Source organism: Streptomyces sp. NPDC046862 (assembly GCF_040704615.1).
GTDB lineage: Bacteria > Actinomycetota > Actinomycetes > Streptomycetales > Streptomycetaceae > Streptomyces.
On sequence record NZ_JBEYXP010000001.1, the window covers coordinates 113,652 to 171,322 of the forward strand.

The window sequence follows — 57,671 nt, forward strand, 5'->3', positions numbered from 1 at the left end:
GGCGTCAGAGACCCGTACTCGCAGGAAGGGCTACTGCAAGCCGTCCGGTCGCTGGAGGCCGCGGTCACAGAGACGCACACGAGAAGTCGGCGGCTGACCGACTGGCATTGGGCTCGTGCTGTCGAGGGCGTACCGCACAGCGGGCCACGTCCCTTCGGCTGGCAGGAGGACAGGATCACGCTTCATCCTGATGAGGCCCAGCTCGTCGAGCGGGCGATCCTCGGCCGTATCGGAGGAAAGGCGGTTCGGGCCATCGCGCGTGACTGGTGTGATCTCGGGGTCACAGGCACGCGTGGCGGCAGGCCCAATGCCCAGACCGTCACACAGATCATGACCGCACCCAGAGTCTGCGGCTACCGGGCCAACAGAGGCGAACTGCTCCTGGTCCCGGAGACACGGCAGCCGGTGCTCGGCCAGTGGGAACCCATCGTGCCGCCGGAGCAATGGCACGCCGTATGCGCGACATTCTCGCCCGGCAGTCTCTACCTCCATCGGGGTACCGGTGCTCCGAGGCTTGCCGGAAAGAAGAAAACCGCGCCTCGTCACCTTGCCACCGGCTTCCTCCGATGTGGGGCGGAGCGCCGCGACGGCGGTGCTTGTCGCGGCGCGCTGTGTGCACAGAAGGGGAGAAGTAAGCAGAGCCCCTACGTCTACACCTGCCGCTCCTGCGGGCGATGCAGCATCAGCGGGCCCTTGGCGGACGAGGCCCTTGAGCGACTGCTCTTCTCCGAGCCTCAGAGCGGCATGATGTCTTCCGAGGCCGAGCGTCAACACTGGCGGTCCGGTGGTATGCGACTCGAAGAGAAACACAGGATCATCGCGTCGGCCCTCGTCTGTTGCATCGTCCGACCCGGTGTGAAAGGTGCTCATTCCTGGGACCACTCGCGCGTGGAGCCGATGTGGCGTTGCGCGGGTGGGGCAGTGCCGGGAGAAACTCCGGTCTGAGAACAAGCCGTCCTGTGGCAGCCGAAGCAGTCAGGCACGATGGAGTCATGGTGAACCGACTGGCCCACGAGACATCCCCGTACCTCCTCCAGCACGCCGACAACCCGGTCGACTGGTGGCCCTGGTCGGAGGAGGCCTTCGCGGAGGCGCATCGGAGAGGTGTGCCGGTACTGCTGAGTGTCGGTTACTCGAGCTGCCACTGGTGCCATGTACTTGCCAAAGAAAGCTTCGAGGACGAAGCCGTCGCCACCTTCATGAACGCCCACTTCGTGAACGTCAAGGTCGACCGAGAAGAGCGCCCCGACGTCGACGCCGTCTACATGGAGGCCGTGCAGGCCGCCACCGGGCAGGGTGGCTGGCCCATGACCGTGTTCCTGACGCCCGACGCCGAGCCCTTCTACTTCGGGACGTATTTCCCGCCCGCCCCCCGCCATGGCATGCCCTCCTTCGGGCAGGTCCTGGAAGGTGTGCGGGCCGCGTGGGCCGACCGGAGGGACGAGGTCGCCGAGGTCGCCGGGAAGATCGTGCGGGACCTGGCCGGGCGGGAGCTGAACTACGGCGCCATGGACGTGCCGGGGGAGGAGGAGCTCGCTCAGGCGCTGCTCGGGCTGACGAAGGAGTACGACGCCACGCGGGGCGGGTTCGGCGGGGCGCCCAAGTTCCCGCCGTCCATGGTCATCGAGTTCCTGCTGCGGCACCACGCCCGCACCGGCTCCGAGGGCGCCCTGCAGATGGCGCAGGACACGTGCGAGCGCATGGCGCGCGGCGGTATCTACGACCAACTGGGAGGCGGATTCGCTCGGTACTCGGTCGACAGGGACTGGGTTGTGCCCCATTTCGAGAAGATGCTCTATGACAATGCGCTTTTGTGTCGCGTCTACGCCCACCTGTGGCGCGCCACAGGGTCCGAGCTCGCCCGCCGCGTCGCCCTCGAGACCGCCGACTTCATGGTGCGCGAGCTGCGGACCAATGAAGGAGGGTTCGCCTCCGCGCTCGACGCCGACAGTGAGGACGGCAGCGGCAAGCATGTCGAGGGTGCCTATTACGTGTGGACCCCGGCCCAGCTTGCCGAAGTCCTCGGGGACGACGACGCTCGGCTCGCCGCGGACTACTTCGGCGTCACCGACGCGGGCACCTTCGAGCACGGGCAGTCCGTGCTCCAGCTTCCACAGCACGAAGGCGTGTTCGAGGCTGCGCGCATCGAGTCCATCAGGCAACGGCTCCTCGACGCGCGCTCCACGCGCCCCGCTCCCGGCCGCGACGACAAGGTGGTCGCCGCCTGGAACGGGCTCGCCGTCGCCGCGCTCGCGGAGACCGGCGCATACTTCGATCGGCCGGATCTGGTCGAGGCGGCGCTCGCGGCCGGTGATCTGCTCGTACGGCTGCACCTCGACGACCAGGCTCGGCTCTCCCGGACCAGCAAGGACGGGCAGGCCGGGGCGAACGCGGGCGTGTTGGAGGACTATGCCGATGTCGCCGAGGGCTTCCTCGCGCTCGCGTCCGTGACCGGAGAGGGCGTCTGGCTGGAGTTCGCCGGGTTCCTGCTCGACCACGTGCTGGCCTCGTTCACCGACGAGGAGTCGGGTGCCCTGTACGACACGGCCGTTGACGCCGAGAAGCTCATCCGGCGGCCGCAGGACCCCACGGACAACGCGATCCCGTCCGGGTGGAGCGCGGCGGCCGGGGCGCTGCTCGGGTATGCCGCCCACACCGGCTCCGTGCCCCATCGCACTGCCGCCGAGCGGGCGTTGGGTGTGGTGAAGGCGCTCGGGCCGAGGGTGCCGCGCTTCATCGGGTGGGGGCTCGCCACCGCCGAGGCGCTCCTCGACGGGCCGCGGGAGGTCGCCGTCGTGGGACCCGCCGCCGACGATCCGGGGACGAAGACCCTGCACCGCACGGCACTTCTCGGCACCGCGCCGGGTGCGGTCGTCGCGGTGGGGACCGCGGACAGTGACGAGCTTCCGCTGCTGGCCGACCGTCTGCTCGTCGGCGGCGAACCGACCGCGTACGTCTGCCGCAACTTCACCTGTGACGCCCCGACGACCGATGGTGACCGACTTCGAGCGGCCCTGAGCGGCTGAGACGGCCTGCTGCACCTGGCCGGCCACGACGGACCCGCAGCTACGCCACGACGGACCCGCAGCTACACACAGCGCTCAGTTACCCGAACTCCTCAACGCCGCTCAGAGCAGAACGCGAGGGCGCGCTCCACGATCGCTTCCAGCTGATCATGGTGCGCGCCCTTCCAGTACGCCCGCCCGCACTCCTCGCACTGCGCGAAAACGTCGTACGACCGCCGCGTCCCGCCCTCCAGCTGGTCCGCGACGTCGTCCTTCGCGGCCTCCCTGAGGAGCCCGTTGCAGGCCGTGCACCGAGTCCAGGGCCGCAGCTCGGGCGCGAAACGGTCCAGTACGTCGTTCAGTTGCTCGTCCGGTCGCGTGCTGTACACGAACGCCCCGGCCCACAGTTCGCGGCGCCGCAGCAGCCCCCGGTCGCGGCTGAGCATGACCCGGCGCTCGGCGGCGGAGCGCGCCGCGAGGGCGGGGTCGCCGATGTCGGTGGACTCGTAGGCCGCGTCGACGCCGAGGAGGCGCAGCCGGCGGGCGAGGGTGCCGAGGTGGACGTCGAGGAGGAAGCGGAGCGGGGCTCCGGGGACGCGCTGGGGGCGGGCGACGGGCCGTACCCGCACGGTCTCGCCCGGCCCGGCGACGTGGGAGACCGGAACCTCACGCCCGTCGGCCACCAGCGCGCCGACCTCCGTCAGCGGGACGCCCAGCGACTCGACGACGTGGCCCAGCGTGGAGACGCCGTCGGTGACGACCTTCGTGGCACCCTCGCGTCGCCCCTGGGGGACGAAGATTCCCAGCTCGGGGGCGAACTCGACGTGGATCTCAGGTCCGTTCACCGGGTCAGGATGTCATGGCCGCCCTGCGGTCGGCCGGTTCTTTTCCGGTGCCCCGCGCGGCCGGGGTCACCGCTTTCTCGGGAGGTTCTGGAAGGCGGCCAGGGTGCGGTCGACCACGTCCGTCAGATCGTCCTGGTAGTCGCGCTCGGCCCAGTAGATCATCGCCTCCAGGAGCGCGCCCATCAGGCCCATCGCGTAGACCCGCACCTCGAGGTCGTCCTCGTCGCGTCCCGTGCGTTCCGCGAGCGCTCGGCACATCAGGCGCCCGGTGACGGACATGGTCTCCATCATCCGCGCGCGCACCGAGGGGACCGAGACCATCAGCCCGATGCGGAGCTTCATCTCGTCGTCCGCGTAGTCCGGGGTGTCGGTGACCGCCAGGGCCAGCGAGTGCCGGATCGACCATCGCACGGACTCCAGCACCGGTTCGTCCGCCGGGCGTGAGCGCAGCAGGTCCTCCATCAAGGGGTCGTACTCGTCGGTGAGGACGATGTCCTCCTTGGTGGGGAAGTACCGGAAGACGGTGCTGGGCGAGACCTCGGCCTCCTCGGCGATCTGCTCGACGGTCGTCGCCTCGTACCCCTGTTCCTTGATCAGCCGGTAGGTGGCGTCCCTGATCGCGGTGCGTGTCTTGAGCTTCTTGCGCTCCCGCAGGCTCAGCCGGCGCTCGGCCTCCGGGAGTCGGCGGGCCGTGTCCGGAAGAGGGGTTCGTGCCGTGGTCATGTCGTTCATTGTCGGCCATGGATCTGGCGCGAAGCCAGATCCGGAGTCTCGCCGTCCGCTGCCGGGGCCGGTCCCGGGGCCGCAGCCGGGGTCGGTTCCGGGTCCGGTACCGGGGTCTCGCCCGGCCGCTGGTTCGGCAGGAGTACTGCCGTCAGGAGGGCGGCCACCAGGGCCGCGATGCCGCAGACGACGAGGACCGTGGACATGCCGTCCACGTACGCGGAGTCGGCGGAGCGGGCGAGGGCCGGCAGACCCAGTCGCTCGGCGACCGCGTGGGCGCCGGTCAGCGAGTCGCGCGCCGCGCCGGCGGCCCCGGCAGGCAGGCCGGTGGTGTCGACGTGGTCGCCGTAGGCCCCGGCGACCAGGCTGCCGAGCAGCGCGATACCGATCGCACCGCCCACCTGGCGCAGCGTCATCAGCGCCCGGAACCTCCCCCACTCTCAACTACGTTCGAGCGGGGGGACCCCCAGCCCGCCTCCTCGGCGGGGATCCCGCCGAGCGCCGCGTCCATCGCGGGCACCATCGCCAGACCGAAGCCCACGCCCGCGATCGTCAGCCACAGCGCGGTGAACCCGTAGCCGCTGCCGGTCCCGGTGCGGGAGCCGAGCAGCGCGGCGAAGCACAGCACCACGAGACCCACGGTGACCACGGGGCGGGGACCCAGACGCCCCACCAGGGGAGTGCTGAGCCGCGCGGCGACCATCAGGCCTCCCATCATCGGCAGCAGACGCAGCCCGGTGCCGAACGCGTCGGTGCCCCCGACCTCCTGAAGGTACGTCGGCAGCATGAACAGCAGCCCGGAGAAGACGAACGTGCCCAGTGTCGCGGCCAGGGTGTTGAACAGGAACCCCCGGTGCCCGAGGAGCTCGAGGCCGAGCATCGGCCGTACGGCGCGCCGCTCCCGTACGACGAGGGCGGCGAGCAGCACCGCGGACAGCGCGAACGAGCCGATGACAAGTGGACTGCTCCAGCCGCGCCCGGGTGCCTCGATGATGCCGAAGACGAGCGCGCCGAGACCGAGCGCGCTGTACCCGGTGGACACCACGTCCACCCTCGGTGAGGCGGGGATGGGGGTCCCCCCGCTCGAACGAAGTTGAGAGTGGGGGAGGGACTCGGGGAGCAGGAAGACGCAGGCGGTGATGCCGAGGGCGACCATCGGCACGTTGATCAGGAAGATCGATCCCCACCAGTAGTGGTCGAGCAGCAGTCCGCCGACGAGCGGACCGAGCGGCATGCCCGCGGCCATCGAGGCGGTGACGGCGGCGACCGCCTTGCCGCGTTCCTCGGGGCCGAACATCGACGGCAGCACGGACAGTCCGAGCGGGATCACCAGCGCGGCGCCCACGCCCATCACCGTCCGGGCGGCGATGACCAGTTCGGGCGTGTGGACGAGGGTGCCGAACAGGGCGCCGGCGAGGAACACGCCGAGCCCGGCGATCAGCATCCTGCGCCGCCCGAAGCGGTCGCCGAGCAGCCCGGCGGGCAGCATCAGCGCCGCGAACACCACGATGTACGCGTCCACGATCCTCCCCCAGTGCTAAACGCCTGGGGGGACCCCCAGGAGTTCTCCGGTGCTCGCCCGCAGCTGCCCGGCCATCGTCGGGAGCGCGACGTTGAGGATCGTCATGTCGAAGCCGAGCACGAGCATGCTCGCGACCAGTGCGCCGAGGGCCCACCAGCGGCGGGGGTCACGCCGAGGGTCCTGGACTTGCGTGACAGTAGCCATGAAATGAGAGTAACTCTCAAAAGGTGGAGACTGTCAACGCCGGAGAGGCGACTGTCAGTGCCGTGTGTCACTCTGTGGTCATGGGTGCTCGCGCTCTGTGAGGCTCGGGTGTCGCCCTGACATGCGAAAGGGCCGCGGCGTGCGAGCCGCGGCCACTGAAGAGGAGTTCGCCGGAAGGGACGGAAAGGGCGGAAGGAACGGGAGGGTCAGGCGTGCTGATAGGCCACCAGTGAGATGCCGACGTAGTGCACGACGAACGCCGCGAGGGTGAGGGAGTGGAAGACCTCGTGGAAGCCGAACCAGCTCGGTGACGGGTTCGGGCGCTTCATCCCGTAGATCACGCCGCCCGCGCTGTAGAGGAGGCCGCCGACGATCACCAGGACGAGGACGGCGATCCCGCCCGTCCGGAGGAAGTCGGGAAGGAAGAAGACCGCGGCCCAGCCCATCGCGATGTAGCAGGGGGTGTAGAGCCAGCGCGGGGCCCCGATCCAGAACACGCGGAAGACGATGCCCGCCAGTGCGGCACCCCAGATGCCCCACAGCAGCCACTGCCCCTTGGTGTCGGGCAGGAGCAGCAGGGTCAGGGGTGTGTAGGTGCCCGCGATGATCAGGAAGATGTTCGCGTGGTCCAGCCGGCGCAGGATGGCGTCCGCGCGCGGGCTCCAGTTGCCTCTGTGGTAGAGCGCGCTGATCCCGAAGAGCAGGCAGGCCGTCATGACGTAGATGCCACAGGCTATGCGTCCCCGTGTCGAGTTCGCGAGTGCGGTGAGCACCAGACCCGCGATGATCACGGCCGGGAACATGCCCGCGTGCAGCCAGCCACGGAGCCTCGGCTTGATCGGATGCGGCAGGGAGGGCGCGGCGGGACCGCGGTCGGCGACCGGCAAGTCCGTGGGCGCGTCGGGGGCGGACGCAGTCATGACCGGCATCGTACCTACGGAGCCGTAAGTGACCTATCAGTCCGACAGGTTGGGCGCTCAAGAGTGGCCATGCTCTCACCGGTCGCCCGAATTTCTGGATACGCGTGGTGAAGCGCCGGTGACAGGGTGAAACAGGATGGGCGAATTCTACCGAGTGGTGATGGTCACGTCGCTCAGGTGTGAGGCCCTCTGGACATATGCGCGGATGCGTCGGATGATCAAATGAGTGCGGTCGGCACCGGATGAGCGCCATGAGATCCACATCGCGAAGCATCCGGGTCGCGGCCCCCACGGGGCGTCCAAAGAAAAATCCCTCATTTAGGAGCAATCGTGGCGCAGGACATCGCGGCTCCCCCCGATACCGTCCCCACCACCCACAAGGAACTGATCGCGTGGGTGAACGAGATCGTCGAACTGACGCAACCGGACAGCGTGGTCTGGTGTGACGGATCAGAAGCCGAGTACGACCGGCTCTGCGCGGAGCTCGTCGACAAGGGCACCTTCAAGAGGCTCGACCCGATCAAGCGCCCCAACTCCTACTACGCCGCCTCCGACCCCACCGATGTCGCCCGGGTCGAGGACCGTACGTTCATCTGCTCCGAGCGCGAGGAGGACGCCGGCCCGACCAACCACTGGAAGGACCCCGCCGAGATGCGGGAGATCTTCCAGGGCCGGGACGGCAGCGGCGGCGTCTTCCGGGGCTCGATGCGGGGCCGGACGATGTACGTCGTGCCGTTCTGCATGGGGCCGCTGGGCTCGCCGCTGTCCGCGATCGGCGTCGAGATCACCGACTCCGCGTACGTGGCGGTGTCCATGCGCACCATGACCCGTATGGGACAGCCGGTGCTGGACGAACTGGGCTCCGAGGGCTTCTTCGTGCGTGCCGTGCACACGCTCGGGGCCCCGCTGGAGCCGGGCCAGGCGGACGTGCCATGGCCGTGCAACAGCACGAAGTACATCTCGCACTTCCCCGAGACGCGCGAGATCTGGTCGTACGGCTCCGGGTACGGCGGTAACGCGCTGCTCGGCAAGAAGTGCTACGCCCTGCGCATCGCGTCCGTGATGGCGCGGGACGAGGGCTGGCTGGCCGAGCACATGCTGGTCCTCAAACTCACGCCTCCGCAGGGTGAGCCGAAGTACGTGGCGGCGGCCTTCCCGTCGGCGTGCGGCAAGACCAACCTCGCCATGCTGGAGCCGACGATCTCCGGCTGGACGGTCGAGACGATCGGCGACGACATCGCGTGGATGCGGTTCGGGGAGGACGGGCGTCTCTACGCCATCAACCCCGAGGCCGGTTTCTTCGGTGTCGCGCCCGGCACCGGCGAGCACACCAACGCCAACGCGATGAAGACGCTGTGGGGCAACTCGGTCTTCACGAACGTCGCGCTGACGGACGACGGTGACATCTGGTGGGAGGGCATGACGGAGGAGACTCCGGCCCACCTCACGGACTGGAAGGGCAACGACTGGACGCCGTCCGCGGACGTCCCGGCCGCCCACCCGAACGCCCGCTTCACCGTCCCGGCCTCGCAGTGCCCGATCATCGCGCCCGAGTGGGAGGACCCGAAGGGCGTGCCGATCTCGGCGATCCTCTTCGGCGGCCGCCGCGCCACGGCCGTGCCGCTGGTCACCGAGTCCTTCGACTGGAACCACGGCGTCTTCCTCGGCGCGAACGTGGCGTCGGAGAAGACCGCGGCGGCCGAGGGCAAGGTCGGCGAACTGCGGCGCGACCCCTTCGCGATGCTGCCCTTCTGCGGCTACAACATGGGCGACTACATGGGGCACTGGGTCGAGGTCGCCAAGGGCAAGGACCCCGCCAAGCTGCCGAAGATCTACTACGTCAACTGGTTCCGGAAGAACGACGAGGGCAAGTTCGTCTGGCCGGGCTTCGGTGAGAACAGCCGCGTCCTGAAGTGGATCGTGGACCGGCTGGACGGGCGGGCCGAGGGCGTCGAGACCCCGATCGGCGTCCTGCCGGCGAAGGGTGCCCTGGACACGAACGGTCTTGAGCTGTCGGAGTCGGACCTCGACTTCCTCCTCACCGTCGACAAGGACGTGTGGCGTGAGGAGGCGGGGCTGGTCCCCGACCACCTCAACACCTTCGGTGATCACACGCCCAAGGAGCTGTGGGACGAGTACCACGCGCTGGTGCGGCGCCTGGGCTGACACCCGGCAATCAGAGAAGCCCGGGGCTCGCACAACGGCGTGCGGGTCCCGGCCCTTGGGTTGCGCCCCCGCCGCCCCTACCCGTCCCATCCTGTCCATGAGGGCTCCGCCCCCATGCCCCCGTGGGGTGGGGGGTGGCTGGGGTGGGTTGGTTGGGTGCGGGTGGGGTGTGGCTGGTCGCGCAGTTCCCCGCGCCCCTAAAAGCCGGGCAGTTCCCCGGGGCCTTGCTGTTCATCGTGATCGTCGCCACCGCAAAGGGAAGCTGACGGGCGTGGCCTTGCCCGTTGCCCGCCTCGCCCGTTACCCGGACCTGCCCTCCAGATAGCGCGTGTGCGACTCCTGTCGTCGGGCCTCGACGTCCCGGAGAGTGGCGGCCAGCGCCGTGAACTCCTCCTGCAGAACGGAGAGCTGGCGCTCCAGGTGGCGCTCGGGCGGGTCCGTCCCCGGGGTCAGCCGGGTCCACCACCGGGTCCGTACGAAGGTGTCGACCGCCTCGGGCACGTCCTGTCGCACGGCCCTGGACAGGGCGTGCACGCCCTCCGGGTCCTGGGCGAGGACCTCGGCGACCCAGCCGGGGTCCAGGAGGGCCGTGAGCAGGTCGGTCAGCTCGGTGAGACGGCCGGAGGCGGCGGGCGGCAGTTCGACGTCCGCCAGGTAGTCGCGGAGCCTGCCGAAGTCGGCGCGCAGCTCGTCGAGCTGGGCCGAGGGATCGGGGAAGTCCGGCAGGGGCGGGCGTTCGGGCGGGGCGATCAGGGCGCCGGCGGCGTACAGGCCGGTGACCACGACGGGCCAGTAGGGGCCCGCCGCCCCCGTGAAGGTCAGCACCAGGCCGGCCAGCCCGCAGGCACTGCCCGCGATGTTCTTGCGGGACTCCAGATACCCCAGGAACCTACTGGTAGCCACGGATCTCCTCGAAGGCGCCGTCCAGCGAGCCCTTCTGGGCGTCGAAGAGACGGCCACCGGTCAGGTCGGCGATGTGCTCCAGTTCGGAGCGGTCGGAGTCGCCGAAGAGGATGGGGAAGACGGGGATCTGCCGCCGGGCGCCGGACAGGGAGCGATAGAAGTCGTCGAAGTCACCGGCTTTCGCCCCGGTCGTGTTCTCGCCGTCCGTCATCAGCACGACCGACGTGAACGTGTCCCGGTCGTCGGAGCCGAGATGGTCGTACGCCTTCTCCAGGGAGGTGTAGATCGCCGTGTCGCCGTCGGCGCTCAGCTTCCCGGTGTCCCGCCGGATCCCGTCGAGCCCGGACCGGGGATCGGCGGGGTTCACTACATGCGTCCGCACGCTCTTCACGTCCGAGCCGAAGGGCATCAGGGTGACCTCCTCGCGGTCCCGGAAGTCGCCGGTGAGGTCGGTGAGCGCCTGCTTCAGCCGGTCCAGCCGCTCGCCCTCCATCGAGCCGGAGGTGTCGAGGACGTACACGGTCCTCGACGGGCGGCGCAGCTCGTTCTCGTACGAGTCGAGCAGCCCGTCGGCGACGGAACGGCTGCCCGGGAAGGGCAGTTCGCGCCGCCTGCTCGTGTCGAGGCCGGCCGCGGGCCGCACGGACGGCACGACCGGGCGCCGGTGGGTCTTCTCGGTGATCGCGCGCTGGATCTCCGGTGTGCGCAGGGCCTCGGTCAGACGGCGGACGTCCTCGCGGGTCGAGGAGTCGGTCGCGGCGAGGGAGGTCAGCGGGTAGTCGGCGGTGACGACACCGTCGCGGGGACGGATCACGGTGAGACCCGGGACGCCCTTGAGGACGGACTCGTAGTTGAGCAGCGCGTCGACGTTCCCGCGCCGCCGGTACGCCGCCGCCAGCCAGCCCGACGAACCCGAGGTCAGCTTCTGCCCCGTGAAGAACTCCTTCAGCCGGGGGGCCGCCTTGGCGACGTCCGCGTCCGTGAGGGCGGCCTGGGCGCCGGAGAGCGCCGAGGCCACCGAGACGAGCGTGGAGAAACCGGAGTTGGAGCGGGCCGGGTCGGTCATGCCGTAGGTCAGCTTCCCGTCCCGCACGGCCTGCTCGACCTGGGCCCAGGTGACGTCGTCCGGCTTCCAGCCCAGCTCCGTGACGGTGGCGGACCTGACCCCGATCGCGACCGGGCTCGACATGACGGGTGTCTCGGAGACCACCTTCCCCGCCGCGTCGGGGCGAAGGCGCAGATAGTCGTTGGAGGACAGCCACAGGGCGTCGTACCGCCCGTCGGCCTTGCCCGTCGCCAGCAGCTCGACGGCGTCGAGGGTGCCCATGTAGGTGGGGCGGACCTTGATGCCGGTGTCCTTCTCGACCTGGTCGAGGACGGGGGCCATGTCGCTGAGCTCGCTGGAGGCGAGGACGCGGAGGGTGCCGGGGATCGGCGCGCCCGGGTCCTGCTGGTGCTGGTCCTCCTGCGCCGAGCAGCCCGTCAGCAGGGCGGCGGCGGCCAGGCCTATGGCCAGTGCTCGTCGTCCGACGGCCAGTGTTCGTCGTCCGGCGGGAAGTACTCGTCGTCTCATCCGAGCCCTCCTTCCAGCGCGCCCTGGGACCGGCTGCGCTCCAGGTAGGCGCTCGCCTGCTGGAGTTCGGACGTGAGGGACTCCACCGTCGCCGCCATCGTCTCGGTCGCCTGGATCTTGTAGGTGTCGATGGCGTCGAGGGTGCGGTAGATCTGCTGGAAGGCCGAGCGCAGCGTCTCCGCGCCCACGGCCGGGTCGGCGGCGATGCGCTGGATCTCGCCGCTCTGCGTGGCGAGCATCTCGGCGTTCCCGCGGATCAGGTCCTCGGTCGTGCCGCGCAGCGCGTTGACCTGGTCGACGACCTTGCGCTGGTTGTCGAGCGCGGAGGCGAGCATGACGGAGATCCGCAGGGCCGACACCGTGGTCGTGGCGGCCCGGTCGACGCCCTTGATCAGCTCGTCGTTGTTGCGCCGTACGACATCCATGGCCAGATAGCCCTGGGCGCAGACGGCGAGCTGCGTGAGCAGGTCCTGGTGCTTCTGACGGACGGGGAAGAGCACGTCGGCGCGCAGGGTGTCGGCCTGCGTAGGGTCCGTCGCCTCCACGCCCGCGACGTGCTGCTCGACGGCGGTGTCCAGGGCCTCGGTGAGGACGACGTACTCCTGGAGCTTGCCCATGTTCTCCCAGAGGCGGACGCGCTCGGTCTGGAGCGCCGCGTTGTCGCGCCGCAACTCGTCCTGCCCGCCCCGCAGGGATCCCACGATCTTGTTCAACGTGCCCTGCGCCGAGGCGTACTTGGCGACGTGGTCGCGCAGCTTGTTGCCGCCGGGCAACCGGGAGAGGAACCGGCGTCCCTTCGCCGCGGGCAGGTCACGCGGGTCCAAGTCCTCGACGACCCGCCGCAGTTCGACGAGCGAGCCCGCGACCTGGGACTGGGCGTCCCCGCCCTTGGACGGCAGGGAACGGACGGCGCGCTCCAGCATGCGGTTGGACTGCGCGGCCGCGGTCCGCATCTCGCCGGCGCCCAGAGCGGTGATCTCGCCGACCTTGCCGGCGAACTCCGGTGAACGGGCGTCGAGTACGGCGAGCCCCTGCACGTACTCGGCGGCCTTGCGCGCCATGTCGGTACGCACCCCGTCGTCGACGGGGACGAGCCCGCCGGCCTTCTCCCGGGGCACGGGCGCGACGGCCTCGGGCGGTGTGAGGGTGAAGGTGTCGTTGTCTGTTGTCACTTGCTGTGTCCCCCCGTCATCCGCGTGCCCGGCGCGCCAGTTCGTGCAGCACCGCGGAGGTGGGCACGGGCGCCTGCCGGACACCGGTCAGTGCCTGGTTCAGGTAGGTGGCGCGGTCGGCACCGGCCGCCGCGAACTCGGTGCCCGCGCCCTGCGGGCGGAAGCCGTACCGCGCTGCCAGCTTGCGCAACGTCGGGTCGGTGCCGAGGAGGTCACCGAGCGCACGGCCGTTCTCGGTGAGCGGTACGACGGTGTGGTCGCTGTTGACGGTGGTGTCCGGGTAGAGCACTACGAGGTCACCGGGGTTCTGTCCGTCGGCGAGGAGCGCCGCGACCTGCGACTCGTACACCATGACGAGCGGGTTGCCGGCACCGCTGACGAAGTCCCGGAAGGCCGCGTCCGTACTGGACTGCTGGGCGCCCTGGACGCCGATCAGCTTGCGCATCAGGGGCGCGGTGCGGGCGACGTCGGCGTCGCTCTCCACCACTCGGCCGCGGTTGGCGACGTAGGAGGCGGCGGCGAGGTAGAGGGCGCCGGAGTTGGAGGTCTCCGGGTCGGTGCTGGCGATGTAGAGGGTGCCGGTCAGCTCCCCGTACTTGTTGGCGCCCTTGAGCTGCTGCCAGGTGCGGTCCTGGCGGGCGGCGTCGAGGTAGGCGGCCATCTTCAGGGTGCCGCGGTGCTCGGTGCCGCTGTGCTTCGTGCCGCTGTGCTCGTCGAGGGTGGCGAGACCGTTGGCGGCCAGCACCTCGGCGGCGTTGCGGTGGGCCACGACGACGAGGGGCGAGTAGAAGGGGCGGGTCAGGGTCTGCTTCACGCCGTACTTCTTCGCGAGCTCGGCGGCGGGGGCCTGGCTGGAGGGGAAGGCGAGGTCGTAGCCCTTGAGGTCGAGGCCTTCCATGGCCCATGACCCGGAGGTCTCGGCCTTCACGGTGTAGCCCTTGGCGGCGAGGGCCTTCACCACGTCCGGGTCGGCGAAGAACTCGGCCTTCTCCGATCCGATCACCATGCGCACGGTCTTCGTTGCCGTGCTCGTGTCCTGCTCTTCGCGTCCCGCTACGACGGCTGCCGCTACGCCGCCGAGGAGCAGGACCGCCAGGACGATTCCTGCGATACGTCTCACAGCGGGAGCGTGCTCTCGGAAGGCGACATTCCTCGCGTGGGCGGGTGAACGGGGGGTGACGAGGCGATCCCGGTATGCAACCGGAGGGGTGGGCTCCGTGGGGGTGGGTGGTTGCTGGTTGCTGCTGGGGTGGGTGGGTACTCGGCGGTGGCGTACGACCGGAGTACCGGAGTGGAGTACTGGAGGAGTGAGGTCCCATGGCAAGCGGTGACTTCTACTCGCGTGACCGCCCCGAGGGCTCGAGACTTCCCGAGGACCGCCCCCGTGGTGGTGGCCCTGAGGATCCCCGGCAGCGCGGCACCTGGCCGGTGTGGGTCGTGGTCGTCCTGCTCCTGCTCGTGTTCGTCGTCCTGACGATTTTGCTGGGCTGATCGCGGGTGGTGGCTGGTGCGGACATGGAGCGCCGGGGTTGTGACGGGCCCCGGCGCTCCGCCGCGTCGGGTGGGTGGGTTTTCCTCGCCCCCGCCGCCCCTACCCGTCCCATCCCGTGCCTGGGGGCTGCGCCCCCAGCCCCCCCCGGGGGGTGGAGGGTGTCTGGGGTGGGTCGGTTGGGTGCGGGTGGGTGGGGGCTGGTCGCGCAGTTCCCCGCGCCCCTAAAGACCGTGCGGTTCCCCGCGGCCTTGTGAACCGGGCAAATCTCCGCGCCCTGACAAACCGGGCAGTTCTCCGTGCCCCTAACAAACCGGGCAAATCACCGCGCCCCTGGAAACCAGCCCTCCGCGCAGCCGAGCCCGCAACCCCCTGCCGGGAAAAGCAGTGCCGCCCCGCACCATCCAGTGCCGCCCGCACCCTCCAGCCTCTCCGGCGTTTGAGGAGCGGGGTCCGGGGCGGAGCCCCGTGCGGGGTTGAAGGGGCGGAGCCCCTGGGGGCCACTCACCCCACGGCACCCCCACCGGCAGGGCGCCCCCACGTACCCGGCCAAGCGAACGCAGTGCCGTGGCTCCCGGTCCGCGCGTCGCTGCGGGTGCACGCGGACCGGGGCCGATCGGGGGCCCCGGCAGGGTAGGGCAGGGGGAGAGGGTCAGACCGTCAGAGGGTCAGACCGTCGTGGTCAGTTCGTTGGTCAGGGCCGCGGTGTGCGCGTCCATGCGCTCGGCGGCCAGGATCGCGCCCGCCGTGTCGGCGCGGGACGCGGCGACGACCAGGGCGCGCCCCGCGAGGGCGTGCGCACGCTCGTGGAGTGCCGCGATGTGCGCGTCCCCGCGCTCGGCGGCGGACACCGACGAACGCACGGGCGGCCGCCCACCCCGCAGCCGGGCCACCTGCCCGGCCAGCCGCTCCGCCGCCACGTCCAGGTCGTCGGACGGCGCCAGCGCGCGGAGCTCGTCCGTCACGGTCAGCAGCGCCGCGAGATGGCCCGCGAGCTGGATGTCCAGCTCCTCCTCGCGGGTGCGGTGAGGGAAGTCGGCGGTGGTGCCGGCCATCGTGTGGACCGACTTGGTGCGGATCGGTTCGTACATGGGATGGCCTCCAAGCTCTCGTCCAGCCATCCTAGCTTAGATTTCGTCTAAAGTTGAGTGCAGTCCGAAATCTTCGAAGACCAACGGGCTGGTCCGGCGAGCGCCGCGTTACGGCTGGCTGTAGCCGTCCAGGAAGTGCCCGATCCGCGTGATCGCCGACGTCAGGTCCGCCACCGTCGGCAGGGTCACCACCCGGAAGTGGTCGGGTGCCGTCCAGTTGAAGCCCGTGCCCTGGACGACCATGATCTTCTCGCGGCGCAGCAGGTCCAGGACCATCCGGCGGTCGTCCTTGATCTTGAAGACCTTCGGGTCCAGACGGGGGAAGAGGTACAGCGCGCCCTTCGGCTTCACGCACGTCACGCCCGGGATCTGCGTCAGCAACTCGTACGCCACGTCCCGCTGCTCCTTCAGCCGGCCGCCGGGCAGTACGAGGTCGTTGATCGTCTGGCGGCCGCTCAGCGCGGCGACCACGCCGTGCTGCCCCGGCATGTTCGCGCACAGCCGCATGTTCGCCAGGATCGTCAGGCCCTCGATGTAGGAGTCGGCGTGCGCCCGCGGGCCGGAGATCGACATCCAGCCCACCCGGTAGCCCGCCACGCGGTACGCCTTCGACATGCCGTTGAAGGTGAGGGTCAGCAGGTCGGGAGCGATCGAGGCCGTCGGGCGGTGGGTGGCGCCGTCGTACAGGATCTTGTCGTAGATCTCGTCCGAGCAGACCAGCAGGTTGTGGCGGCGGGCGATGTCCGTCAGCCCCTTGATCATCGCCTCGTCGTACACCGCGCCCGTCGGGTTGTTCGGGTTGATGATGACGATCGCCTTGGTGCGGTCGGTGACCTTCCGCTCCACGTCGGCGAGGTCGGGCATCCAGTCGGACTGCTCGTCGCAGTGGTAGTGCACCGCGGTGCCGCCGGACAGGGACACCGCCGCCGTCCACAGCGGGTAGTCCGGGGCCGGTACGAGGACCTCGTCGCCGTCGTCCAGCAGGCCCTGCATCGCCATGACGATCAGCTCGGAGACGCCGTTGCCGATGAAGACGTGCTCGACGTCCGTCTCTATGCCGAGGGTCTGGTTGTGCATGACGACCGCCCGGCGCGCGGCGAGCAGGCCCTTCGCGTCTCCGTACCCGTGGGCCGACGACACGTTGCGGAGGATGTCCTCCAGGATCTCGGGCGGGCACTCGAAGCCGAAGGCGGCCGGGTTGCCGGTGTTGAGCTTGAGGATGCGGTGTCCCGCCGCCTCGAGCCGCATCGCCTCCTCGAGTACCGGGCCCCGGATCTCGTAACAGACGTTGGCGAGCTTGGTCGACTGGATCACCTGCATGCCCGTGAGCTTACGGCCCGGTAACGCTTCCTGCGGCGTGTTTTCCACCACGTGAGACGACCGCTATAGGTGCATATGTACCTCTGCTGTCTCATGGACCCCAGGGGTCTCTACAATGCGCCCCCATGTCCAGCCACCCTCAGCGCGATGACACGGCATACGGAGTGGACGCGGCGAACGGCGCGAACGGGATGAACGGTACGTCCGGGGAGGGCGGGGGTCTCCAAGGCCCCCCGAACGTGTACCACCCGTACGGTGACGCCGGCGCGGCGCCCGTCTATGACGCGTACTCGGACCCGGCCGTCGCCCACGGCTGGCAGAACGCCTACGACGACACGGTGCGCATGGAACCCGTCGAGGACGGTTACGCCGAGCGGGTGCCCGCGGAGGCCGGTCCCGCCGGGGAGGATGCCGGGCGCCCGCCCGAGGACGGCGTGGTGTTCGCCGGCGGGGGCGGGCACCGAAGACGCGCACAGGGTCGCCGCCGGCCCCGGAACGGACGGCGTGCCGGTGTGGCCGCGGGCCGGATCGGGCGGCGCGGGGTTCTGGTCGCCGGTGGCGTCGGTGCCGTCCTCGTGGCCGTGACCGTCACCGTCACCGGGCTTCTCGGCTCCGGTTCCTCAGGGCAGGGAGGCTACGAGTCCCCGAAGCCGGGGGATTCCGCCCCGGCCGTCCAGAAGCCCGGAACGGGCGGCGCGTCCGGCGCGACGAACGCCCCTTCGTCCGGAACCTCCTCGGGGGCCGCGGGCGAGGTGTCGCCCAAGGCCTCGGGCGACGCGTCGGCGAGCGCTTCCGACGGCCGATCCGGCCCGCGTCGGTCCGCCTCCACCCCCACCACGGAGACGTCCTCGACCCCGACCGCCTCCACCACCACGACCGAGCCGGACAGGGGCAACTCCGGCAACAGGCCGGGCCGCGGACAGGGCTCGACCAAAGGGCCGAAGTGACCCAGTTCATCCATGGTGATCCCGGGTGATTCGCCACAGAACCGCCATACGAACCACAACGCGAACAGTCACGCGAACCGCGACGCGAACAGCCACGAACCGCGACGCGAAGGTCACACGAACAGCCACACGAACCGTCACGTGATCCGTCGCGTGATCCGTCGCAATGCGGAGATCCGGTGGAGCCCGCGCAACAAGGTGTCCAAGAAGGCCCCAAGTGGGGGTGCGCGGCGGCCAGTTGCACCGATCATGAAACACGGGCGGTCGGCCCTGGGATCCCTCGCGGGCGCCGTGTGTCCGGAAGCGGCTTCTTGCCCACCCATCCCACGCCCCTCACAATGCGCATGACAAAGCAGGTGGTGATCGGAAACCCTTCCGTCACCCCACGTCGCAAGAGGGGACCCCCCATATGAGAAAACCTCTCGTCGCCGCAGCCTTCGCCCTGGCACTGGCCGGAGCGGGCGCGGCACCCGCGGTCGCCGCGAGCGCGCCCGCGGCCGACCCCGCCTCCGTGGGCAAGAGTGCGGACACGGACACGATCACGTCCGAGGTCACGGACCTCGTCACGTCCACCACGGCGACGGTGGGCCGGATCACCCAGCCGTCCGCCCGGGCCGTCAACTTCGCCGGCACCGTCTCGCTCAGCAACTGCTCCGGCTCCGTCGTCCGGATGCCCTCCTCGGAGGACAACGACCCGGCGCTCGTGATGACCAACGGCCACTGTCTGGAGTCCGGGTTCCCGGCGGCCGGTGAGGTCATCGTCGACAAGGCGTCCAGCCGCACCTTCGGCCTGCTCAACTCCGCCGGAAGCCGCGTCGCCACGCTCCGGGCCAGCAAGATCTCTTACGGCACGATGACCGACACGGACGTCGCGCTGTACCAGCTGACGAGCACGTACGCGCAGATCAAGAGCTCGTACGGCATCGACGCGCTGACCCTCAACGACACGCATCCGACCGCCGGCACGGCCATCAGCGTCGTCTCCGGCTACTGGAAGCGGATCTACAGCTGCAACGTCGACGGGTTCGCGTACCGCCTGAAGGAGGGTGACTGGACCTGGAAGGACTCGGTCCGTTACACCTCCGCGTGCAACACCATCGGCGGCACCTCCGGCTCGCCGGTCGTCGACGCCGCCACCAACAAGGTGGTCGCCGTCAACAACACGGGTAACGAGGACGGCGGGCGCTGCACCGTCAACAACCCCTGTGAGGTCGACGCGAGCGGCAACGTGACGGTCCGCCAGGGCATCAACTACGCCCAGGAGACCTACCAGATCCCCGCCTGCTTCGGCGTCGACAACAAGCTCGACCTGAGCCGCAGCGGCTGCGTGCTGCCCAAGCCGTAGGCGCGATCAGCCCGTGCGGGGCGGGCGGTCACCGGGCCTGGGCCCGGCGTACCGCCCGCCCCGCCAGCACATCCGTCCGGCGTCCGTCCTCGATCGCGAACCGGCCGTCGACGAGGACGTACGGGATGCCGACGGGCAGCGTCCGCGGCGACTCGAACGTGGACCCCGCGGCCACCGTGCCCGGGTCGAACAGCACCAGGTCGGCGCGGTACCCCTCGCGCACCCGCCCCCGGTCGGCGAGTCCGAGCCGGGCCGCGGGCCGCGAGGTGAGGTGCGCGACGCACTCCTCCAGCGACAGCACCCCCAACTCCCGCACGTAGCGCCCCAGGTACTGCGGAAACGTCCCGTACGCGCGCGGGTGCGGCTTGGCGCCCTGGAGGATGCCGTCGGAGCCCCCCGTGTGGACGCGGTGCCGCATGATGGTCCGGACGTTCTCCTCGTGGCCCACGTGCTGGAGGATCGTCGAGCCGAGCCGGTCGGCGAGAAGGAGCCGGCGGGCGGTCGTCCAGGGGGCCTCGCCGCGCTCGTCGGCGGACTGCTGGACGGTCCTGCCGACGTACGGCGCCAGAGCCGGGTCCGTGACCCCGGAGATCTCGATCGTGTCCCACTCGATGGGGACACCGTGGCAGCCGTCGGCGCCCACGACCTCCATGTGGTGCCGGATGCGCCCGGCGCTGTCCTCGTCCTCCAGCCGCGCGAGGATCGCCTCCGGGCCGCCCTCGCTCGCCCAACTGGGCAGCATGGCCACCAGAGTCGTGCAGCCGGGGGTGTAGGGGTAGGTGTCGAGCGTGATGTCGGCGCCGTCGGCGAGCGCGTCGTCCAGCAGGGCCAGCAGCTCGGCGCCCCGGCCCTCGTTCACGCCGAAGTTCATGGTGGCGTGGGCGAGATGGAGCGGACAGCCCGCCTCCCGCGTGAGGGCGACCATCTCCTCGTACGCCTGAAGCGCCCCGGCGCCGTACGACCGGTGGTGCGGGCAGTAGTAGCCGCCGAGCTCCCCGACGACCCGGCACAGCTCGGTGAGTTCGGCGTCCTTGGCGTACATGCCGGGCGTGTACGTCAGGCCCGACGACATGCCGACGGCGCCCTCGCGCATCCCGTCGGCCACCAACCGCCGCATCCGGTCGAGCTCTTCGGGCGTCGGCTCGCGGTCCTCCCAGCCCATGGCCAGCATGCGCACCGTCCCCTGCGGGATCAGGTACGCGGCGTTGACCGCGATGCCCTCGCCGTCGAAGCCGTGGTCGAGCCGGTCCAGGTACTCGCCGACGGACCGCCAGGTGAAGTCGATGTCGTCGCCGTACCCGTTCCAGCCGGTGATGGCCCTGCGGACCTCGGCGAGGGTGCGGTCGTCGACCGGCGCGTACGACAGCCCGTCCTGGCCGATCACTTCGAGCGTGACGCCCTGCGCGACCTTCGCACTGTGGTCGGGGTCCCGCAGCAGGGCCAGGTCGCTGTGGGCGTGCATGTCGACGAAGCCGGGGGAGAGCACCAGGCCCTCCGCGTCCAACTCCCGGGTCGCTCGCGGACGCTGGCAGCCCGCCGCGGCGGCCTCCTGGACGATCGAGACGATCCGGCCGCCGTCGACGACCACATCGGCGCGGTACGAGGGGGCGCCGGAGCCGTCCACCACGTCCGCGTCACGGATGACGAGATCCTCCACGAACGCCTCCTAGAAGAACGTGCGGACGTAGTCCACGACGGTGCCGTCCTGCTCCACCACCGGGATCAGCTGCCACTTGTCGAAGGACGTGCACGGGTGGGAGAGGCCGAGGGACAGCCAGTCGCCGACCTCCAGATCCGCCTCGGGGGTCGTGGCGATCCACGCGTGCTGGTCGGACAGGGACGTGACCGTGATGCCGTTCGCCGGCCGCTCGGCGCCGTCGCGGCGGACCGCCTCGGCGGCGGGCAGGTCCAGGTCGTACGCCGCGTCCCGCTTGCCCGCGTTGGTGAAGGCCTGCTCGGGGGAGGGGCGCGAGACCACCTGGCTCCACAGGCGGAAGGCGGGGAGGAGGGCACCCTCCTCGGGGACGCGGTTGAACGGGGTCACCCGGCGGTAGTGGCCCACGTCGTGCGAGACGTACGCCCCGGACCTCAGCAGCTTCAGCACGGGCACCGACAGTTCGGGGATCTCGGCGAACACGTCCGCGACCGCGTCGAACCAGGCGCTGCCGCCCGCGCTCACCACGATCTCGTCCAGCCCCGCGAACCGCCCGGCCTTGTCGAAGTCCGCCGCGAGCGCGGTGAGCCGCCGCAGCCAGGCCCGCACCCGCTCCGGGTCCGCCCGGGGCACCTCGCCCTCGTAGCCCGCCACACCCACCAGCCGCAGCGTGGGCACGGCCGCCACCGCGTCCGCCACCGCCGCGCACTCCGCCTCGGTCCGGACGCCGGTCCGCGCCCCCTCACCGGCGGCGAGCTCGACGACCACGTCCAGGGGGCGGGAGGCGACGCCCCGCAGCGCCGAGTCCATCAGCTCGACGCCGCGCACGGAGTCGACGTAACAGACGAGCCGGAAGGACGGGTGGGCGTCCAACTCGGCTGCGATCCACTTCAGCGCGGCCTCGTCGACGACCTCGTTCGCGAGGAAGATCCGCTCGATCCCGAACTCCCGCGCCACCCGCACCTGATGCGGAACCGCCAGTGTGATGCCCCACGCGCCCCGGTCGATCTGCTGCCAGAACAGCTGCGGGGCCATGGAGGTCTTGCCGTGCGGCGCGAACACGAGGCCGTGGCGGGCCGCGTACGTCTCCATGAGCGCGAGGTTGTGCTCCAGGCGCTCGGCGGACAGGGCGAGTACGGGGGTGGTGAAGCCGCCGGTGAAGAGGTTGCGGCGTTCGGCCGTGAGCGCGCCGACGGTCAGCCCCTCGGCGTCGGGCGGGAGGCCCTTGAAACGGTGGCCGACGCGCTCGGCGGCCAGGCGGGCGAGGGCTTCGGTCCGTACATCGGTGCTGGCTTCCGCACCCATGGAGCCTCCCTGATCAGGTGTATTGCGATATGTGCAACAGTCATTGCGTATGTCGCTCGGAGCTGTCTAACATCCCAGCCAACACCGGGTCAACGAAAGCCGCCGACCCAGCACCGACAAGTTGACCCACCACCGACAAGTTGGCCCCGCACCGACAAGGAGCCCGTGTGACCACCGACCGACCCGCCGCCCTCGTGGACCACGGCACCGCCCGGGGCACCGGCAGCGGCGTCGGCGTCGTCGACGTGACGGCCCTCGGCGAGTCCATGGTCACCTTCCTTCCCTCCCGGCCGGGCCGCCTCGCCGACGTCCCGTCCTTCGAAAGGGGTATCGGAGGAGCGGAGTCCAACGTTGCGTGCGCACTGGCCGCCGCCGGGCACACGACGCGATGGGTGAGCCGGGTCGGGACCGACGGCTTCGGCGACCACCTCGTCGAGACCATCGGCGGGTACGGCGTCGACGTCTCGGCCGTACGGCGGGACCCGGCGCGCCCCACCGGCGTGTACTTCCGTACGGCGGGCGACCGGGCCGACGACGGGCACGAGGTGGCGTACTACCGCGCGGGCTCGGCCGCGTCCGCGATGGCCGTGGGGAACGTCGACCTCGCGGCGGTGCGCGCGGCCCGGGTCCTGCACCTCTCCGGGATCACCGCGGCACTGTCCGAGGACTGCCACGCCCTGCTCCGGGAACTGACCGCACCCGGCCCGGACCGCCCGCTCGTCTCCTTCGACATCAACTTCCGCCCCAGCCTTTGGCGCGACGCGGGCGGCCGACGGGTCCTGCTCGACCTCGCCCGGCGCGCCGACGTCGTCTTCGTCGGCGCCGACGAGGCGGCGGCCGCCTGGGGCGTCGAGGGCGGCCCCGAGGCCGTCCGGGACGTCCTCCCCGAGCCGCGCACGCTGGTCGTGAAGCAGGGCGCCGAGGGGGCGACTCTGTTCGAGCGGCCGGAGGCCCAGTCCACCCCGTCGGGGCCGTCCGCGCCGTCCGCCCCGTACGCGCCGTCGGGGCCGGTGGCCGGCCGCGGGTCCGTCGTGGCTGGTCGCGCAGTTCCCCGCGCCCCTTTCAGGGGCGCCACCGACGCGCCCACGGCCACGGACGCGCCCACGACCACAGACGGCACGCTCACGGACGACACGATCACCCACGCCCCCGCCCTCCACGTGGACGTCGTCGCCCCCGTGGGCGCCGGAGACGCCTTCGCCGCCGGGTTCCTGTCCGCCACGCTGCGCGGACTCCCCGCACGGGCCCGTCTCCGCCACGGCCACCTCATGGCCGCCGCCGTGCTCACGGTGCCCGGTGACCTGGGCACACCCCCCACCCGCGACCACGCCGACCGCCTCGCCGACCTGGACGACGGGACCTGGGGCACACTTCGTCTCGGCCCCGGCTGGACCACAGCCGCCACCAGGGCCGACGAGGAGGTACAGCAGCCATGAGCCAGACCGTCGACCGTGCCCTCAGCATCCTGCCGCTGCTGGCGGAGGGCCCCGCCGACCTGGGCCGGGTCGCCGACCGTCTCGGCGTCCACAAGTCCACGGCCCTGCGCCTGCTCCGCACGCTCCACGAGCACGGTCTCGTCTACCGCCAGTCCGACCAGCGCTACCGCCTCGGCGCCCGCCTCTTCGCCCTCGCCCAGGAGGCCGTGGAGAACCTCGACGTCCGGGAGATCGCCCACCCCCACCTCGTACGCCTCAACGAGGAGTGCGGCCACACCGTCCACCTCGCGGTCTACGAGGAGAACGAGGTCCTCTACATCGACAAGGTCGAGAGCCGCTACCCGGTGCGCATGTACTCCCGGATCGGCAAACCCGTCGCGATCACCGTCGCCGCCGTCGCCAAGCTCCTGCTCGCCGACCTTCCCGACACCGAGCGCCGCGCCCTCGCCGACAAACTCGACTACCCCCTCTACACGCCCCGTTCGACGCCCAACGCGCCCGCCTTCCTCAAGGAGCTGGAGCGGGTGCGCGAACAGGGCTGGGCCACCGACCTCGGTGGCCACGAGGAGTCCATCAACTGCGTCGGCGCCCCCATCCGCGGAGCCGACGGCCGGGTCGTCGCCGCGATGTCGGTCTCGGCCCCCAACGTCGTCGTCACCGCCGACGAACTCCTCACCCTGCTCCCCCTGGTGCGCCGCACCGCCGAGGCCGTCAGCCGCGAGTATTCGGGCAGGCCCCCGGCGAAGGACTCGCTATGACAGACACAGCGAAATGACAGACACGGCAAAGGACACCGTATGACGGACAAGATCGCGCTCACCCCGAAGACCCACACCACCCCGCCCGCGAAGTTCTCGCACGGCGTGAAGAAGGGGAACATCCTCCAGGTCGCCGGCCAGGTCGGCTTCCTGCCGGCAGAGGAGGGCAAGCCGCCCACGCCCGCCGGACCCACCCTGCGCGAGCAGACCCTCCAGACCCTCGCGAACGTCAAGGCGATCCTGGAGGAGGGAGGCTCCGGCTGGGACGACGTGATGATGATCCGCGTCTACCTCACGGACGTGGACCACTTCGCCGAGATGAACGCGATCTACAACCAGTACTTCGAGGAGCAGCAGCTCACCGCTCCGCCCGCCGCCCGCACGACGGTCTACGTCGGCCTCCCCGCGGGCCTCCTCATCGAGATCGACGCGCTGGCCGTACTGGGCTAGCGCTCCTCAAAACCCCAGCCTCCCGCACTCCGTAAGCCGTCACGGTGCGGCGCCCGCCCCCCTCCCCGCACGGGGCGCCGCACCGCGATTCCCCCTGCCCGAAAGCATCGTGCCTTTACGAAGAGGTCCCCCCAGCCATGTCCCCAACACCCCTTCCCCTCGCCGCCACCGCCCCCGAGACACCACCCCACACCGGCGGCCTGCTCACCCTCATCGACGGCACCGCCGGGCTCCTCACGGTCGCGGCCCTCGGCATCGTCCTGCTCCTCGTCCTGATCATCAGAGTCAGACTCCAGCCGTTCGTGGCCCTCCTCGCGGTCTCCATAGCCGTCGGCCTGGCGGCGGGCCTGTCCGTCACCGAACTCTTCGGCACGGTCCAGAAGTCGGACGCGGTGTCCACCATCGAGTCCGGCATGGGCGGCATCCTCGGCCATGTCGCGATCATCATCGGCCTCGGCACGATGCTCGGCGCGATCCTCGAAGTGAGCGGTGGCGCCGAAGTACTCGCCTCCCGCCTCCTCAACCTCTTCGGCGAGAAGCGCGCCCCTCTCGCCATGGGCCTCACGGGCCTGATCTTCGGTATCCCGGTCTTCTTCGACGTCGGTATCTTCGTCCTCGCGCCGATCGTCTACGCCGCCGCCAAGCGCTCCGGCAAGTCGATCCTCCTGTACTGCATGCCGCTGCTCGCGGGCCTCTCCGTGACCCACGCGTTCCTGCCGCCGCACCCCGGCCCGGTGGCCGCCGCCGGACTGCTCAAGGTGGACCTCGGCTGGGTCATCCTCATGGGTGTCGTCTGCGGCATCCCCGCCGTGTTCGCCGCCTGGGCGTACTCGGCCTGGATCGGCCGACGGATCTTCGTCGCCGTACCGCAGGACATGGTGGAGGCCGCCGCCGAGGCCAGGCAGGCCGTGATCGACGAGCAGCGCGCGAACGGCGTCGAGCCCCAGGAGAAGCCGGTGCCGCTCGCCACGGTGCTCGCCATCATCGGTACGCCGCTGGTTCTGATCCTCGCCTCCACGTTCTCCTCGATCGCGCTGGACCCGTCCACGGGCCGTTCGGTGATCGAGTTCTTCGGCAGCCCGTTCGTGGCGCTCACGATCGCCCTGTTCCTGGCGTACTACCTGCTCGGCATCCGCCGCGGCTGGTCCCGCAAGTCCCTGGAGACGGTGTCGACCGCCTCGCTCAAGCCGGTCGGCAACATCCTGCTCGTCGTCGGCGCGGGCGGTGTCTTCGGCGCGGTCCTCAAGGCCAGCGGGGTCGCCCAGGCGCTCTCGGACACCTTCAACGACGTGGGCCTGCCCGTGATCGTCCTCTCCTACCTGATCTCGGTGGTCCTGCGCGTGGCGCAGGGATCGGCGACGGTCGCGATCGTCACGACGGCCGGCATCGTCGCGCCGCTGCTGTCGGAGGGCCACCACTCGCAGGCCTTCGTCGCCCTGGTGATCATGGCGATCTCGGCGGGCTCCATCTTCGCCTCGCACGTCAACGACGGCGGCTTCTGGATGGTCGCCAAGTACTTCGGCATCAGCGAACGCGACACCCTGAAGTCCTGGACGGTGCTGGAGACGGTGCTGTCGGTGGCGGGTTTCGTGGTGGCGGGAGTGCTGAGCCTCTTCGTGTGAGGCACGTGGTGTGTGGCGCGCGGCGCGTGTTACGCATGTAACGAACCAGGGGCTGGCTGTGCCCGGCACAGGATCGTCGACCATACTGCCCGCTGTGGAGCAGCGCATAGGTTCGAGCAGCCAGCCCCTGGAGGGCGCCGGATTCGACCCGGCCTTCATCCCCGGGCTCACCTCACCCGTGTCCGGCGAGCCGAAGGACGCCAAGCCGAAGGAGGCGGCCGAGGCCGACGACGCGGCCGTGGCCGAGGACGAGGCGCCTGAGAAGCCCTCGGCGGAAGCCGAAGCAGAGGCGGAAGCCGAAGCAGAGGCGGAAGCCGAGGCCGAGGTGCCAGAGGAGAGCGAGGGGACCGACGCGGACGAAGCGTCCGACGAGGGCGAAGCGTCCGGCGAGGACAACGCGTCCGACGAGGGCGAAGCGTCCGACGACGAAGCGCCCGACGACGAAGCGCCCGACGGTCCCGTCTTCGAGGCGTCCGACCGCCGCGCGAAGATCGTCGCGGATCACGAGGGCGTACGACTCTCCCTGGACGACCAGAGCTGCGAGTTCCGCTGGGACGAGATCGGCGCCCTGGAGACCGAGAGCCCGCGCTTCGGGAAGCGGTTCACGGTGACGGTGCACACCCCCGACAGCCGCTGGTACCCGATCGAGATCGAGGCGTCGTCCAGGGACCGCTTCCAGGAGTGGGAGTCGCAGCTGGACGAGGTGCTGGACGCGTACTTCGAGGAGAGCGCGGCGGAGGAGAGCGCCCCGTAGGGGCGCGGGGAACTGCGCGACCAGCCACAACCGGCCCGCAGTTCCCCGACAACGTCAGTCTCCGTCAGCCTCCGTCACCCCGGTCAGCAGTACTGGGCCTCTTTCCCGATGGACCGGTACATACAGTCCGCGTTCTCCAGCAACTGCAGCACCGCGTCCCGGTTCCGGGAGGTCTCCCGCTCGATGACCTCGTCGGGCGGGTAGAAACCGCCCCCGCCGGACGACGGATACATCTCGAAGGTGTAGCTGAAGATCTTCTGGTTGCCCCACAGCCAGTCGTCGATCGAGCCGTCCGTGATGTAGAGGTCGCTGGACTGCTCGGGCGTGTAGCCGTTGCTGGCCGCCATCTTCCGGCCGATGGTGGCGAACGCGTTGCGGTCGTCCGCCGTCATACCGGTGGTCGTGTCGGCGGTCGTGTACCCGAACGGCCAGAGCACCAGCTCGCTGTAGGTGTGGAAGTCGATGCCCGCCGTGATCTGCTGCTTGCCGCCCACGACGCGGCTGCGCACGAAGTCGGCGACGACCTTCACCTCGGGGGCGGACTCGGCCGACGCGCCGCGGTAGGTCTCCGAGGACGTGGAGCCGGAGGATCCGCCGCAGCAGCCCCACCGGTAGTTCCAGTTCCTGTTCAGGTCCGTCCCGACGGCCGACGAACCGCTGTTGGGCTGGCGGTTCTTGCGCCACGACCGATACGACCCGGTGGCGATGTCGTACTCGCCGCCGTCCGGATTGAGGTCGGGGACGATCCAGATCTCGCGGTTGTTCACCATGTTGGTGACGCGGGAGTCGGAGCCGTACCCGGCGCCGAGCTCACGGATGAGGTAGAGCGCCATCTCGACGGTGAGGTGCTCGCGGGCGTGCTGGTGGTGGGTGAACAGCACCTCGGGCTCGGACTCGTCGCTCGCGACGTTGTCGCTGATCTTGATCGCGACGATGTCGCGGCCCTGGTAGGACTTGCCGATCACGCGCTTGCTCATGATGGCCGGGTACGCGGCGATCCGCTGGTCGATCTCCGTGTTCATCTCGGCGTAGTTGTGATAGCGCGAGTCGGCCGAGGGGAAGTCCATCAGCCGTACGTCGTCCTCGCCGCCCGAGCGGTCGGGTACGGCGCCCGCCGGTGTGACGTCGTAGCCGAGTCGCTGGAGCTTCCTGATCTGGTCCGCGCGACCGGAGACGAAGACGGTGTGGTCGTCGGCGCTGTCCACGGTCACGCCCGCCTGCTGCAGTGCCGTGCGGGACTTGGAGTCCGAGTGCATGGCGACCTCGTACTGGCGGATGTCGTCCGCCGAGGCCTTGGGGCGCTGTGTGCTGGTCGCGGTGGCGTCGGTGGTGGTCGTCGCGGCGACGGGGGCCGCGAGGGTGAGGGCCAGGAGGCCGATGAGGGCGGCGGAGCGGCGACCTGGTCTGTTGCGGTCGCGTATGCGGAGTCGCATGAAGTCTCCTAGGTTCTCCGGGGTGTGGAGCGGGGGGTGGTTCATTGCGACGTACGGCTTGGCTTGGCTTGCCTTGGTCCGGTGCGGGTGTGGCGCTCATCGTGCGGGTGTGGCATGAGCAGGTCAAGAGTGAGAGTGGGGTGCGCCTACGCTGGCCTGAACTGCTCGAAGTCTGGCCGGGGTGGGTGGGTTGTGTGCGGGCAGGCGGCGGCTGGGAGTGCCTGCGCGGCAGGGTCGCATATCGACACTGGACCGCTGGAGGGCGGGGGCGGGGAAGGTCAGTTGGCCCCAACCAGTGCAAGCGGAGAACTATACGCGTGACCGGGGCAGTTATGGCATTTTTGCATAATTTGCACACCTGAGAGTGACGCCAATGTGCACGCCACCGGGCCGGCGGGGAGACTTAGGGCCCTGCGTTGAGCGGCACGCCGCTCAAGTTCATCCCGGTGTACATCAAGGACCAGAACGTCTGAGGGGAGGGAACCATGCTGACCGGACGGAAGTACCGCCTGGCGCTCACGAGCGAGCAGGCCGAGTCGTCTGAGGAGTTCGGGAACATCTGCCGGTCGGTGTGGAACACCGCACTCGAACAGCGACGTGAGTACCGGCGGCGTGGCGCGTGGATGAACTATGTGCCGCAGGCCGCCGAACTGGCCGACGCCAAGCGTGAACACGCCTGGTTGAAGGTCGCACCGTCCCACATCCTGCACCAGACGCTGAAGGATCTGGACAAGGCGTGCCGGGCGCACGGCACGTTCAAGGTGCGCTGGCGCTCCAAGGCTCGCTGGTCCCCCTCGTTCCGGTTTCCGGCCGGAAACCTCATCACGGTGGAACGCATCGGAAAGAAGCGGGGCCGGGTCAAGCTGCCCAAGCTCGGCCGGGTCACCTTCCGCTGGTCCCGCCCCCTTGGTGGCGAGGAGCGCACCAGCACGCCCCGTCGGCACGCCATGCAGGAGACGGCGGTCGGCATCGACCGGGGCGTGAAAATCGCCGTACCCACCTCGGACGGCGATTTCCACGACCGCCAGTTCGCCACTGAGGGCGAACAGACCCGGTATCGGCGGCTTCAGCAAAGGCTCGTCCGTACCAAGAAGGGCAGCGCGAACCGACGCAGGACGATCGCGGCGATAAACCGGATCATGAGCAGAGTCACCGACCGCCGCGCGGACTTCTGCGCCTGGACTGCGAACCGCATCACGCAGCGGAACGCAGTCGTCGTCCTCGAAAACCTCAAGACCAAGAACATGTCGAAGTCCGCGAAGGGCACCGTTGCCAACCCCGGCAAACAGGTGGCCCAGAAGCGCGGGCTGAACCGAGCCATCCTCGACAAGGGATGGCACCGACTCGAACTCGGCCTCACCAACGCCGCCCGGTACACGGGCACGACCGTGGTGAAGGTCAATCCCGCGTACACGTCCCAGACCTGCAACATCTGCAAGGTGGTGGACTCGGAGTCCCGCAAGAGCCAAGCGGTCTTCGAGTGCACAGCTTGCGGCCACCAGGCGAACGCGGACGTGAACGCGGCTCGCAACATCCTCAACGCGGCAGGGTATGCCGTGTCAGCCTGTGGAGACCTCGGCGCCGGCCGGTCTGTGAACCAGGAACTACCGGGACCCTGTGAAGCAGTACCGGTCCAACTGGCGATCCCGCTGGTTGGAATCCCCCGGCCTTAGCCGTGGGGAGGACATCAACATGGGCGGATCAGCGCCGCGAAGGGACCGCACCACCCACCTCCCGGTCGAGACGACCACCTTCGTCGACCGCCGAGGCGAACTCACCGAAGGCCGACGCCTCCTCGCGAAGGCCCGCCTCGTCACCCTCACCGGCCCCGGCGGCGTCGGCAAGACCCGCCTCGCCACCCGCCTGGCCGCCCACGTCGAGCGCGCCTTCCCGGACGGCGCCCGCTGCGTCCACCTCTCCGGCCTCCGCGACCCCGCCCTCGTCCCCGTAGCCGTCGCCGACGCCCTGAGCCTGCACGACAACTCCGACCAGCCCCCGCTCACCACGCTCGTGGACCAGCTCCGTGACCGCCGCCTCCTCCTGGTGCTCGACAACTGCGAACACCTCCTCACCGCCTGCGCGGAACTGACCGCGGCCCTCCTGCGCGGCAGCCCCGGCATCCGCATCCTCGCCACCAGCCGCCACCGCCTCGCCCTGACGGAGGAACACCTCCTGGAGGTCAGGCCGCTTCCCGTCCCCGACCCCGACGGAGACCTGTCCGAAGCCGGCGGCTACCCCGCGCTCGCCCTGTTCGCCGACCGCGCCGCGGCGGTCGTCCCCGGTTTCACCCTCACTCCGGCCAACCGCGCCTCCGTGGCCCGCCTCTGCCACCGCCTCGACGGGCTCCCCCTCGCCATCGAACTGGCCGCCGTCCGCATGCGCGTCCTCGGCATCGACCAGCTCCTCGAACGCCTCGACGACCGCTACCGCCTCCTCACCGCCGGCAGCTCCGCCGTACTGCCCCGCCACCAGACCCTCCGCGCCGCCGTCGACTGGAGCCACGAACTGTGCACGCCCCAGGAGCAGTTGGTGTGGGCGCGGGTGTCCGTGCTCGCGGGCGGCTTCGACCTGGAGACCGCCGAGGCCGTGTGCGCGGACGGCGAGCAGGTGATGTCGTACGACGTCCTCGAAGCCGTCGCCGGACTCGTCGACAAGTCCGTGCTGATCCGGGACGAGCACGCGGGAGCCGTCCGTTACCGGCTCCTCGACACCCTCCGCCACTACGGTCTCGACAAGCTCCGCCGCACTCTCGGCGCGGAGGCCGACACCCTGCGGCGGCAGCGCGACTGGATGCTGGAGCGCGCGGCCGCGTACGAGCGCGTCTGGTTCGGCCCCGGTCAGCGGACGATCGTCACCCGTCTCCGCGCCGACCAGGACAACCTGCGGACCGCGCTCGACTTCAGCCTGGCCACTTCCGGCGAGGCCCTGGCGGGGTTACGTCTCGCCGGAACCCTCTGGTTCTACTGGTACGCCTGCGGCGGCACCCGTGAGGGCAGGTACTGGCTGGAGCGCGCACTCGACGCCAACCCCGAGCCGACCCGCGACCGTGCCCGTGCCCTCTGGATCGCCGGCCTGCTCACCGGCTGCTCCGAGGACGTCGCCGGGGGCCGCCGCCGCGCCGAGGAGGCCCGCCAACTCGCCCTCGACCTGGGCGAGCCGGCGGAGGCCGCGCACGCCGAGGGCATCCTCGGAGTGATGACCCTCTTCGGTGACGACCTGCGGGGCGCCCTGGACCGCTTCGAGTCCTCCGTGGTCCGGGGCCCGGTGCACGGCACGCTCCCCAGCATCACCGGCCTCTACCAGGTCGGGTTCGCCACCGTTCTCGCCTACCTCGGACAGACCGACCGGGCCGTGGCCGTCTGCGAGGAGGCCCGCCGCCACTGCGAGGAGCGCGGCGAGGAGTGGGTCCTCAGCTACGTGCTGCGGGTACTGGCCCTCACGTACACCGTGAAGGGCGAGTGGCGGTGCGCGGAGTCGTACGGCCGCGAGGCGCTGCGTCTCAAGCGCGCGGTGCACGACGTGTTCGGCATCGCCCTGACCCTCGACCTGATGGCGCTGGTCGCCGCGGCGCTCGACGCCCCCGAACGCGCCGCCGTCCTGCTCGGCGGCGCCGAACGCGTCTGGGCCGACATCTCCAGCGGCCGTGTCGCGTCCACCACCTACACCGCGGCGCTCCGGGGCTGTGAGACACGCGTGGCCGAGGCCCTCGGTCGGCCGGACTACGAGCGGGCGCACCGGCGCGGGGGCGCGCTGGGACTCACCGAGATCGTCGAGTACGCCCTCCAGGAGCAGCAGGCGCGCAAACGCGGGCAGGAGAACCGCCAGGAGTGCCGGCCGGGCCCTGCCGCGCCTTCGGTGTGCGACGGCACCCGGCTCACCCGGCGCGAGGCCGAGGTCGCCCGCCTGGTCGCCGAGGGCCTCGCCAACCAGCAGATCGCCGACCGTCTGGTGATCGCCCGCCGCACCGCCGAGGGCCATGTCGAACGGATCCTCAGCAAGCTGGGGTTCCACAACCGCAGCCAGATCGCCGCCTGGGTGACCGCACAGACGCTCCCCGAGCAGCCGCCGTCCCCGGGGCCGCCGTCCACCCCCGCGCAGCCCGCACCGACGCTGTCGGCCGAGCGCTGAGCCTTCCAGATCCAGTACGTCTGACCGACAGTGCTTCTGACTGACAGTGCTCCTGTATGACCACTTCCGTGCGTACGTAGACGTTCCGCGTACGTACGGAAGCAGGTATTCCTACCCGTGCGCGGGGTGTCCGGGGACGGACACCCTGAACGCATGCTGCGACTTTCCGAGGGATACGAAGCACAGGAACAACTCTCCGACCAGGGCCCTCGGTTCGGCACACTTCCACCGTTGCCGATGGGAGCCGGACACCGAAGCGTCGAGTACGACCCCTGTCCCTCCGCCGCCGGGCAGGCCCGCGCGGAGGTCCGAAGACAACTGGAGAGCTGGGGGCTCACCGAGCAGAGCGAGACGGTGGAACTCCTCGTCAGCGAACTCGTGACCAACGCCCTGGTGCACGCCGAGAGCCGGCTGCGGCTGACCCTGACGGCCGCGCACGGTCTCCTGCGCTGCGAGGTGACCGACGCCGACGCCCGCCGTCCCCGTGTACGCCGGGTCACGCAGACGTCGGAGGGCGGCCGGGGGATGTTCCTGGTGGACGCGCTCGCCCAGCGCTGGGGGTGCCACGAGGACGGGACGGGGAAGACCGTGTGGTTCGAGCTCGGCACGTGCGGGCTGGACGGCTGCGGCCGGCGGCGTCAGCCGTAGCCCGCGAGTTCCGTCCCCCCTTCCGAAAGTATGCACAGCCCGGGCCCCGACGGCACGCCCAGCCGCCGGGGCTCGTCCCCTGCCTTGACCCCGCCGACCACCGACTTCCTTCACCGCACGCCCTCTTGTGCCCTCGACCGCTTTACGCTTTCTTGATCCGCATGGCGGACACCACGGACAACACAGCGACAGGCAAAGCCACTTCAGTCCCCCGCAAGTCCAGTTGGAAGTACATCGGCCCCGGCATCGTGGTCGCCGCGACCGGCGTCGGCGCCGGTGACCTGGTGGCGACCCTCATCGCGGGCAGCAACTTCGGCTACACCCTGCTGTGGGCAGCGGTGATCGGCTGTCTCGTCAAGATCTCCCTCGCCGAGGCCGCGGGCCGCTGGCACCTCTCCACCGGTCGCACCCTCTTCGACGGCTGGGCGAGCCTCGGCCGCTGGACGACGTACTTCTTCGCCGTCTACGCCGTGATCTGGGGCTTCGTGTACGGCGCGGCCGCGATGTCGTCGAGCGCGCTGCCGCTGCAGGCGCTGTTCCCGGACGTCATGGACCTCAAGTGGTGGGGCATCGTCTGCGGGCTGGTCGGACTGGTCTTCGTCTGGTTCAACAAGTACTCCGTCTTCGAGAAGGTCATGACGGTCCTGGTGGGCGTCATGTTCGTGGTGACGGTCTACCTGGCGATCCGCGTCACCCCGAACCTCCCCGACGCCTTCGCGGGCCTCCTCCCGGTCCTCCCCGACGAGAAGGACTCCATCCTCAACACCCTCGGCCTGATCGGAGGCGTCGGCGGCACGATCACGCTCGCCGCGTACGGCTACTGGGTCAACGCCAAGGGCTGGACGGACACCGGCTGGATGAAGGTCATGCGCCTGGACAACCGGGTCGCGTACGCCACGACCGGCATCTTCGTGATCGCGATGCTCTTCGTGGGCGCGGAACTCCTGCACTCCGCGAACGTCGCCATCGCGAGCGGCGACAAGGGGCTGATCCAGCTCGGCGACATCCTGGAGAAGGAGTACGGTTCGGCCACCGCGAAGTTCTTCCTGATCGGCTTCTTCGCCACCTCCTTCACCTCGCTGATCGGCGTCTGGCACGGAGTGAGCCTGATGTTCGCGGACTTCGTCGCCCGCTACCGCACGAGCGGCGGCGAACTGAAGGGCGAGGAGGTCGCGTCGGGCGAGCGGGAGCGGTCGTGGCCGTTCCGCGCCTACCTGCTGTGGCTGACCTTCCCGCCCATCGTCCTGCTCTTCCAGGGCGAGCCCTTCCGCCTGATCATCATCTACGGCGTCCTGGGCGCGGCCTTCCTCCCGTTCCTCGCGGGCACGCTGCTCTGGCTCCTCAACTCCGCGCGCACACCGAGGGAGTGGCGCAACGGACCGCTCAGCAACGTGATGCTGGCGATCGCGGGACTGCTGTTCCTGGTGCTGTGCGTGAAGCAGATCTGGGACCAGCCGTGGGCGGACTTCTTCTGATCAGCCCGCCGGGACGAGCTGCTCCCACTGCCCACTCGTGGCGATCTTCCTGAGGTCCGCCATGCTGAGAGCGGGGGTGGCGCGGGTCGGGGCGGTGACCTGGGAGCCGGAGTTGAAGGCGCTCACCACGACCCGCAGACCGTCGGTGCGGATGGTGTCGGCGGTCCACATCACCAGAGCCGGGCCCTTGTCGTCGCCCGGGCCCTTCTTCGTGGTCACCTTGGTGCCGTCCGGCAGGACCTCGGCGTCGGGCCCGAAGAGCTGGCTCTCGACGTCCGACATGCCGGGCTGCACGTTGATCTGCACGAAGGTCGCGCCCTTGCCGTCGTCGACGACGACAAAGCCGTACTCGGACTCCTGACCCCCCTTCGACACCACCCGGACGTCCTTGGGCAGCAGACTGACGAGCGTCTTCTGGATCGCCGGGCCGTCGGCGGCCGGGGGGTCGGCGGGCGCGGCAGGGGAGGCGGTCGTCCCCGGGCCCTCGGGGATGGCGTCCACAGCCGTACGCCATGCCTTGGCGGTGACGACCTTCTTCAGCTGCGCGGGGGAGAGAGGCGGGTCCGGCCTGGTGATCGGAGAGCCCTTCTCGGCCGCCGCGTTCCACTCGCTCAGCGAGACGTGCTGCCCCTCCGGGGTGACGAGCTCGGCGTTCCACCACTTGGTGTCCACGCGCCGGTCCGGATACTCGTAGCCCTGGAAGATCATGAGCAGCGAGCCGTCGGGGAGCCGGCTCGTGGAGCAGGCGTCGTGCGGGGTGAGCTCCTCGGCCGGGCACGTGGTGACCTGGCGGGCCTGCTGACTGCCCGGCTCGATCCGGCCCATGCTGATGCCGATCGCGGCGGGGCCCTTGCCGTCGTCGTGGACGAGATGAGCGTAGGGGCCCAGCCCCGCACCGGTTCCACGGGAGTCCTCGCCGCTGAACCTCCCCTCCGGGAGCAGGCCCTTGAGCGTGCGGAGCAGTTCGCCGCCCGACATCGGCTTGGACGGCGTGGGGGAGGCGGACACGGACGAGGACCACCTGGGCTTCGGATCCCCCGCCACGGACTCGTCGCCGGCGCCTCCGCCCCAGGGCACGAGCAGGGCTCCGCCGACTCCCGCGAGCGCGACGCCGGCGACACCGCCCGCGACGGTGGCCCGGCGCCGCCGCAGCAACCTGCGTCCCCGCACCTCGCCGCCGGAGACCAGGGCGGCACCGTCTGCCTCGAAGGCTCCGCCCGCCTGACGCAGGGCGTCGCCGAGCCGGTCCTCGAAGGGGCCGAAGGGGTCCTCGTGATGTTCGACGGACATGGCGAACCACCGTTTCTGGAGGGGGTACGTGAGTGGGTGTGTGGCCGGTCAGGGGGCGGCGTACTCGCCGAGGTCCTCGCCGAGCAGCTCCCGGAGCCGGGTGAGCGCGCGGACGCAGCGGGTCCGTACGGCGGCCGAGCTGGCGTTCATCACGTCGGCGGTCTCCTCGACGGAGCGGTCCTCCCAGTACCGCAGGACGATCACGGCCCGGTCCTTGGCGGGCAGTTGGGCGAGCGCCTGTACGAGGGTGAGCCGCAGCGGCGTGTCCGCTCCGCGCGGGTCCGGCAGGTCCGGGAACGTGTCGGTGGCCCTCTCCGTGCTGCTGCGCCGCCGTTGGTGGGCGAGGAAGGCGCGGGTGAGGACGGTCTGCGCGTACCCGGCCGGGTTCCCGACCCGTGACACGCGCCCCCACTTCACGTACAGCCGCCCGAGCGTCTCCTGCACGAGGTCCTCGGCGAGATGCGTGTCCCCGCCGGTCAGCAGACAGGCGGACCGGTAGAGATGCCCCGCGCGCGCCGCCGCGAACTCCGGGTAGCCGTCCGCGCGGACGTGTCTCATGTGTTCCCCCTGCGCTCGTGTGGGCCCGTGCCACCGCTCCACTTCTCTGATGCGGTGGACCCCGGGGAATGTTTCACCGATGGGCGAGAGATACGGTGCGTTGAGGATCACATCGACGGCACCAGGAACCATGCGCGAGGGGGACGCACGACGATGCAGCAGCCCGACCAAGGCCCACAGCCGTCACCGCCACCGCCCCCCGGCTTCGGCCCTCCGCCACCGCCGTACGCGCCACCCGCGCAGCCGTACGCGCCGCCACCCGTGCCCGCCCAGTCCCCCCAGGGCTACGGGGCGCCGCCGCCACCCCAGCCGTACACCCCGTCCCCGTACCCGGCAGCGCCACCGCCGACGGCCCAGCCGGTCGCGCCCGCGGGCCCGGAGTTCCTGGCCGTGGACCGCCACAACTCCATCGTCGTCGACGTCTCCGGCGTCTCCTTCGAGGACCACGGCCGGAGCATCGACTTCTCCTGGCCGGAGATCCGCAGCGTCCACTACAAGCCGCACACCGACAACAAGGGCCTCGTCATGGGCGTCGTCCACGTCGACGGCCGCTTCTACGAGTGCGTCGTCGACGCCAAACGCCACGACCGGCTCCAGGAGTGGTTCGCCCACCTGCTTGCGGTGCTGCAGTACTACCGGCCCATGGGGTGAGGGACCGCCCGGCACGGTTTCGGACTGGTGGGTGATGTCTAGTCGACGCGTCCGTAGCGAGTGAGCAGACGATCAGGACAGCAGTTCAGCGAAATGACTGGGCACGCTGGGCAGCCGGCACGGAACGTGGTTCTGCGACACCGATGATGAACTCCTCCCGCGGCCGGATCTCGGCCGACCACCCCAATGCGGCAAGCTCGCCGGTGAGTTCACCCGGGTCATGGAGGACCTTCACGATGCGGTACTGGCTGCCGTCGTCGAGCCGACGCACGTCCGCAGCCACTTCCTCACGGACGGCCGCGGTCGGGCCTTCGTCGATGAAGACGGCTTTGCCATGTGGCGCGAGTGCGGCAGCGACGATGTCCCAGAAGTCGCCGAGCCGTGACGGCGGAACATGGGAGAGGAAGAAGGCGAAGAACACGGTGTCGTAGCGGCGCGGTGGCCGCCACCGGAACACGTCGGCCCGGTCGAACCGGACATGGGAGGAGGTGACCCGCTCTCGCGCGATGTCCAAGACCTCCGGTGACGCGTCGACAGCGGTCACCGAGCGCGCCCGTACGGCCAGCGCCCCCGTCCACTGCCCCGTTCCGCAGGCGAGCTCCAGCACATCTCCGGCAATAGGGAGGTCGTCGATCACGGTCACCAGCTCACGCAGATCCTCACGCTCGGCATAGACCCGGTCATACTCGGGCGCGCGGGCCCGATAGTAAGCAACCTGCTCCGCCAGAAGGGCATCCTCATCGATTGCCATGGCCCTGACCCTAGAGGGCTGGGCCGTATCGCAAACGGTCCCGGAACAAGCCAATCACCGGGGCTACTTGAGATGAGTACGTAAGCTTTGCACTGCGTCGGGTTCTTCGACATGAGGCCCCGCTTGTGGAGCTCGGGTGCATCACGTGCACGCCGCTGAGGGGATCGTCCCCGTCGTCCTGGCCGAGCGTTATGAGATGACCGACGGACCTGCGGCGTACAGGCCCCGCAGGGCTGGTCGACTCCGAACTCGTAAGCCACTTCCCAGCGAACGTCCGGAATGATGATGTCAGCCGTCTCCACAGGGTGCCCATCTCCAGCACCGCCACGCCCCCTGTGGCGCACGTCACCGGAACCACCCCCACCCGGCGGAGAGTCACGGGTGTGAGGTGTATGAGGTGCATAGGACATGAGTGACCGCTTGCGCGCGCGGATACGGGCGGGTGACCGTGAGGCCTTCGCGGAGATCTACGAGGAGTACGCGCGCACCGTCTACAACCACGCCTACCGGCTGACCGGTGACTGGTCGACCGCCGAGGAGGTGATGGCGGACACCTTCCTCGACGCCTGGCGCACCCGGGAGCAACTGGAGCCCGACGGCGGCACGGTGAAGCCGTGGCTGCTGGGCATGGCGACGAACAAGTCCCGCAACGCCAACCGCGGCCTCGGCCGCCGCCTGGCCTTCCTGGCCCGCCGCCCCGCACCGGACCCCGTCGAGGACTTCGCCGACGAGGCCGCGGGCCGCCTCGACGACGCCCGCCGGCTGGATGCCGTTCGGCAGTGCTACGACCGTCTGCGGCGCGGCGAGCGGGAGGTGCTGGCGCTGTGCGTGTGGTCGGGGCTCGACTACGCGCAGGCGGCCCGGGCCCTGGGCGTCCCCGTGGGAACCGTGCGCTCGCGACTGTCCCGGGCACGCGCGCGGCTGCTTCGGCTGACGGACGAGCAGCTCAGGAAAGCGAGGGAAGCGAGGGGAGAAAGCATCCCAAAAGACAGGGAACTGGTGCGCCGTCGCGGAGAGATACCCGGTGAGGCCGCGTTCGCGGCCCTTCCACTGCAGGAGATTCAGGAGGGACCCCGATGACGGAGCGCGAGGAACTGGCCCGGCTGCTCCCGGCCCTGCCCGAACGGGACCTCCCTGCTGGTCGCCACTCCCACCACAAGGACCGTTTGATGCAGCTCATCGACGACGACCGGACGCCCGCCACCGCTTCCGCCCCACACAGCCGCCCCACTCGACCCCGGTTGCTGCGCCCCGCCGTGTGGATGCCCGCCTCGGCCCTGGCGCTGGCCGGCGCCCTGACCGTCGGCCTCGTCGCGAACACGGACTCCGGCTACGGAGTCCAACCGTCCGGCAGCGAGACCGCCGTGGTCCTGCTCGACCGTATCGCCGACGTCGCCTCGAGGACGGAGGCCACACCCGTACGAGACGACCAGCTGGTCTACATCAAGAGCCTGGACGCCGGGGCGGAGTACCAGGAGGACAGCGGTCGGTACAAGCCGGGGCAGCTGAGCGAGCGGGAGGCGTGGTGGTCCCAGGAGCCGGGGCCGGTGAAGATACTGGCCCAGTTCTACGAGGGCGGCGGCTACTCCCCGCTCAGGGAGCTGCTGCCGCCGGGCTCGCCCGGCACCCCGGCCGGAATCGACCGGCCCACGTACAAGTGGCTGGCCTCGCTGCCCACCGACCCGGACGAACTGCTCGACGAGCTCGACCGCCTGACCAAGAAGGAGAAGGACCAGGAGCGGGCGCAGGCCGTCTTCGACACGATCGGCGAACTGCTGGGCAAGGCCATGCCGCCGCGGACCGCCGCCGCGCTGTACGAGGCCGCCGCGAAGATCCCCGGGGTGACGCGGATCGAGGACGCGGTGGACCCGGCGGGCCGGCACGGCGTCGGCATCCGCCGCGTCGACAAGCGGTCCTCCTGGGCCACCGAGTGGATCTTCGACCGTGACACCCTCGCCTACCTCGGCCGCCGCACCTACCTGTCGAAGGACGGCCCGACGGGCAAGAAGGGCACGGTCCTGGCGGAGACCGCCATCTTGAAGCGGGCCATCGTCGACAAGTACCGCCAGCGGCCCGGTTCCGACGCGAAGTGACACGGCGCCGTCCCGCGCCCTGGGTTCCGGCTCGGGGCGCGGAACGGCTTTCGGCCAGGCCGCGTGGAATCCGGATCGCCTGGGTGACGGCGGCCTCGGCGGGTGCACTGGCTGCTACGAGCGGTGGTCCCGCGGCCATCCCTGTGCGTCGAATACGGCGATGGGGTCCAGGTAGTCGCGCCAGTGCGTCACCTTGCGGTCTTCGATGGTCACGACGGAGACGAAGCGGTTGTCGTACGGCCGTCCCGTCCTGACCGACGTGCCGTGCACCTCGTACTCCAGGACGACCACCGAGGTCTCGGGGGCCCGGTGAACGCGGAGATTGTCCGCGCTGCGCAGCTTCATGTAGTCGCCGTAGTCGCTGTACAGGTCGATGATCCCCTGCCGCCCCTCGACCCGCCGGGGGTAGCCCGGCACGGTGATCACGTACTCGAAGACCACGTCCTCGGCCAGCAGGTCGTAGTAGTCCTCCCCGTCGACCAGGCCGTCCAGCCCCTCCTTGATGACGCGGAAGAACGGGCTGTTCGCCCCGAAGGGAGCGTTGTCGCTGACGGTCTTGGTCACTTCGCCTCCGAGGTCCAGGCGTGGGCGGTGCGCTCGGCGAACTCGCGGAAGGTGGTGGCCGGCCGACCGGTGACCTTCTCGATGTCGCCGGTGGGCGTGGCACCGTTGCCGGTGATGATGGCGCCGGTGAGCCAGCGCATCATGACCTCGTAGTCAGCGGGGACGCCCGCGGCGAGCGCGCTGTTGATCCACGTCTCCTGGTCGATGTCGTCGTAGGCGACGGGGCGGCCGCTCACGGAAGCGATGGTGTCCGCGATGTCCTGGAAGGTGAGGGCCTGCGGGCCGGTGAGCGAGTAGGTGGCGCCGGCGTGGGTTTCGGGGGCCAGCAGCGTCTCGGCCGCGACCGCCGCGATGTCGACCGCGTCGACGAAGGCTTCCCTTCCGCCTGCGCTCGGGGCCGTGATCAGTCCGTCGATGACCGGGAGGTGGTCATCGGCGAAGTTCTGCATCACCCACGACGGGCGCAGGACCGCGTGCGTGATGCCCTGCCGGGAAGCGAGATCGGCTTCGACGGCCGCGATGTCGATCTCCGGCGGCGCCTGGTCGGCGTGGTAGACGCTCAGGTGGGTGACGTGGCGCACACCGGCGGCCTCGGCGAGATCCAGGAGGGCGCCGACCTGGCCGGCGTAGCTGACGCGCAGGGTCGGTGTCACCAGATAGAGGCGGTCGATGCCGACCAGGGCGTCCGCGTGGGTGCTCGGGTCGTCCCAGTCGAACCGGACGTCCGCTCCGCCACGCGCCGCGGTACGGGGGGTGATTCCTCGCGGGGCGAGCCCGGCAGCCAGCAGTGAACCGGTCCGGCCGGTGCCGCCCAGGATGAGTGCGGTGAGTGCTTCGTTGTTCATTGCTCCATGCTCGAAGCTCCGGGCGAGACGATCCATGTGTGTTCCGCTCGGATTCATATGTGAAGCTCTCATGCCTTGACCCTGATGCTCGCGCTGGTCAAGCTGATCCCATGGATCTGCTGTCTGACCACCTGCTGCGGGCGCGCGCCACCGGCGCGGTGTTCGCGCGGACGGTCGCCGAACCTCCGTGGGGACTGCGGCTGGGCGGTTCGATACAGCTGTCGGTGCACACAGTCGTCCGCGGCCGCGGCTACCTCTGGCTGGACACCCCCGGCAGCACCGTGGAGCTCATACCGGGAAGCGTCACCCTGGTACGCGGCGGACCGAACCACTACATCGGGCATGAACCGGGCGCCGCATGCCTGGAGCCGGAGGAGTTCCGGGCACGCCACGTCCGGACGAGCCCCGGGGACAACCCGCAGGCCACCGTGTTCCTGTGCGGCGCCTACCAGTTCTCCGGCGACGTCGGCAGCGGGCTCCTGGACGCACTGCCCCAGGTCATGACCCTTTCGGCGGCCGACGACGATCCTCTACGGGACGTGATCACTTTGCTGTCCCGCGAACTGGTCCGCAACGAACTCGCCCAGCAGATCGTCCTGGATCGCCTCCTGGACCTGCTTCTCGTGCTGGCCATCCGCAGCGACTTCCGCCGCAGCACCAGGGCACCGCGCTGGTACCGGGCATCCTCGGACCCACGGCTGGGCGCCGCGCTGCAAGCCATCCACGACGACGCGGCTCACCCGTGGACGGTCCCCGAACTCGCCACGATCAGCGGCCTGTCGCGGGCCGCCTTCGCGCGGGTGTTCCGGGAGGCACTCGGCCAGGCCCCCATGCAGTACCTGACCGAATGGCGCATGACCATCGCCCGCGACCACCTGCGCGCCGACGATCTCACCTTGCCCCAGATCGCCGACGCCGTCGGCTACGGTTCGCCCTTCGCTTTCGCCGCCGCCTTCCGCCGCCACCACGGAGAACCGCCCGGAACCTGGCGTCAGAGGGAACGATCGGCCGCGGAGACGCGACCGCTCACCACGCACCACGGCTCGTGAGCAGCGCCGACCGCAGGACCCCAGCCGGGGGCTGCTGCTGATGGTGGGTGAGATGCCTGCCACGTCGGCCGTGGCCTTCGCCCTGCTTCCCCGCCCGCCGGGTCCCGTCCAGGGACGAGGCCATCGCCGACTGACGGGGCTCCCCAGGGACCTCTGCCGTTCGCTTCGCAGCCGTACGACGACGCGTGACCGGACTTCGATCGGCGAGATCCGGTTCCGGTGAGCCCTTGCCCTTGGCGGTGGGAAAGACGACGGGCAGGCTGTGAGGAGGGGGAGGCCGAGGGACAGCGCATGGGGGGCGCGGTGAGAGAACGCACGCCTGGGGCGCAACACATCGGGCGATTAGCGCTGTGGACGGCCGCCGCTGCCGCCGCAGGTGCCGTGGGCGCTTGGGGGTATGCGCGCACAGGAGCCGAACCGGCGGCCGTGGTGCTCGATCTCGTGATGGGTCTCGCCTATGCAGCCGCCGGCTTGGTCGCCATGTGGCGCCGGCCGGCCAACGGCACCGGCAGGCTGATGCTCGCCGAGGGGCTGACCTGGTTCCTGGGCAACCTTCAGGGATTCGACCAGCCGCTGGTCCTGGGCGTCGGCGCCTGGTGGGAGGCGCTGAACCTCGCGGTCCTGGCCCATCTGCTGCTGGCCTTCCCAGAGGGCCGGGTGACGGGCCGCCGGGGGCGGCGGACGGTGGCCGCCGGGTACACGCTGGTCGCGGTGGGCGGGCTGGCCCGGGCGCTCTGCTACGACCCGGCTGCCGACCGGGCCAGTTCCTATCTGGTGTGTCCCGGCTGTCGCGGAAACGCGCTGCTCGTCGTGGACGACCCCGACCTGTTCGCGGGGGTCGACCTGGTCTACCGCTGGGCGGGGGCCCTGCTGACCTTACGGATCGTCGTGCTGCTGGTGGGCCGGTGGCGGGCGGGCAGTCCGGCGTACCGTCGACTGCTGCTGCCGGTCGGGGTGCCCGTGGCACTCACCGTGGCCTTCGTCGGCTGGGAGATCGTGTATCTGGCGCTGCCCGGACTGCTGGGTGGCACCGAGCTGTTGCCCCTGGCGCTGTCGGACCTCAGCCAGGTCGCGGTGCCGCTGGCGTTCCTGGCCGGGCTGCTGCGGACCCGGCTCCGGCAGGCCGGCGCCGGCAACCTGGTGATCGCGGCCGGGCGGGATCCCACGCCGGACCGGCTCCAGACAGTGCTGCGCGATGTGCTCGGCGACCCGACCCTGCGGCTCGGGATCCGCCGCGCCGGCGCGCCCGACCGGTACGCCGATCCCGAGGGCCGCCCCGTCCCCGCCGCGGGCCGCGGCCGTATCGGCGCCGGCGCCGCGGTGACTCCCATAGGGAGCGGCGCCCGGCCCCTCGCGGTCCTGCTGCACGACCGGGCCCTGGGCGAGGAGCCGGCGCTGCTCGCATCGGTGTCCGCCTCCGTCGCGCTGTGCCTGCGCAACGTGCAGCTCACACAGGAGGCCGCACAGACCGCCGACCGGGCCCGCGGCCTGCAGATCCGCCTGTTGAGTGCCGAGGAGGAGGAGCGACGGCGCCTGGAGCGGAACCTGCACGACGGGGCGCAGAGCCGTCTGGTGTTCGCGCTCATGGGACTGCGGCGGATCGGCACCCGGTGGGGCGGCGGTGACCCGACGCTGCGTGCCGCGGTCGATGAGACCGAACAGACGCTGCACACGGCGCTGTCGGAGCTGCGTGACCTGGCCCACGGGCTCCACCCGGCCGTGCTGTCCCGCGCCGGTCTGAGCGCGGCGCTCACCGCCCTGGCCGAGCAGTCCGGCATACCCGTGGTGATCATGGCCGACGTCGGCCGGCTGCCGCCGCTCGCCGAGACCACGGCGTACTACGTGGTCTGCGAAACCCTGACCAACGCCGCCAAACACGCCCGCGCCCGGGCGGTCACGGTCGGCGTCCGCACGGAAGGCGTGCGGCTGGTGGTCGAGGTCACCGACGACGGCGTCGGCGGGGCCGATCCGGACAGCAGCGGGCTGCGCGGCCTCGCCGACCGGGTGGCCGCCGTGGGCGGCTTGCTGCGCGTGGACTCCCCCGCCGGGGGAGGCACCCGGATCCGGGCGGAGCTGCCGTGCGAGTGATCATCGCGGAGGACTCCGCCCTGCTGCGCCAGGGACTGGCCCGCCTGATGGAAGACCTCGATGTCACCGTCGCCGCCCAGACCGGTGACGCCGAGGGCCTGCTGGACCTGGTGGCGGATGTCCGCCCCGACGTGGTGATCATCGACATACGCATGCCGCCGACCCACACGAACGAGGGCGTCCTTGCCGCCGACGCCATCCGCAGGCGCTTCCCCGGTACAGGAGTGCTGCTGCTGTCCCAGTACGTCGAGACGGGTCGCGCGGTTGAGGCCATGGCGCACGACGGGCGGGGGTTCGGCTATCTGCTCAAGGAGCGGATAGCCGACGCCGCAGAGCTCTCCGACGCCCTCAAGCGCATCGCCTCCGGCGAGTCCGTCGTCGACCCCGAGATCGTCCACCGCCTGATGCGGCGGCCCCGGACGGCCGATCCCCTGGGTACCCTCACCCCGCGCGAACGCGAGGTCCTTGCCCTCATAGCCGAAGGCCGCTCCAACGAAGCCATCACCGAACGCCTGCGTATCGGCGCGAAGACCCTGGAGAGCCACATCCGCAGCATCTTCGCCAAGCTCCACCTGGAGCCGGACCTGGCCGCCCACCGGCGCGTCCTCGCCGTACTGGCCTACCTCCAGGCGTGACCGGATAGTTCACTCGCCGGCGGCACCGGTCTCCTCGGCCCTCGCGACGACGGCCGCACGGTAGCTCGCCAGTTCGTTCAGGGACCTGCGGACGTCCTTGCCCAGTTCGGCTGTGAGCTCCCGGCGCACCTCCAGCGCGGTCGACGACAGCCGGCTGCGCACCGCGCAGTCCCCGTCGGCGACGGCGACTGCGGTTTCCCGCTTCCTGAAGGCGGAGGTGGCGCCTGTCTTCCTGTACTGGTCCCGCAGGGCACGGTACGCGGTCTCCGGACTGTCGTACGTGTGCTTCCGGGCGGACATGCACGCGCGCCACACCCGCAGGGCCGAGCGGTACTCCGGCGTTGCGGGGACCCGGTCGGCCAGCTGGTTGTCGATGGCCTCAGGGGTGTAGGAGACGCGCGCCCACAGAACGACACTTCCCGCAAGCCGCCGCCTGCTGTCGGCCTCACAGCCCTGCTCGGGAACACGGAAGCGCCCCCTGCCCGGGATGTCGACGGTGGCCTTGCGGTCGTCGCGGCCGAAGAGCGTCAGGTCGAAACGGCGCTGGTCCCGAGGCGACAACACCGCGTAGTACCGGTCGACGGCCGAGGCGGGCCTGCCCGAGGCGGCGGAGCTTGACGCGAGGCCGTATCCGCTCTTCCTGCGGCGCGGCAGCTCCGCGGCCGCCGCATCGTCCGCCGGGTCGGGCAGGGGAGCCACACCGGCCGCCGGGTACGAGAACCCGTGGTCCTCCATGCACCGACGGGTCAGCCGGTCGAGCGCCGACTGCAGTGCCCGTTCCGTCTCGGGCCAGGCACCGGACCGGGTGGCCAGATCGACCGCGGACGCGCCGAGCCGGCCGTCCTCAGGCAGAGCGGAGGCCCTGGGCAGCGGTGTGACCGCGGGGGCGGCCGGTCGCGACGATGCGCAACCGGCCGCCCCGACGGCGACCACCAGCGCGAGGCACAGGCTTCGCGCCAGACGTTTCATGCTTACCGGCACCAACGGTTGGAGCTGATGGCGTCGTTGAAGGCGGGGTCGTTGTACCCCGTGGCGAAGTCGGCCACCTCGTCTCCTCTGCTGAGGCTGTGCCACCTGCCACCGCCGTTGGCGTTGGTGAAGAAGTAGACGGTGCACTGTGTGCCGCGGTTGGCGATCGAGCTGATGCAGTCGTTCCACGTACCGGGATACCTGGTGCACCCGGAGCTGTTGCGCAGGTTCATGTAGTTGTCGTTGTCCCCGCTGACCTTGCCCATGGTGCCCCGGTAGCCGCTGTCCACCCAGAAGCAGGCGTAGGTCGAGGGGCAGGAGCTCAGGCCGCTCGCCTCGACGTCACCGGGCGTGGCACCGGACGTGGCGGCGGAGGCGACGGGTGCCGACGCCAGCAACGCCACCGCCCCCGCAAGTGCGGCGAGTTTCTTCTTCACGGAGTTCCCCTCTCGTACGACGGATGTGGTCGGTGCGCCGGTCCTGCGCGCCGACCCGACAGACGACGGCCGGAGACCAGGTCCACGGGCTGTCTGTCGCTCCATGACGGTAGGTGCGCGGCAGTCGGGGAACATCAGGGCAGGCCCTGAGGAGAGAACCGGCCGCCCCGGGATCGCGCCGCACCTGAGGCCGGGCCATGGTCCTCTCCCACTCGGAGGAAGCGGAGCGTCAGGGCAGCGTATGTACGTGCGGTCCCACGGCACCTGACCACACGTTGCCCGCCAGGGCGTCCCAGTTGGTCGACCACGTCATCGCGCCCCGCAGGTCCGGGTAGGTGCGCGAGGGCTTGAAGGAGCCGCAGTTCGTGCCCCGGGTCAGGCAGTCCAGCGCGTTGTTCACCACCGAGGGCGCCACGTAGCCGCTGCCCGCTCCCCGCGTCGACGCCGGGAGGCCCAGGCCCACCTGGGACGGGGACAGGCCACCCTGCAACTGGATGCAGGCCAGGGCCGTCAGGAAGTCGACCGACCCCTGGCTGTAGACCTTGCCGTCACAGCCCAGCATGGAACCGCTGTTGTAGTACTGCATGTTGACGACCGTCAGGATGTCCTTCACGTTCAGCGCCGTCTGGAAGTAGGAGTTCGACGTCGACTGCATGTCGATCGTCTGCGGCGCCATCGTGAGGATCAGTGACGGCCCGGCCTTGGCCGACAGTGAGCGCAGGGCCTGCGTCATGTACGTCGCGTTGAGGCCGTTCTCCAGGTCGATGTCGACGCCGTCGAAGCCGTACGTCTGCATCAGGGAGTAGACGGAGTTCGCGAAGTTCGTGGCCGACGCCGCGTCGCTCACGCCCACCGTGCCGCGCTCCCCGCCGACCGAGACGACGACCTTCTTGCCCGCCGCCTGCTTGGCCCTGATGTCGGCCTTGAACTGGTCGACGGTGTAGCCGCCCAGGCCCGCCGAGTCGAGGTTGAAGGTGACGGCGCCCGGAGTGGTCGTCGCGTCGGCGAAGGCCACCGCGATGATGTCGTACTGGGACTGGACGTCCGCGAGGCGCTGGACCGTGGCGCCGTTGTTGAAGTTCTGCCAGTAGCCGGTCACCGCGTGCTTGGGCAGCGTGGTGCCGCCGCCCGGGGACGTGGTCGTCGTGCCCGTCACCGTCGCCGACCTCGCCGACTCGCCCGCCGCGTTCGTCGCCGTGACCTGGAAGGTGTACGAGGTGGAGGCGGAGAGCCCGGTCACGGTCGCCGACGTGCCGGTCACCGCCTGGACCTTGGTGCCGCTCCGGTAGACGTTGTAGCCCGTCGCGCCCGACACCGTGTTCCACGCCAGGGACACGGAGGACGAGGACGACCCCGACACCGTCACACCGGTCGGGGCGGACGGGACCGTGGGCGGCTGGTCGCCTCCGCCCCCGCCGTCCGGGCCGAACACCGACACGTCGTCCGCGTAGTAGGCCGCCTGCCCGTACCAGCCGTGCGTGTAGAGGGTGACCGAGGTGGTGGACGCGCCGGTGGTGAACGTCGTCGTGAGCTGCTTCCAGTCCGTGGTGTCCGGAGTCCACGTCGACACGTCCGTGGTGCCCGTGCCGCTCGCGCCCAGATAGGCGTATCCGCCCCGCACCCACGCGCTCAGCGTGTACGTGGAATTGGGCTTCACCGCGACCGTCTGGACGCACTTGGCGTTGTCCTGACCGGCCGGGGTGGCCTTCAGGGCCGCCGAGCCGCTGCGGACGGGGGAGGAGACCGTCGTACCGCTGCTCGCGGAGCAGGTCCAGTTGGTCAGGCCGGACTCGAAGCCGGCGTTCTTCGCGTTGTTGACGTCGGCGGCCGAGGCCTGACCCGCGCCGGCGAGGGCGAGGCCGGTGGCGGTGAGGACGGCGGCGAGGGCTCCTGCCCAGGTCCGCCGTCCGCGTCTGCGCATGCCTGGTACGCGGCGCACTGATGCCTCCCGTGGGGAGTGGAGGGGGGGAAGTGGATAGAGGAATCCGTCACGGTGGCCACCGCTGGACGTACAAGTTGGTCCAGACCAATCAAGTTGTCAAGGTTTCGCGTCCGACCTCAATCCCCGTACGTCAGTGCCGAGTTGAGGCATATGCGTCTCACTCTGTGTGGGACACGCCGCACCTTCCGTGAGTTGATCAAGGAGATTCGGTGTTGAGCGGGCCATGCCGTGGATATGGTGCTGATGCAAGACGATGCGAAAAGACGTGACGATGCGAAAAGACGTCACGAAGTCACAGGGGTCATCTGAGGCGGTGGTCGACCACCCCCGCCGCAGCCGGAACGGGGTGGTGTGCACGGTGCCGACCGCGATAGCCGTCACCAGTCCCGACCTGGTGCTCCCGCCGCACGACCGGCAGACCCCGCCCGCCTCCGTCCAGCCGCAGGACACGCTGGAGAGTTCCCTTCTCGGGATGCACGCGCTCGTCGAGCAGCACGGGTATGTGATCGCCCTCTACGCGGCCTCCGCCGAGAACGCCGGGTCCGCCGCGCCCGCCGAGCTGGCCGTCGCGCGGCGCCTCCACACCGTTCGCTCCGTGCTCGAAAGCGACCGGATCGCCCTGCTCGGGATCGATCTACCGCCGCTCGGGATCGCCCTGCTGTCCCAGCAGTTGCGCCAGCTGTCCGTGTGCGACTTCAGTCCGGGCGTGCTGGCCTCCTCCGCCCGCCTCCTCGCCCACTACATCTACGCCGGCGCCCTCCTCGGCTCCGTCACCAAGCTCGACCGGGTGCCGGTGTCGCTGAAGTCCCACGCCAAGTCGTGGGTTCCGGGCGCCCAGTTCGTCGTGCTGGCCAACCCGAGACCCCAGCTCGTCCGCCTCGGCCAGGGCCAGGAGGAGCTCGCCGGGCCGGAGTTCGGCACGCGACTCCTCGTCGCCAACGGGCCCCAGCCGCCCTCCGACTGGGTCACCTCGACGCTCGCGCCCGCCTGGCAGGTCCAGGGCGTGGCCACCGTGCCGCTGGCCGCCGAGTCCGCCCGCTGGTGGGGGACGGGCAAGCTCGTCGAGTTCGCCGCCGGGCTGTACGACGTGTCCGTGCTCTACCAGCTCGTCTCGTCCGTGCGCCGGGAGACGTGCCACTGGTGCGGACTCGAACTCATCGGGGACCGCTGCGGGTTCTGCGCGGCACCCTTGTCGACGTTGTCCACCTCTTTACCCCCCGTCCAGCCGTCGGCCGCGCGTGCGCTACCCCGAGGCGCAACGTGAGTCACATGCGAACAACTCCATAGCAAGCACGACCGCTCGACCCCGTCCGCCCCCACCGCCCTTCGATCGAGGTTGTCCGCGTCATGAACTCACGCCAGCGCCGCGGCGTCATCCTGCTGGTCCTCTCGGCCCTGTGCGCCGTCGGCGCGTTCGCCGGGGTGCTCTCGGTGATCCGTGACGTGGACTCCAAGGTCGGGCCCGAGGTGACGGCGTACCGCCTGAGGAACGACATCGCGCCGTACAAGGAGCTGTCGGCGGACCAGTTCGAGAAGGTGTCGATGCCCGAGCGTTGGCTGTCGGACACGGCCGTCAGGAACCTTCGTGAGATCCGCGGGAAGATCGCCGTCACCAAGCTGGAGAAGGGATCACTCCTCCAGACCGACATGATCGTCGACCGGCCCGACCTGGAGCCCGGGCAGCAGGAGATCGCGATCATGATCGACGCGTCCACGGGCGTGGCCGGAAAGATCAACCCCGGCTCCCGCGTCAACATCTTCGCCACCTTCGAGGCCGACGACAGCGACAAGGGCGTCGACCAGTCCAAGCTGATCGTCGCCGACGCGCGCGTCCTCGACGTCGGCAAGCTCACCGCGCTCGACCCCGACCAGTCCAGCAACGACCGCCGCCGCACGGCCACCGACGCGGTCCCCATCACCTTCGCGCTCAACACGGCGGACGCCCAGCGCGTCGCGTACGCCGAGTCGTTCGCCGAGCACGTCCGGCTCGCCCTGGTCGCGGGCGGCGACGCCGGCAGCGTGTCGCCCTCGGACCGTACGTACACCCTCAACGAGGACAAGTAGGAGGCCGCGCATGAGGTCAGTACGTAAGGTCCGCAGGGTTCGTATGGCTTCCGCAGGGGTTGCTTCGGGGCGGGGACTCGGGCTGGGGCTGGGGTCCGGCCGATGACCATCCGCATCCTCCCCGCCGTCGGGGACATCGACTCGGCCCGGGCCCTGAGCACCCTGCTGAGCCAGCTCGCGGACGCCGAACCGGCCGCGCCGGTCCCGGACTCGACCGCGCTGCTGGACACTCTCGCCCGCCTGGCGGCCGAGTCCCTGGACGAACTGCCCGAGGTCGTCCTGGTGCACGAACGGATCGGCCCGGTCCCGGCACTCGACCTCATCCGCGACCTGGTCATGCGCTTCCCGGCGGTGGGGGTCGTCCTCATCACCGCCGACACGAGCACGGGCGTGCTGACGGCGGCGATGGACTCGGGCGCCCGAGGCATCATCACCCTCCCTCTCGGCTACGACGCCCTCGCCGAACGCGTCCAGGCCGCGGCCTCCTGGTCGGCCGGCATGCGGCGCCACCTCGGCAGCGGCGCGCCGGAGCTGTACGCGGGACCCGGCGGCACGCTCGTCACGGTGACGGGAGCGAAGGGCGGTGTCGGCACGACCCTGGCGTCCGTCCAACTGGCCCTGGCGGCACGCGCGTCGGGCCGTACGGTGGCGCTCCTCGACCTGGACCTCCAGTCCGGGGACGTGGCCTCGTACCTGGACGTGCAGTTCCGGCGTTCGGTCGCCGACCTGGCCGGCATCGCGGACATCAACCCGCGCGTCCTCCAGGAGGCGGTCTACGCCCACGACACGGGCCTCGCCCTGCTGCTGGCCCCCGCCGAGGGTGAGCGCGGCGAGGAGGTCACCGACCGGGTGGCCCGCCAGGTGCTCGGCGCCCTGCGGGCCCGGCACGACGTGGTGATCGTCGACTGCGGCTCCCAGATGAACGCGGCGACCGCGGCGGCGGTGGAAATGGCCGACCAGGCGCTGCTCCTGGTCACTCCGGACGTGGTCGCGGTCCGCGCCGCCAAACGCATGGTCCGCCTCTGGGACCGCCTCCAGATCCGCAAGGCGGAGGAGACCCTCACGGTCGTCAACCGCCACTCCCGGAGCACGGAGATCCAGCCGTCGCTGGTGGAGAAGGTCACCGGCACGCGGGTCGCACGGGTCACCGTCCCGGCCGCCTTCAAGGAACTCCAGTCGGTCGTCGACGCGGGCCGCTTGCAGGACCTCGACACCAAGTCGACGGTCAAGCAGGCGCTGTGGTCACTGGCGGGGGAGCTGGGCCTGGTCGTGGCCCACGAAACCGGCCACGGCCGCCGCCGCAAGCCGGGTTCGGACCGGGGCGCGCTCGTACTCCGCCGAAAGGGCGGTGACCGGGGCTCGGTGACGCTGGAGTTCGCGGGGATGTTTCCCCTGGTGCTCGTGGTGATGGCGATCCTGTGGCAGTGCGTGTTGTACGGGTACACGTACTCGATCGCGGGGAACGCGGCGGATGAGGCGGCGAGGGCGGGGACGGCGGCCTATGCGCTGAAGGGCGACTACAAGGGGGCGTGCGCGGCTGCCGGGGGTGAGGATCTGCCGGGGGCCTGGGACGGCGTGACCATCGAGTGCGTCCCCGAGGGTTCCATCATGAAGGCCACGGTCACCGCTGATGTCCCGCTTTTCTTCCCGGGCTTCGACCCGGGCTGGCCGGACGTCACGGGCAAGGCCGGGGCGGCCCTGGAGGGAGACGGACAATGATCCGGACCCGTCCCAGGCGCGACGACTCGATCCTGGCCCGCTCGGCGGCCACGGACCCGGGGTGTCGTGCGGGGAGACCGGTGTGTCGTGCGGGGGGAGTCGACTCGGTCCCGAACCGCCCCGCGGTCAGGGACTCCGCGTCCCGCCCCAAGCCAGACCGCTCACCCCAGGCCCACCGCCGGAGGCGGCTGCGGTGGCGGCTCACGAGCCCGTACTGCTCATCCCCGGCTCATCACCCCGAACCCGGGGTCGAAGGGGCGGAGCCCCTGGGGATGGGAACGGGTAGGGGCGGCGGGGGCGAGAAACCGCCCACGGGGAAGCCGACGCGCCGCTGTCGGAGCGACCGAGGGTCCTCCATCCTCGAGTTCGCCGGATTCCTGCCCATTCTTCTCGTCGTCGGGATGGCCGCCATCCAGCTCGGGCTCGTCGGGTACGGGATCAACCAGGCGGGTACGGCCGCACGGGCGGCGGCCCGGGCCGAGTCCCTGAACCCCGGTACAGGCGCCACAGCAGGTACGGCGGCGGTGAGCGGATGGCTGAGCCCTTACGTAGACCCCGGAGGGGGCGGCGGCGACACGGTCACCGCCACGGTCACCGTCAACGTCCCCTCCATCATCCCTCTGTTCGACATCCCGCCCATCCAACGCAGCGTCACCATGCCCACCGACGACACCAACAACAACTGACCGGTCCCCGAGAGGAGCTGACAAACAAGATGAGCCTCCGATCCCGTATCGCCGCCCCCGAGAACGGGGAAGCCGGACGCGAGGACGGACACCTCGTGGCCGTCTACCGCGCCAAGCTCCTCGAAGAGATCGACCTCGCCGAGATGTCGAGCCTGGCGGCAGCCGAACGCAGGGCCCGCCTCGAACGCGTCCTCGGCCACATCATCAGCCGAGAGGGCCCCGTCCTCTCGTCCGCCGAGCGGTCCCAGCTGATCAGAAGGGTCGTGGACGAGGCACTCGGCCTCGGTGTCCTCGAACCCCTCCTCGCCGACGCCTCGATCACCGAGATCATGGTCAACGGCCCGGACTCCATCTTCGTGGAGCGCGCCGGACGAGTAGAACAGCTCCCCCTCCGCTTCGCCTCCACCGAACAGCTCATGCAGACCATCGAGCGCATCGTCTCGACGGTCAACCGCCGCGTCGACGAGTCGAACCCCATGGTCGACGCCCGCCTCCCCACCGGCGAGCGCGTCAACGTGATCATCCCCCCGCTCGCCCTCACCGGCCCCACCCTCACCATCCGCCGCTTCCCGCGCGCGTACACGCTCCCCGAGCTGATCGGCCTCGGCTCGCTCGACGAGCAGATGCTGATGCTGCTCGCCGCCTTCGTCCGCGCCCGCTTCAACGTGATCGTCAGCGGCGGCACCGGCACCGGCAAGACGACGCTCCTCAACGCGCTCTCCGGCCTGATCCCGTCCCACGAGCGCATCATCACCATCGAGGACTCCGCCGAACTCCAGCTCCAGCAGGAGCACGTGATCCGCCTGGAGTCCCGCCCGTCGAACATCGAGGGCAAGGGCCAGGTCACCATCCGCGACCTGGTCCGCAACTCCCTCCGTATGCGCCCCGACCGCATCATCGTCGGTGAGGTCCGCGGCGGCGAGACCCTCGACATGCTCCAGGCCATGTCGACGGGCCACGACGGCTCCCTCGCCACCGTCCACGCCAACTCCGCCGAGGACGCCCTGATGAGGCTCCAGACCCTCGGCTCCATGTCCGAGGTGCTCATCCCGTTCGAGGCGCTGAAGGACCAGATCAACTCGGCCGTCGACGTGGTCGTCCAGCTGACCCGGTTCGCGGACGGCTCCCGCAAGGTGACGGAGATCGCGCTGCTCGTCTCGCACGGCCGCGAGCAGTTCCGTATCGCCACGGTCTCCCGCTTCGTCCCGCAGCCCCTCGGCGCGGACCGCGTCGTCAAGGGCCGCTTCGAGCACCTCCCGCTGCCCCGCCCGGTCGCGGAGAAGCTGTACGTGGCCAACGAACCGCTGCCGCCCGCGTTCGGCGTGGCCGAGGCCCTCGACGTACTCACCACGAGGCAGGCCATCGGATGACGAGGACGCGCAAGCCGTTGAAGAGGACGTCCCAGCCCCCGAAGAGGTGCCCGGCATGAACAACCCCGCCCTGCTGGCCCTCGGCGCCACCGTCCTGTGCGGCACCTTCGCCGTCGCGGGCGTCCACACGTTCGCCTCCGGCCGCGCCCAGCGCCAGGCCCTCGTCGACCGCCTGGCCGGCACCGCCCCGGCCCGCACGGCGGGCGGCCGCGTCCGCCGGTTCACCGGCATCGACCGACGCCTGCGCCGCACCCGCCTCGGCCGGACCATCAACCTGCGCCTGTCCGCCACCGGACTCGACCTGACGGCGGGCGAGTTCGCCACGTACGTCACCGCGGTCGTCGTCGCCCTCTGGCTGATCGCCGCCGCGACGCTGGCGCCGTTCTTCGGCCCGGTCGCCGCCCTCGTCGGCATCTGGAGCGCGGCCATCTTCCTCAACTGGCAGCGCCAGAAACGCATCGAGGCCTTCATCAACCAACTGCCCGACGTGGCACGGCTCATCGCCAACGCCACGGCCGCGGGCCTCGCCCTCCGTACGGCGCTGGCGATGGCGGCGGAGGAGCTGGAGGCCCCGGCGGGCGAGGAACTGGCCCGGGTCGCCGACCAGTTGACCCTCGGCCGCTCGATCGACGACGCCCTGGGGGAGCTCGCCGAACGCCTGCCCTCCCGTGAGCTGATCGTCCTCGTCACCACCCTCGTCCTGTCCAACAAGGCGGGCGGCACGGTCGTCAGCTCCCTGCGCAACCTCACCAAGACACTGGAGGACCGCAAGGAGACCCGCCGCGAGGTCCGCACGATGCTCTCCGAGGTCAACGCCACGGCCTTCACGGTCCCGTTGCTGGGTCTGGGTTCCCTGGTCCTGATCAACTCCTCGAACGAGGGCGCGCTGGCCCGCGTGACCGGCTCGGGGCTCGGCCAGGCCCTGGTCCTGATCTCGCTGGGCCTCTACACGGTCGGCTTCTTCGTCATCCGCCGCCTCGGCAAGATCGAAGTATGAGAATCCACCTATGAGACACGTATGAGAGGGGAGGAGAGATTACAAATGGCGCCGCTCTTGCTGGCCCTCCTGATGGCCGTCTCGGTCGCGGGCGTCCTCCTCGGCATCCGCATGATCCGCGCGGAGGCGAAACTCCCCGGCGACCTGGCCCTCGCCCTGGAGGTCGGCGCGACCCGCGTCTCCAAGGCGGACTCGGCCGTCGACCGCCTCGGCATGCGCTTCGCGCCCCTCGTCCTGCGCCTGATGGGCCCGCGCCGCGTCGACGCCAAGCGCCGCCGCATAGACATGGCGGGCAACCCAGGAGGCCTCACCCTCAACCGGTACGCGGCCCGCCGAGCCGTCTACGGCATCTTCGGCGCGTTCATGGGCCTGGTCTTCCTCACCAACGGCCAGCTCATCCTCGCCCTCGGCACCTTCGCCTTCGGCCTGCTGGCCGCCGACGCGCTGATCTGGCAGGCCATCCGCGAACGCAAGGACGTCATCGACCGCACCCTCCCCGACTTCCTCGACGTCCTCGCGGTCGTCGTCTCCGCGGGCCTCGGCTTCCGCCAGGCACTGGACCGGGTGGCGGAGAAGTACGAGGGCCCGTGGGCGGACGAACTCCGTATCACGCTCCGCCAGATGGACATGGGCGTCAGCCGCCGCCAGGCCTTCGACGAGCTCCGCAGGCGCAACTCCTCCGAACAGGTCGCCCAGTTCGTCTCGGCGCTCCAGCAGGGCGAGGAACTCGGCTCCCCGATCGCCGAGACCCTCATCCAGCTCGCCACGGACATGCGCCGCACCGACGCCCAGAACGCCCGCCGCCGCGCCGCCAAGACCATCCCCAAAGCCACGATGGTGACCCTGGTCTTCATGCTCCCCGCGACGATGATCCTCATCGCGACCGGGATGTTCCTGGGCTCGGGGACGAACTTCGGCGACATCCTGGGCCGATGATGGGGCCGCTGATGGAAAGCCGACTGTTCCGGTCGTTGTCCCGGCCCCTGTTCCAGCCTCGTTCCGGGCCGTTGAGCCAGCCGCGTCCCCGGAGGCAACCGGGCCCGGTCGGCGGCTACCTGGCCGACGACGTACCCGCCCCCGCGAGCCTGCGCCTCCACCTGAGCGCCCTGCAGGCGCTGTGCCGCCAGACCTTCGCCGTCCGGCTCACCATGCTGCTGATCGGCACTCCGTTCGCGATGGCCAACGCCACGGACGGTGCGCCGAGCCACGCCGTCCTCACCGCCGGGGTCCTCGGCATCATGGGCTCGTACGCCATGCTCAGGGACTGGGACCGCTTCGGCCCCCGCCTTCTCGCGCACCCCTCCCTCATGGCCCTGGACCTCCTCTTCGGCGCGGTCCTCCTCCTGACGGCATCCCCGGCCTCCCCCCTGGCCTACGCCACGGTCTGCACCCCGCTCCTCTCCGGTCTCCTCTACGGCTGGCGCGGCGCCGGAGCCTTCACGGGCCTGCAACTGGCGGTGCTCCTGCTGGTGTACCGGGCCTGGGAACACCGCCCCGGCACGGGCACCAGCACCCTCCTCGTCGCCGGCTTCTGCGTCGCCGCCGGCATCGTCGGCGTGACCCTGCGCAACCTGATGTTCCGCTTCGGTACGGCCACCCAGGCGCTCTCCGAGGCCACGTCCCGCCTGGCCGTGGCGGAGGCCGTGGAGTCCGAACGGGCCCGGATGGCCCGCGAGCTGCACGACTCGGTCGCCAAGACGCTGCACGGCCTGGCGCTGGCGGCGGAGGCCCTGGCGACGTCGGCGGACCGCTCGGCCGACCCCCGGGTACTGAAGCAACAGGCCACACTGGTCGCGGCGGCGGCCCGCCGGGCGGCCTCGGAGTCCCGCGATCTCCTGACGGACCTGCGCCGCCACACGGACCTGACCACGCCGCGCCCGCCGGCGGACCTGAAGACCGAACTGAGCACCCGCCTGGAGGACTTCACGACCCGTACGACGCTCCCGGCAGCCCTGCGACACACGGGCACGGGCACAGGCACCGCGCCTTCGCCCCTCTCACCCGAGACGACCCACGACCTCCTGGCGATCCTCGCGGAGGCCCTGGAGAACACGCACCGCCACGCGCGGGCGACG

The 57,671-nt window shown here is 70.5% G+C and carries 49 protein-coding genes and 1 pseudogene (1 of these 50 only partly in view); 29 read left to right on the forward strand and 21 right to left on the reverse strand.

What is annotated here, in order from left to right; all coding sequences use genetic code 11:
• Positions 1-174: 174 nt before the first annotated feature.
• Both AB0959_RS00540 and AB0959_RS00545 read left to right on the forward strand, forming a co-directional pair.
• The gene (locus tag AB0959_RS00540; protein WP_366824260.1) at positions 175-945 is read left to right on the forward strand and encodes a recombinase family protein; all 771 of its coding nucleotides are present in this window, start codon (positions 175-177) and stop codon (positions 943-945) included.
• Positions 946-992: 47 nt separating this feature from the next.
• Complete coding sequence (locus AB0959_RS00545; protein ID WP_366823995.1) at positions 993-3,026, forward strand: thioredoxin domain-containing protein; 2,034 nt, start codon at positions 993-995, stop codon at positions 3,024-3,026.
• Positions 3,027-3,118: 92 nt separating this feature from the next.
• Here AB0959_RS00545 and AB0959_RS00550 read toward each other — a convergent pair whose 3' ends face one another.
• The 4 genes and pseudogenes from AB0959_RS00550 to AB0959_RS00565 form a co-directional block, all read right to left on the reverse strand.
• Positions 3,119-3,850 (reverse strand): Mut7-C RNAse domain-containing protein, encoded by a 732-nt coding sequence (locus AB0959_RS00550; protein ID WP_366823996.1) that lies wholly within the window; start codon positions 3,848-3,850, stop codon positions 3,119-3,121.
• A gap of 66 nt (positions 3,851-3,916) precedes the next feature.
• Positions 3,917-4,573, reverse strand: coding sequence for a TetR family transcriptional regulator (locus AB0959_RS00555; RefSeq protein WP_366823997.1), 657 nt, complete (start codon positions 4,571-4,573; stop codon positions 3,917-3,919).
• Positions 4,574-4,578: 5 nt separating this feature from the next.
• Positions 4,579-6,299, reverse strand: a pseudogene (locus AB0959_RS00560) (MFS transporter).
• A gap of 206 nt (positions 6,300-6,505) precedes the next feature.
• Positions 6,506-7,219 carry a hemolysin III family protein gene (locus AB0959_RS00565; RefSeq protein ID WP_366823998.1) on the reverse strand — a complete coding sequence of 238 codons (714 nt, stop codon included), beginning with the start codon at positions 7,217-7,219 and terminating at the stop codon, positions 6,506-6,508.
• Between the two features lie 330 nt (positions 7,220-7,549).
• Here AB0959_RS00565 and AB0959_RS00570 point away from each other — a divergent pair, with 330 nt between their 5' ends.
• Positions 7,550-9,385 carry a phosphoenolpyruvate carboxykinase (GTP) gene (locus AB0959_RS00570; protein ID WP_366823999.1) on the forward strand — a complete coding sequence of 612 codons (1,836 nt, stop codon included), beginning with the start codon at positions 7,550-7,552 and terminating at the stop codon, positions 9,383-9,385.
• 300 nt (positions 9,386-9,685) lie between these two features.
• Here AB0959_RS00570 and AB0959_RS00575 read toward each other — a convergent pair whose 3' ends face one another.
• The 4 genes from AB0959_RS00575 to AB0959_RS00590 are packed head-to-tail and all read right to left on the reverse strand — an operon-like array spanning position 9,686 to position 14,153.
• Complete coding sequence (locus AB0959_RS00575; RefSeq protein WP_366824000.1) at positions 9,686-10,288, reverse strand: hypothetical protein; 603 nt, start codon at positions 10,286-10,288, stop codon at positions 9,686-9,688.
• Entirely contained in the window at positions 10,275-11,861 is a 1,587-nt protein-coding gene (locus AB0959_RS00580) for a VWA domain-containing protein (protein ID WP_366824001.1), read from the reverse strand. The genes AB0959_RS00575 and AB0959_RS00580 overlap by 14 nt, the downstream gene beginning before the upstream one ends.
• The gene (locus tag AB0959_RS00585) at positions 11,858-13,033 is read right to left on the reverse strand and encodes a toxic anion resistance protein (protein WP_366824002.1); all 1,176 of its coding nucleotides are present in this window, start codon (positions 13,031-13,033) and stop codon (positions 11,858-11,860) included. The genes AB0959_RS00580 and AB0959_RS00585 overlap by 4 nt, the downstream gene beginning before the upstream one ends.
• Positions 13,034-13,049: 16 nt before the next feature.
• Complete coding sequence (locus AB0959_RS00590; protein WP_366824003.1) at positions 13,050-14,153, reverse strand: substrate-binding domain-containing protein; 1,104 nt, start codon at positions 14,151-14,153, stop codon at positions 13,050-13,052.
• A 197-nt stretch (positions 14,154-14,350) separates the two neighbouring features.
• On the opposite strand from AB0959_RS00590, the gene AB0959_RS00595 reads away from it, so the two are divergent.
• Complete coding sequence (locus AB0959_RS00595) at positions 14,351-14,524, forward strand: hypothetical protein (RefSeq protein ID WP_366824004.1); 174 nt, start codon at positions 14,351-14,353, stop codon at positions 14,522-14,524.
• 666 nt (positions 14,525-15,190) lie between these two features.
• Here AB0959_RS00595 and AB0959_RS00600 read toward each other — a convergent pair.
• Positions 15,191-15,613, reverse strand: coding sequence for a hypothetical protein (locus AB0959_RS00600; protein WP_366824005.1), 423 nt, complete (start codon positions 15,611-15,613; stop codon positions 15,191-15,193).
• A gap of 108 nt (positions 15,614-15,721) precedes the next feature.
• Complete coding sequence (locus AB0959_RS00605) at positions 15,722-16,933, reverse strand: pyridoxal phosphate-dependent aminotransferase (protein WP_366824006.1); 1,212 nt, start codon at positions 16,931-16,933, stop codon at positions 15,722-15,724.
• A gap of 125 nt (positions 16,934-17,058) precedes the next feature.
• Here AB0959_RS00605 and AB0959_RS00610 point away from each other — a divergent pair, with 125 nt between their 5' ends.
• A complete protein-coding gene (locus tag AB0959_RS00610) occupies positions 17,059-17,880 on the forward strand; it encodes a hypothetical protein (RefSeq protein ID WP_366824007.1) in 822 nt (273 codons plus the stop codon).
• A gap of 409 nt (positions 17,881-18,289) precedes the next feature.
• On the forward strand, positions 18,290-19,225 hold the full coding sequence (locus AB0959_RS00615; protein ID WP_366824008.1) for a serine protease: 936 nt from the start codon (positions 18,290-18,292) through the stop codon (positions 19,223-19,225).
• A gap of 28 nt (positions 19,226-19,253) precedes the next feature.
• Here AB0959_RS00615 and AB0959_RS00620 read toward each other — a convergent pair whose 3' ends face one another.
• Together AB0959_RS00620 and AB0959_RS00625 are read right to left on the reverse strand one after the other, a co-directional pair.
• Positions 19,254-20,882, reverse strand: coding sequence for a D-aminoacylase (locus AB0959_RS00620; RefSeq protein WP_366824009.1), 1,629 nt, complete (start codon positions 20,880-20,882; stop codon positions 19,254-19,256).
• Positions 20,883-20,891: 9 nt separating this feature from the next.
• Positions 20,892-22,184: an amino acid deaminase gene (locus AB0959_RS00625; protein WP_366824010.1), complete on the reverse strand. Its 1,293-nt coding sequence runs from the start codon at positions 22,182-22,184 to the stop codon at positions 20,892-20,894.
• 194 nt (positions 22,185-22,378) lie between these two features.
• Between AB0959_RS00625 and AB0959_RS00630 the strand changes: the two genes are divergently transcribed.
• From AB0959_RS00630 to AB0959_RS00650, 5 genes are all read left to right on the forward strand, one after another.
• A complete protein-coding gene (locus AB0959_RS00630) occupies positions 22,379-23,620 on the forward strand; it encodes a sugar kinase (RefSeq protein WP_366824261.1) in 1,242 nt (413 codons plus the stop codon).
• On the forward strand, positions 23,617-24,378 hold the full coding sequence (locus AB0959_RS00635) for an IclR family transcriptional regulator (RefSeq protein ID WP_366824011.1): 762 nt from the start codon (positions 23,617-23,619) through the stop codon (positions 24,376-24,378). Before AB0959_RS00630 ends, AB0959_RS00635 begins: the two co-directional genes overlap by 4 nt.
• 39 nt (positions 24,379-24,417) lie before the next feature.
• Entirely contained in the window at positions 24,418-24,828 is a 411-nt protein-coding gene (locus AB0959_RS00640) for a RidA family protein (protein WP_152776640.1), read from the forward strand.
• A 137-nt stretch (positions 24,829-24,965) separates the two neighbouring features.
• Complete coding sequence (locus AB0959_RS00645; protein ID WP_366824012.1) at positions 24,966-26,450, forward strand: gluconate:H+ symporter; 1,485 nt, start codon at positions 24,966-24,968, stop codon at positions 26,448-26,450.
• A gap of 94 nt (positions 26,451-26,544) precedes the next feature.
• Complete coding sequence (locus AB0959_RS00650) at positions 26,545-27,204, forward strand: hypothetical protein (RefSeq protein WP_366824013.1); 660 nt, start codon at positions 26,545-26,547, stop codon at positions 27,202-27,204.
• A gap of 83 nt (positions 27,205-27,287) precedes the next feature.
• Here the strand turns inward: AB0959_RS00650 and AB0959_RS00655 are convergent, their stop codons facing one another.
• A complete protein-coding gene (locus AB0959_RS00655) occupies positions 27,288-28,637 on the reverse strand; it encodes a M14 family metallopeptidase (RefSeq protein WP_366824014.1) in 1,350 nt (449 codons plus the stop codon).
• 485 nt (positions 28,638-29,122) lie between these two features.
• On the opposite strand from AB0959_RS00655, the gene AB0959_RS00660 reads away from it, so the two are divergent.
• The 4 genes from AB0959_RS00660 to AB0959_RS00675 all read left to right on the forward strand — a co-directional run bounded on the left by AB0959_RS00660 (position 29,123) and on the right by AB0959_RS00675 (position 34,888).
• Positions 29,123-30,310 carry a transposase gene (locus AB0959_RS00660; RefSeq protein ID WP_366824015.1) on the forward strand — a complete coding sequence of 396 codons (1,188 nt, stop codon included), beginning with the start codon at positions 29,123-29,125 and terminating at the stop codon, positions 30,308-30,310.
• A gap of 19 nt (positions 30,311-30,329) precedes the next feature.
• A complete protein-coding gene (locus tag AB0959_RS00665; RefSeq protein WP_366824016.1) occupies positions 30,330-32,765 on the forward strand; it encodes a LuxR C-terminal-related transcriptional regulator in 2,436 nt (811 codons plus the stop codon).
• 153 nt (positions 32,766-32,918) lie between these two features.
• Entirely contained in the window at positions 32,919-33,413 is a 495-nt protein-coding gene (locus tag AB0959_RS00670) for an ATP-binding protein (RefSeq protein WP_366824017.1), read from the forward strand.
• Positions 33,414-33,574: 161 nt separating this feature from the next.
• Positions 33,575-34,888 carry an Nramp family divalent metal transporter gene (locus AB0959_RS00675; protein WP_366824018.1) on the forward strand — a complete coding sequence of 438 codons (1,314 nt, stop codon included), beginning with the start codon at positions 33,575-33,577 and terminating at the stop codon, positions 34,886-34,888.
• Here the strand turns inward: AB0959_RS00675 and AB0959_RS00680 are convergent, their stop codons facing one another.
• Both AB0959_RS00680 and AB0959_RS00685 read right to left on the reverse strand, forming a co-directional pair.
• Positions 34,889-36,178: a hypothetical protein gene (locus AB0959_RS00680; RefSeq protein WP_366824019.1), complete on the reverse strand. Its 1,290-nt coding sequence runs from the start codon at positions 36,176-36,178 to the stop codon at positions 34,889-34,891.
• A 48-nt stretch (positions 36,179-36,226) separates the two neighbouring features.
• Positions 36,227-36,736: a SigE family RNA polymerase sigma factor gene (locus tag AB0959_RS00685; protein WP_366824020.1), complete on the reverse strand. Its 510-nt coding sequence runs from the start codon at positions 36,734-36,736 to the stop codon at positions 36,227-36,229.
• 153 nt (positions 36,737-36,889) lie between these two features.
• Here AB0959_RS00685 and AB0959_RS00690 point away from each other — a divergent pair, with 153 nt between their 5' ends.
• Entirely contained in the window at positions 36,890-37,387 is a 498-nt protein-coding gene (locus AB0959_RS00690) for a hypothetical protein (protein WP_366824021.1), read from the forward strand.
• An 85-nt stretch (positions 37,388-37,472) separates the two neighbouring features.
• Here the strand turns inward: AB0959_RS00690 and AB0959_RS00695 are convergent, their stop codons facing one another.
• Complete coding sequence (locus AB0959_RS00695) at positions 37,473-38,138, reverse strand: class I SAM-dependent methyltransferase (protein WP_366824022.1); 666 nt, start codon at positions 38,136-38,138, stop codon at positions 37,473-37,475.
• 408 nt (positions 38,139-38,546) lie between these two features.
• Between AB0959_RS00695 and AB0959_RS00700 the strand changes: the two genes are divergently transcribed.
• Complete coding sequence (locus AB0959_RS00700) at positions 38,547-39,218, forward strand: RNA polymerase sigma factor (protein WP_366824023.1); 672 nt, start codon at positions 38,547-38,549, stop codon at positions 39,216-39,218.
• Positions 39,215-40,231 (forward strand): CU044_5270 family protein, encoded by a 1,017-nt coding sequence (locus AB0959_RS00705; RefSeq protein ID WP_366824024.1) that lies wholly within the window; start codon positions 39,215-39,217, stop codon positions 40,229-40,231. The genes AB0959_RS00700 and AB0959_RS00705 overlap by 4 nt, the downstream gene beginning before the upstream one ends.
• Positions 40,232-40,345: 114 nt before the next feature.
• Here AB0959_RS00705 and AB0959_RS00710 read toward each other — a convergent pair whose 3' ends face one another.
• Together AB0959_RS00710 and AB0959_RS00715 are read right to left on the reverse strand one after the other, a co-directional pair.
• The gene (locus AB0959_RS00710) at positions 40,346-40,795 is read right to left on the reverse strand and encodes a nuclear transport factor 2 family protein (protein WP_366824025.1); all 450 of its coding nucleotides are present in this window, start codon (positions 40,793-40,795) and stop codon (positions 40,346-40,348) included.
• Positions 40,792-41,640, reverse strand: a complete 849-nt coding sequence (locus tag AB0959_RS00715; protein WP_366824026.1) for an NmrA family protein — start codon at positions 41,638-41,640, stop codon at positions 40,792-40,794. Before AB0959_RS00715 ends, AB0959_RS00710 begins: the two co-directional genes overlap by 4 nt.
• Positions 41,641-41,750: 110 nt before the next feature.
• Here AB0959_RS00715 and AB0959_RS00720 point away from each other — a divergent pair, with 110 nt between their 5' ends.
• The 3 genes from AB0959_RS00720 to AB0959_RS00730 all read left to right on the forward strand — a co-directional run bounded on the left by AB0959_RS00720 (position 41,751) and on the right by AB0959_RS00730 (position 45,412).
• On the forward strand, positions 41,751-42,689 hold the full coding sequence (locus tag AB0959_RS00720) for an AraC family transcriptional regulator (protein ID WP_366824027.1): 939 nt from the start codon (positions 41,751-41,753) through the stop codon (positions 42,687-42,689).
• A 426-nt stretch (positions 42,690-43,115) separates the two neighbouring features.
• Complete coding sequence (locus AB0959_RS00725; RefSeq protein ID WP_366824028.1) at positions 43,116-44,777, forward strand: histidine kinase; 1,662 nt, start codon at positions 43,116-43,118, stop codon at positions 44,775-44,777.
• On the forward strand, positions 44,774-45,412 hold the full coding sequence (locus tag AB0959_RS00730) for a response regulator transcription factor (RefSeq protein WP_366824262.1): 639 nt from the start codon (positions 44,774-44,776) through the stop codon (positions 45,410-45,412). Before AB0959_RS00725 ends, AB0959_RS00730 begins: the two co-directional genes overlap by 4 nt.
• 9 nt (positions 45,413-45,421) lie before the next feature.
• Here the strand turns inward: AB0959_RS00730 and AB0959_RS00735 are convergent, their stop codons facing one another.
• The 3 genes from AB0959_RS00735 to AB0959_RS00745 all read right to left on the reverse strand — a co-directional run bounded on the left by AB0959_RS00735 (position 45,422) and on the right by AB0959_RS00745 (position 48,739).
• Positions 45,422-46,381, reverse strand: a complete 960-nt coding sequence (locus AB0959_RS00735) for a hypothetical protein (protein WP_366824029.1) — start codon at positions 46,379-46,381, stop codon at positions 45,422-45,424.
• A 2-nt stretch (positions 46,382-46,383) separates the two neighbouring features.
• Positions 46,384-46,818, reverse strand: a complete 435-nt coding sequence (locus AB0959_RS00740; protein ID WP_366824030.1) for a peptidase inhibitor family I36 protein — start codon at positions 46,816-46,818, stop codon at positions 46,384-46,386.
• A gap of 229 nt (positions 46,819-47,047) precedes the next feature.
• Positions 47,048-48,739 carry a glycoside hydrolase family 18 protein gene (locus AB0959_RS00745; protein ID WP_366824031.1) on the reverse strand — a complete coding sequence of 564 codons (1,692 nt, stop codon included), beginning with the start codon at positions 48,737-48,739 and terminating at the stop codon, positions 47,048-47,050.
• Between the two features lie 334 nt (positions 48,740-49,073).
• On the opposite strand from AB0959_RS00745, the gene AB0959_RS00750 reads away from it, so the two are divergent.
• From AB0959_RS00750 to AB0959_RS00785, 8 genes are all read left to right on the forward strand, one after another.
• Positions 49,074-50,024: a hypothetical protein gene (locus AB0959_RS00750; protein ID WP_366824032.1), complete on the forward strand. Its 951-nt coding sequence runs from the start codon at positions 49,074-49,076 to the stop codon at positions 50,022-50,024.
• Between the two features lie 83 nt (positions 50,025-50,107).
• Positions 50,108-50,824, forward strand: a complete 717-nt coding sequence (cpaB, locus tag AB0959_RS00755) for a Flp pilus assembly protein CpaB (RefSeq protein WP_366824033.1) — start codon at positions 50,108-50,110, stop codon at positions 50,822-50,824.
• 102 nt (positions 50,825-50,926) lie between these two features.
• Positions 50,927-52,543: an AAA family ATPase gene (locus tag AB0959_RS00760; protein ID WP_366824034.1), complete on the forward strand. Its 1,617-nt coding sequence runs from the start codon at positions 50,927-50,929 to the stop codon at positions 52,541-52,543.
• Positions 52,544-52,899: 356 nt separating this feature from the next.
• Entirely contained in the window at positions 52,900-53,229 is a 330-nt protein-coding gene (locus AB0959_RS00765; protein ID WP_366824263.1) for a TadE/TadG family type IV pilus assembly protein, read from the forward strand.
• 29 nt (positions 53,230-53,258) lie between these two features.
• On the forward strand, positions 53,259-54,599 hold the full coding sequence (locus AB0959_RS00770; RefSeq protein ID WP_366824035.1) for a CpaF family protein: 1,341 nt from the start codon (positions 53,259-53,261) through the stop codon (positions 54,597-54,599).
• Between the two features lie 55 nt (positions 54,600-54,654).
• Positions 54,655-55,596, forward strand: coding sequence for a type II secretion system F family protein (locus tag AB0959_RS00775; protein ID WP_366824036.1), 942 nt, complete (start codon positions 54,655-54,657; stop codon positions 55,594-55,596).
• Positions 55,597-55,641: 45 nt separating this feature from the next.
• Positions 55,642-56,532: a DUF5936 domain-containing protein gene (locus AB0959_RS00780; protein WP_366824037.1), complete on the forward strand. Its 891-nt coding sequence runs from the start codon at positions 55,642-55,644 to the stop codon at positions 56,530-56,532.
• An 11-nt stretch (positions 56,533-56,543) separates the two neighbouring features.
• On the forward strand, positions 56,544-57,671 hold the 5' portion of the coding sequence (locus AB0959_RS00785; protein WP_366824038.1) for a histidine kinase. The gene runs 261 nt beyond the window's last position; the window shows 1,128 of its 1,389 coding nt (coding positions 1-1,128); the start codon lies at positions 56,544-56,546; its stop codon lies off the right edge, out of view.

Coding starts and splice junctions, on each gene's coding strand:
- AB0959_RS00720 (WP_366824027.1), top strand. CDS start 41,751: ATGGATCTGCTGTCTGACCACCTGCTGCGGGCGCGCGCCACCGGCGCG.
- AB0959_RS00595 (WP_366824004.1), top strand. CDS start 14,351: ATGGCAAGCGGTGACTTCTACTCGCGTGACCGCCCCGAGGGCTCGAGA.
- AB0959_RS00565 (WP_366823998.1), bottom strand. CDS start 7,219: ATGACTGCGTCCGCCCCCGACGCGCCCACGGACTTGCCGGTCGCCGAC.
- AB0959_RS00770 (WP_366824035.1), top strand. CDS start 53,259: ATGAGCCTCCGATCCCGTATCGCCGCCCCCGAGAACGGGGAAGCCGGA.
- AB0959_RS00680 (WP_366824019.1), bottom strand. CDS start 36,178: ATGTCCGTCGAACATCACGAGGACCCCTTCGGCCCCTTCGAGGACCGG.
- AB0959_RS00645 (WP_366824012.1), top strand. CDS start 24,966: ATGTCCCCAACACCCCTTCCCCTCGCCGCCACCGCCCCCGAGACACCA.
- AB0959_RS00610 (WP_366824007.1), top strand. CDS start 17,059: ATGTCCAGCCACCCTCAGCGCGATGACACGGCATACGGAGTGGACGCG.
- AB0959_RS00635 (WP_366824011.1), top strand. CDS start 23,617: ATGAGCCAGACCGTCGACCGTGCCCTCAGCATCCTGCCGCTGCTGGCG.
- AB0959_RS00705 (WP_366824024.1), top strand. CDS start 39,215: ATGACGGAGCGCGAGGAACTGGCCCGGCTGCTCCCGGCCCTGCCCGAA.
- AB0959_RS00555 (WP_366823997.1), bottom strand. CDS start 4,573: ATGACCACGGCACGAACCCCTCTTCCGGACACGGCCCGCCGACTCCCG.
- AB0959_RS00685 (WP_366824020.1), bottom strand. CDS start 36,736: ATGAGACACGTCCGCGCGGACGGCTACCCGGAGTTCGCGGCGGCGCGC.
- AB0959_RS00615 (WP_366824008.1), top strand. CDS start 18,290: ATGAGAAAACCTCTCGTCGCCGCAGCCTTCGCCCTGGCACTGGCCGGA.
- AB0959_RS00660 (WP_366824015.1), top strand. CDS start 29,123: ATGCTGACCGGACGGAAGTACCGCCTGGCGCTCACGAGCGAGCAGGCC.
- AB0959_RS00605 (WP_366824006.1), bottom strand. CDS start 16,933: ATGCAGGTGATCCAGTCGACCAAGCTCGCCAACGTCTGTTACGAGATC.
- AB0959_RS00775 (WP_366824036.1), top strand. CDS start 54,655: ATGAACAACCCCGCCCTGCTGGCCCTCGGCGCCACCGTCCTGTGCGGC.
- AB0959_RS00670 (WP_366824017.1), top strand. CDS start 32,919: ATGCTGCGACTTTCCGAGGGATACGAAGCACAGGAACAACTCTCCGAC.
- AB0959_RS00715 (WP_366824026.1), bottom strand. CDS start 41,640: ATGAACAACGAAGCACTCACCGCACTCATCCTGGGCGGCACCGGCCGG.
- AB0959_RS00695 (WP_366824022.1), bottom strand. CDS start 38,138: ATGGCAATCGATGAGGATGCCCTTCTGGCGGAGCAGGTTGCTTACTAT.
- cpaB (WP_366824033.1), top strand. CDS start 50,108: ATGAACTCACGCCAGCGCCGCGGCGTCATCCTGCTGGTCCTCTCGGCC.
- AB0959_RS00675 (WP_366824018.1), top strand. CDS start 33,575: ATGGCGGACACCACGGACAACACAGCGACAGGCAAAGCCACTTCAGTC.
- AB0959_RS00690 (WP_366824021.1), top strand. CDS start 36,890: ATGCAGCAGCCCGACCAAGGCCCACAGCCGTCACCGCCACCGCCCCCC.
- AB0959_RS00580 (WP_366824001.1), bottom strand. CDS start 11,861: ATGAGACGACGAGTACTTCCCGCCGGACGACGAACACTGGCCGTCGGA.
- AB0959_RS00600 (WP_366824005.1), bottom strand. CDS start 15,613: ATGTACGAACCGATCCGCACCAAGTCGGTCCACACGATGGCCGGCACC.
- AB0959_RS00760 (WP_366824034.1), top strand. CDS start 50,927: ATGACCATCCGCATCCTCCCCGCCGTCGGGGACATCGACTCGGCCCGG.
- AB0959_RS00545 (WP_366823995.1), top strand. CDS start 993: ATGGTGAACCGACTGGCCCACGAGACATCCCCGTACCTCCTCCAGCAC.
- AB0959_RS00625 (WP_366824010.1), bottom strand. CDS start 22,184: ATGGGTGCGGAAGCCAGCACCGATGTACGGACCGAAGCCCTCGCCCGC.
- AB0959_RS00735 (WP_366824029.1), bottom strand. CDS start 46,381: ATGAAACGTCTGGCGCGAAGCCTGTGCCTCGCGCTGGTGGTCGCCGTC.
- AB0959_RS00700 (WP_366824023.1), top strand. CDS start 38,547: ATGAGTGACCGCTTGCGCGCGCGGATACGGGCGGGTGACCGTGAGGCC.
- AB0959_RS00780 (WP_366824037.1), top strand. CDS start 55,642: ATGGCGCCGCTCTTGCTGGCCCTCCTGATGGCCGTCTCGGTCGCGGGC.
- AB0959_RS00745 (WP_366824031.1), bottom strand. CDS start 48,739: ATGCGCAGACGCGGACGGCGGACCTGGGCAGGAGCCCTCGCCGCCGTC.
- AB0959_RS00665 (WP_366824016.1), top strand. CDS start 30,330: ATGGGCGGATCAGCGCCGCGAAGGGACCGCACCACCCACCTCCCGGTC.
- AB0959_RS00655 (WP_366824014.1), bottom strand. CDS start 28,637: ATGCGACTCCGCATACGCGACCGCAACAGACCAGGTCGCCGCTCCGCC.
- AB0959_RS00640 (WP_152776640.1), top strand. CDS start 24,418: ATGACGGACAAGATCGCGCTCACCCCGAAGACCCACACCACCCCGCCC.